We start from the raw sequence: 54,391 nt of genomic DNA, 5'->3' as shown, positions 1-54,391 counted from the left end.
TCGACGGCCTGCTGCACGTCACCGACATGGCGTGGCGCCGCGTGAACCACCCGTCCGAGGTCGTGACCATCGGCCAGACGGTCAAGGTCAAGATCATCAAGATCAACCAGGACACGCACCGCATCTCGCTCGGCATCAAGCAGCTCTTGGCCGATCCGTGGGATGGCATCGCCGAGCGCTACCCGGTCGGCACCCGTCTCAAGGGCCGCGTGACCAACATCACGGACTACGGCGCGTTCGTCGAAGTGGAGCCGGGCATCGAAGGCCTGATCCACGTCTCCGAGATGTCCTGGACCAAGAAGAACGTCCACCCCGGCAAGATCGTCTCGACCTCTCAGGAAGTCGACGTCGCGATCCTCGAGGTCGATCCGGTCAAGCGCCGCATCTCGCTCGGCCTCAAGCAGACCCTGCGCAACCCGTGGGAAGTCTTCGCCGAGCAGCACCCGCAGGGCTCGGTGGTCGAGGGCGAGGTCAAGAACAAGACCGAGTTCGGTCTGTTCCTGGGCCTGGAAGGCGACATCGACGGCATGATCCACCTCTCGGACCTCGACTGGAACCGTCCGGGCGAGCAGGTCATCGAGGAGTACAAGAAGGGCGACGTCCTGCAGGCCGTCGTTCTCGATGTGGACGTCGAGAAGGAGCGCATCTCGCTCGGCCTCAAGCAGCTCGGCGGCGATCCCTTCGTGGATGCCGGCGAGTTCAAGAAGGGCCAGGTCGTCACCTGCGAGGTGGTCGAGGTCAAGGAGTCGGGTCTCGACGTCAAGATCGTCGGCACCGACATGATGACCTTCATCAAGCGCGCCGAGCTCGCCCGTGACCGCCAGGAGCAGCGCCCCGAGCGCTTCGCCGCCGGCGAGAAGGTCGATGCCCGCGTGGTGCTCTTCGACAAGAAGGCCCGCAAGATCCAGGTCTCGATCAAGGCCCTGGAAATGGCCGAGGAGAAGGAGGCGATCGCCCAGTTCGGCTCGCAGGACTCCGGCGCCTCGCTCGGCGACATCCTGGGCGCCGCCCTCAAGAAGGCTGGCGACAAGAAGTGAGGTTTCGGCCGCGAAGGCGGCCGGACATGCAAGAGGGCCCGCGCGGAGCGATCCGCGCGGGCTTTTGTTTCGGTTGTTTTGGCAGCCCTCGTTCCGAGAAGCAGGCGCAGGACCGCTTTTCGTGACGAGGGCTGGTCCGTCTTTCCGCAAAGGAGCCCGCCATGACCCCCGCCGCGATCGGCATCGACTTCGGCACCACCAACAGCGTCGTCGCGCTGGCTGGCGCCGACGGCTCGGTCGTGACACGCTCCTTCGCGACCCGGCAGGGCGCGGTCGATGCTTATCGCTCGGCGCTGATGTTCTGGCGCGAAGGACGTCCGCCGGAGACGCGGATTGCCCATGTCAGCGGCCCCGATGCGCTGGACATGGCGCTCGGCATGACCAGCGAGCACCGCTTCCTGCAATCGCTCAAGACTCATCTCTCCAGCCGGGCCTTCCAGGAAACGCGGCTCTTCGGCAAGCTCTTCCGCCTCGAGGATCTGATCGGCGTCTTCCTCGGCGATCTGACCGACGGGCTCGAGGATGCGGCGAGACTGCCGCTGATCTCGGGCCGCCCCGTCGTCTTCGCTGGCGAGCGGCCGGACGAGGAGCTGGCGCTGGACCGCCTTGGCGCCTCCTATGCCAGGGCCGGCATGGAGCAGGTCGATTTCGCCTATGAGCCGCTCGGCGCCGCCTATTGGTACGCCCGCGACCTGACGACGCCGCAGACCATGCTGGTCGCCGATTTCGGCGGCGGCACCAGCGACTTCTCGGTGATGCGCTTCGAGCCGGGCCAGCGCGGCGGGCTGGAGGCGATTCCGCTCTCCCATGCCGGCGTCGGTGTCGCCGGCGACACCTTCGACTACCGCATCATCGAGCACGCCGTCTCGCCGGCGCTGGGCAAGGGCACGGAGTATCGCTCCTTCGGCAAGCTCCTGCCGGTGCCGGCGCATTACCACGCCGCCTTCGCGCAATGGCACAAGCTCTCGCTGATGAAGAGCCGCGAGACCATGGCCGAACTCAACGCCTTGATCCGCGAAGCCGTCGAGCCGGGCAAGCTCGAGGACCTGCTGACGGTGATCGAATACGATCTCGGCTATGAGCTTTACCGGGCCGTCTCCGCCGCCAAGATCGCGCTCTCGGAGCATGATGAGACCGTGCTGCGCTTCGTCCAGATGGGCGTGACGATCGAGACGCCGATCCGGCGCAGCGATTTCGAGGACTGGATCGCCGAGGATGTCAGCGCCATCGAGACGGCTCTCGACCGCGCGCTCGCCGAGGCCGGCATCGACGGCAGCCGGATTGAAGCCGTGTTCATGACGGGCGGCACCTCGCACGTGCCGGCTGTCCGGCGCCTGTTCGACCGCCGCTTCGGCGCGGAGAAGGTCCATATCGGCGATGCCTTCCGGTCCGTGGCGAACGGACTTGCCCTCGTCGCTCTCGACCGGGCGCGCGCATCCGTTCCGGCCTGAGCTATCCCGACGCCCCGGAGCAGCAAGGTGCGGGGCGTGCGACGTTACGGCAGGGTTCCTGGCGCCTTGCCCGTCCGCCGCAGCGGGGCTACATCACGGGCCCGCAGCCGACAGGAGTTTCCGATGGCGTCCGATGCCGACCTGCTTGCCGACCGCCGCAGCCTGCGGCGCAAGCTGACGCTCTGGCGCGTCCTGGCGGTGCTCGGCGTGATCGCTGCGGCGATCGTCGGCGGCCTCGCCTGGCGGGGCGACGGGGCCGTCTCGCTGTCCAGCGCGCACATCGCCCGTGTCTCGATCTCCGGCTTCATCTCGGGCGACCGCCGCACGCTGGACCTGATCAAGTCGGTGGGAGACAGCAAGGCCGTCTCCGCGGTTGTGCTGGACGTCAACAGCCCCGGCGGCACCACCTCGGGCGCCGAGGCCCTGCACGTCGCGCTGCGCGAGCTGGCGGCCAAGAAGCCGATGGTGACGGTCGTCGGCGGGCTTGCGGCCTCCGGCGGCTATATCGCGGCGATGAGCACGGATCACATCGTCGCCCGCGAGACCTCGCTCGTCGGCTCGATCGGGGTTCTGTTCCAGTATCCCAATGTCAGCCAGCTTCTGGGCACCGTCGGCGTCAAGGTCGAGGAGATCAAGTCGAGCCCGCTGAAAGCGGCGCCGAACGGCTTCGAGCCGACCTCGCCGGAAGCGCGCGCCGCGTTGCAAAGCGTCGTCGACGACAATTATCGCTGGTTCAAGCAGATGGTACACGACCGGCGCCATCTCGATGACGCGCAGCTGGGGACGGCTTCCGACGGCCGCGTCTTCTCGGGTCGCCAGGCGCTCGCCCTCAAGCTGATCGACGAGCTCGGAGGCGAGCGCGAGGGCATTGCCTGGCTTGAGCGCGAGAAGAAGGTCGCCAAGGATCTGAAGGTCCGGGACTGGCGCCCGCGCAGCAGTTCCTCGACCTTCGGGCTGTGGAGCCTCGCCGAGGTCGGTGCGCGCCTAGCCGGTTTCGACGGGCTGGCGGCGTCGATCGCGCGCGCCGCGGCTCAGCCCGTCGGCTTGCGGCTTGACGAGCCTCTGGCGCTCTGGCAGCCTGCCGCGGCTGAAAAATGATGATGATACAAATGGTTATACTCCAGCGATGATTAAATCAGAACTTGTTCAGCGGATTGCCGAGCAGAACACCCATCTCTATCAGCGCGACATCGAGAACATCGTCTCGGCGATCCTGGACGAGATCGTGAAGGCGCTCGCGCGGGGAGACCGGGTCGAGCTGCGCGGCTTCGGCGCCTTTTCCCGCAAGGCGCGCTCGGCCCGCATCGGTCGCAACCCGCGCACCGGCGATGCGGTCGAGGTCGACGAGAAGTTCGTGCCCGTCTTCAAGACGGGCAAAGAGTTGCGCCTGCGCCTCAACGGCAAGGCCTGAGCGCTGGCAGCCGGCCGCTTGTAAAAGGGGCCGGCACGGAGATTGGGATGAAGACCTTCTTCAAGGCGCTGGTTCTGGTGCCGATCGCGTTGCTGATCGTCCTGTTCTCGGTCGCCAATCGGGCGCCTGTGCGGATTTCCCTGGATCCGTTCAGCCGTGATCTGCCGACGATGTCCTATGAGGTCCCGCTCTTCATCGTGGTTCTGGCCGCGATCTTCGTGGGTGTCCTCGTCGGCGGGCTGGCCTCCTGGCTCGCACAGGGCAAGCATCGCAAGGCGGCTCGCCGCAGCCGCCGCGAGGTCGAGACGCTCCGCTCAGAGACCCAGGCGCTGCGTTCGGCGGTGCCCGATTCCGCCCTGCCTGCTCTGACCGACGGACGGAATTGATGCGCCTCTTCGACGTGGCCGAGATCGATGCGGCCCTCGGATATCCCGCCCTAATCGACATCCTCGATGAGGCGTTCCGCGGTGAGGTCGTCGCTCCCAAGCGCGGCCAATATGCGATCGAGCGGCCGGGCGAGGACGATGCCATCCTGCTGACCATGCCGGCCTGGAGCGGGCCTTCGGCGGACAGGCCCTATATCGGTACCAAGATCGTTTCGGTCTTCTTCGGCAACGGCAAGCGCAACCTGCCGGGTGTGATGGGGGCCTATCTGCTGATGGATGGTGCGGCCGGAAAGCCGCTCGCCGTGATGGACGGCAACCGCCTGACGACCTGGCGGACGGCAGCCGCGTCCGCGCTGGCATCGCGCTACATGTCCAACCCCGAGGCCAGCCATATGCTGATGGTCGGGGCCGGGGCGCTCGCGCCCTTCATCGTCAAGGCGCATCGCTCGGTGCGCCCGCTGACCGACATCGCGATCTGGGCGCGACGGCCCGAAGCGGCCGAGGCCGTCGTCACCGAGCTGGCGAAGGAGGGCATCGTCGCCCGCGCCACGACCGATCTCGAAGGCGAGGCCCGCACCGCGGACATCATCTCCTGCGCCACCAACGCGACCGAACCGCTGATCCACGGCCATTGGCTCAAGCGCGAGGCCCATCTCGATCTGATCGGCGGTTTCACCATGCAGATGCGCGAGGCCGATGCGGACGCCCTGCATCGCGCCCGCGTGGTGGTCGATTCCGGTAAGGCGATCGACGAAGGCGGCGACGTTGCCGTCGCCATCGCCGAAGGCAGCTACAGCGCCGACAGCGTCGCCGGCACCCTGGCCGATCTTTGCCATGGCCGGATCGCCGGCCCGGTCGAGGGCGGCGGCATCACGCTGTTCAAGTCGGTCGGCGTCGCGCTGGAGGATCTCGCCGCGGCCGTCGCCGTCTGGGAGCATGCGGCGGAGCGCGCCTGACGCTGCGAGTCCGGCCTGGCGCGCGCTGGTCAGACCCTGACAGGGGCACCGCCGATGGCGCCGAGCAGCCACAGGATCAGCAGCACCACCAGCACGAGCCCGACGACGCCGCCGAGGCCCGCCGTACCATAGCTGCGATGGCCGTAATATCCGCCGCCGCCGAGCAGCAGGATCACCAGCACAACGATCAGAAGCGTAGACATCAGTGTTCCCTTCGTTTTGCGCCACTCGCCGGCGCGACACGGCAGGGAAACCACGGATGCGGCGTACCTGTTCCGAACGCGGTTGTATCGTGCCCGCGACACGCCTGTGCTTGACCGCGAGTCGAAGCGCCGCCGATGCTGGCTCGATGAAGGCTCGCAAGCGAATCATCCCCGCCCTGCTTCTCTTCGTTGGAATGGTGCCGGCTGCCGGCCTCGCCCAATCCACGGCCGAACAGGAGGCACGGACCCGCGCCGCCAATATTGCCACATGGCCCGATGCCGCGCGCTCGCTCTTCGGCCAGAAGTCCACGCCGGCGCATCTGCCGCCGCGCGCCATCGGTTCCTATGCCCGCGGCTGCCTCGCCGGTGGCGCGGCACTGCCTCTCGACGGGCCGAGCTGGCAGGTGATGCGGCTCAACCGCAATCGCAACTGGGGGCACCCGATCCTGATCGACTACCTCGAGAAGCTCGCCCGCGATGTGCCGCGCATTACAGGCTGGGCGGGTCTGCTGGTCGGCGACATGTCGCAGCCGCGCGGCGGGCCGATGCTCACCGGCCACGCCTCCCACCAGATCGGGCTCGACGCCGATATCTGGCTGACGCCGATGCCCAGGGGCAGGCTCGACCGGGAGCAGCGCGAGAATATGCCGGCGGTCAACATGGCCCGGTCGGATTGGCGTGACGTCGATCCGCGCCACTGGACGCCGGCCCATGTCCGCCTGCTTCGGGCCGTCGCCGCCGATCCCAAGGTGGAGCGCATCTTCGTCAATCCGGCGCTCAAGGTCGCGCTCTGCCGCGAGCCCGGCGACCGGAGCTGGCTCGACAAGGTCCGGCCGCTCTGGGGCCACAACTACCATTTCCATATCCGGCTGGCCTGCCCCGCCGGCATGGCCAGCTGCGTGCCGCAGGAGCCGCCGAACTTCGGCGATGGCTGCGGCGCCGAGCTCACGGGCTGGGTCGAGCGTCAGTACAAGGCGATCTTTCACCCGCCCAAGCCGAGACCGGGACCGAAGCCCAAGCCGCCGATGTCGCTCGATGCCCTGCCGCCGGAATGCCGGCAGGTCCTGGCCGCTCCCTGACCCGGCGGCGCTACCGCCGCACCGTGCGCCCCGCGCTGTAGGCGAAGGGGTCGTGGTCGGGCGTGATCGGCTGCGCCTCTTCGGAGCCCTGCTGGTCCACGACGCCCGAGCCGCCGCCGTCGCCGAGCACCGCCTCCTCTTCCGACGGCTCGACCGCGCCGGGCAGGGCGAGGGGCCCGCCCTGCTCGCTCGGCAGCGGGCGTGGCCGGAAGCCCGGCTGGCCCGTCCGATGGCGTGCGTCGTATTCCTGGAGGAAGCGCATCTGGGCGTCGAGGCTGTGGTCTTGCGCGCCGTTGTTCGCGACCGGGTATCCGCCCTGCACGGCGCCCGGCGGGCGCAGCCCGGACGCAGGCTGGCGCAGCATCGGACCGCCGGCATAGGCGGTGGCGGCGGGAGCGCGCTCGCGCGGCGTCATCGGCGGCTGAGCGTTCTGCGCCGAGGAATAGGTGCGGCCCGGATCGGCCGGCGGCAGGTTGTAGTTCGGCGTGTACTTGATGATCGGCTTGCAGATGTGGCGGCCCTTGGCATGGCGGGCGAGGTCGATATGGATGTGGTCGTAGTGCATCGGGTCGGCTCCCGGCCCGAGCACCGTGCCGAAATAGGTGCAAGCGCCGACGAAGACCTCGCGCAGGAAGTTCTGTTCCTCCGGTGAGCCGCGCCAACCCTCCTTGACCGTGACGACGCGGCTGTCGTTCAGGCGGAAGGAAAAGACGTCGACGGCGTTGCCATAGGCGTGCTCGGAGGTGCGCGTCGTATAGGTGCCGTTGTTCATCGCGCGGCAGGAGTAGGAGCCGGCGCGGATTTCGATCACCTGCGCTCCGAAGATGTTCATGGCGGCAGGCTGCACCACCTCGGCGAACCATTGATCGGTCGTCGCGACCACGGGGCAGGCGAGCAGGGCCGGGCTCTTCAGGCTCACGCTGCCGTTCTGCAGGGCCGTGACCTTGAGCGGTTGTTGCATGCCGCAGGTTCCGGGGCCGTCGATCGCCTTGCCGCGCAGGCTGACATAGCTTGAGAGCTGCACCTGACCGGAGGCCATGCACTGGGCCTCGGCCTGGTCGCGCCAGGGCGCACGCTGGGCCTTCTGGAATTTGCCGCAGCCGGCCAACCCGGCAGCGCCGGCCATTCCAACAGCGATGAGGGCGAGTTTGAGGCGTCGCATGCCTCATCAAATGCGAAGCGTCTGGTGAACGGTTTCTCAACCGACTGCGCCCCAGTCGCCACAGCCGGATTAACTTTGACGCGGTGGTGAACGCCGTCTTAATCCGGCGCTTTCCGGGTTAAGGCCCTCGTGTTCCCGCGCCGTCCGTGCTGCGATCCGTTCAATCACAGATCAAGCCCGCGCGAGTCATGAAGACTGCTGGAGCGGCCTTGAAGCCGTGCCGGGGCAGGGGCGTCCGGATCATTGGATGTGAGAAATATCCCCAAGTCTATTCAATGGTTTAATACCGATTTAAGCATAGAATAGCCTTCGCCCCGATGGTGCCACGATGCCGCCCCCTTGCGGCCGCGGCCAGTTCTGCTAGCTTCTGCGACAGGTCAATGACACAGGAGGGTGTGATGTCCGTCACGCTACGTCTCGACCGGTTGATCATGGGTGCGGCTTTCGTTTTCATGATTGCAATCGTTTTGGGAGCGTTCTGACAAGGGTCAGTCTCGAAGTCTCCAGGACCACAAGAGCCATAAGAAGCGACGCCGCCGGGATCATCCCGGCGGCGTTTCTGTTTGGTCGAGCCTTCCCGGACGGATCTTCAACTCTCGGGACAGGGGTTCTCGGTCACCTGCCACGACATGATGTTGGTCACGCGTCCGCAACTCGCGAGCCGTCTGCCCTGGGTGGTGCGGATGCAGGAAGACGCGCCTTCGGCGATCTTCCTGCCATCGTTCCAGCAGAAGCAGAGCGGCTCTGGCGCCTGAGCCAGGCGCGGACCGTCGATCGGTATGGCGGGTTCTCCGGCTGCTGCGGCCTCGGTCGCGAGGACGAGCACCGCAAGGGCCAGGAGCCAGCCCAGCAGGCGGTATCGGCGAGGCCTCGGTTCATCCGCGAACATGGCGTTCTTCCTTCGCCTTGAGGAAGGAGGACGAACCAAGTCTATCACGCGGCGCCGATCACGACGAATAATTATGTACTGAATTGGAATAGTAAGATATTTCAGCTATTTAACCCATGTTCGTCTTGCGGGCTGCCTTGTCGTCTCCCATATTGGCGCTCGTTGAGCCTATGGGGGCTCCGGGAGGAACAATGTCTCTGATCTCGCTCGCCCGTCACGGACGCGCCGTCGCCTTGGTCGTTGGAACGCTGATGCTGGTCCCGCTGGCCGCCGAGGCGCGCCCCGGCGGAGGCAAGAGTTTCGGAAGCCGCGGGACTTTTACGCGCAGCGCGCCGGCCCCGACCAATACCATTCCCGGTGGCGCGCAGCCTTTCCAGCGCAGCACGGCGCCGTCCTCGTCCTATGGCAATCAGGGCCTGGGCGCCGGAGCGGCCGCTCAGGCCGCGCGTCCCTCCTTTGCCCGCAACATGATGATGGGCATCGGTGCCGGCCTGCTCGGTGCCGGCCTGTTCGGCCTGCTCTCGGGCTCGGGCTTTTTCGGCGGCCTGGCTTCGCTGGGCGGTCTGCTCGGCTTCTTGCTGCAGATCGGCCTGATCGTCGGCGCGGTCATGCTGGCCGTACGCTTCTTCCGCCGCAGGTCCGAGCCGCAGCTTGCCGGCGCGGGGGCACCTTATGCCCGCGAGGCTTATGGCGCACGGCCTGACGCTCCCCAGCCGGCGAGCCGCATGGGCGGTTTCGGCGGCGGTGCGGCGCAGCCGGCGACCACGCCGATCCAGCTCGAGGGTGCCGATTTCAACGCCTTCGAGCGCTTGCTCGGCGAGATCAACACCGCCTATTCGAATGAGGACGAAGCCGGCCTGCGCCAGCGCACGACGCCGGAGATGTTCGGCTATTTCGACGAGGACCTGACCGAGAACGCCCGCCGCGGCGTTGCCGACCGCGTCTCGGACGTCAAGCTGCTGCAGGGCGACCTGTCGGAGGCCTGGCGCGAGGGTTCGACGGACTATGCCACGGTCTCGATGCGCTTCAGCCTGACCAATGCGCTCTACGACCGCAAGAGCGGCCGGGTTGTCGATGGCAACGCCGATGCGGCGCAGGAGGTTCGGGAGTTCTGGACCTTCCAGCGCGAGAGCGGAGGCGACTGGAAGCTGTCGGGCATCCAGCAGGCAGCCTGAAGCCTGGCGTCGACCGACGCGGATATCGAGCGGCGGCCGGGGTGACCCGGCCGTTTTTCGTGGGCGCTTCCTCTCGCACGGATTCGGGTGTCGCAGCGCGGCGAAGCGCCTTATAGCGGATCTGACTACACCACAGCTTCCGGCCGGAAGCCGTTTCGGAGCCTGCCATGAGTGACATGCGTCTCGTCGTCGTCGGTGCCGCAGGGCGCATGGGACGCATGCTGATCAAAGCGATCGATCAGGCGCCGGGCTGCCGGCTCGTCGCGGCGGTCGAGCGACCGGGCTCTCCGGCTCTGGGAGCCGATGCGGGTCCTCTGGCCGGTCTGCCGCCGTTGGGCGTGACGGTGACGGGGGACCCAGCCGCCGCTTTCGCGGGCGCCGAGGCCGTGCTCGATTTCACCTCGCCCGAGGCGACCGTCGCCTTCGCCGATCTCGCGGCCGACGCCGGCATCCTGCATGTCGTCGGCACCACCGGGCTGGAGCCGTCGCATCTGGCGGCGCTGGCCGAGACGGCAAAGCGCATCCCGATCATCCGCTCCGGCAATATGAGCCTCGGCGTCAATCTGCTCGCCGCGCTCGTCCGCAAGGTCGCAGCGACGCTCGGTACCGATTGGGACATCGAGATCGTCGAGATGCATCATCGCATGAAGGTCGACGCCCCATCCGGTACCGCCGTTCTGCTGGGCGAGGCAGCCGCGCAAGGGCGGACCATCGACCTCGCAGAGCAGCGCGTCGCCGGGCGCGACGGCATCACCGGCGCACGGGCGCCGGGCACGATCGGCTTCGCGGCCCTGCGCGGCGGCACGGTGGTCGGAGACCACAAGGTCATCTTTGCCGGCGCGGGCGAGCGATTGGAGCTCGCTCACGTCGCCGAGGATCGCAGTCTCTTCGCCCAAGGCGCCGTGAAGGCGGCGCTCTGGGGGCGGGGCAGGGCGCCCGGCCTGTATTCGATGGCCGATGTGCTCGGCCTCGACTCTCTCTGACGCGGCCGCGACGAAGCCATGACGCGCCTCACCGTCGCCCCCGGCGTATTTCACTGGCCGGGCCGGCTCACGGCTGCGGAGCAGGGCGCCTTGCTGGCGGAGCTGCGGGCGGTCGTGCGGCAGGCGCCCTTCTTCCAGCCGCGGATGCCGAAGACCGGCAAGCCCTTCTCGGTCAGGATGACGAATTGCGGGCCGCTCGGCTGGGTATCCGACGTGGACGGTTACCGCTATCAGCCGCTGCATCCGGAGACGAAGGAGCCCTGGCCGCTGCTCCCGGCGCCGTTGCTGGCCCTGTGGGGCGAGCTCTCCGGCTATGCCCATCCACCGGAAGCCTGCCTCGTCAACCACTACGCCGCAGGCGCGAAGATGGGCCTGCATCAGGACCGTGACGAGCAGGATTTCGACGCGCCGGTGCTCTCGGTCTCGCTCGGCGACGCCGCGCTCTTTCGCATCGGTGGAGCTACCCGCGGCGGCAGGACGACCTCGCTGAAGCTCTCCTCGGGCGATGTGCTGCTCTTTGGTGGCGAGGCGCGGCTGGCCTATCACGGCATCGATCGCATCCTCTCGGGTTCCTCGACGCTGCTGCCCGAGGGGGGCCGCATCAACCTGACATTGCGGCGCGTGACGAAGCCCGGCTGAACTATTCGGCGGCTTGACCCGGCAGCCGGGGAAAGGACCAGCCGAACAGCAGGGAGCCCGCCCTCAGGCCGAAGCCGATCGCGATGCCGCCGAGCACGACGGCGAGTCCGGGCAGGCCGAGGCCGGCCAGCAGCGCCGTGGTCGCCGCGCCGGCCGTCGCGGCGGTGACGTAGAACTCGCGGCTCCACAGCACCATGGGCCGGTCGCCGGCGAGGATGTCACGGAGGATGCCGCCGAAGGTCGCGGTCATCGCGCCGAGCGCGACCGCCGACAGGACCGGTGCTCCGGAATCGAGGCCCCGCAGCGTGCCGATGACGGCGAAGAGGGAAAGGCCCGCAGCGTCGGCCCAGAGCAGGAGGCGGCGCCCGCTCCAGCCCTCGAGGACGCCGGGACGGAGATAGGCCAGCGCCCAGGAGCCCAGCGCCACGATGGTGCAGATGATGACGTCCGTCGGGCTGCGCACCCACAGCGCGTCATGGCCGAGCAGCAGCTCTCGCAGCGTCCCACCGCCGACGCCGGTCACGGTCGCCAGCAGGATGAAGCCGAACGGGTCCATCCCCTTGCGGGCGGCGACGAGGGCTCCGGTCAGCGCGAAGATGGCGACGCCGGCGCCCTCGAACATCGGTCCCTGGCTTTCTCTCAGTGACTCGCAGGCTTGTCGCCGCCGGCTTCGCCGGCCGGCGGCTCGGCCGCCTTCGGCGCCCCGGCGGAGACGCCGACGAGGGCCGGGCGCAGCACGCGCTCGCCGATCTTGTAGCCGACCTGGACGACCTTCGAGACGATGCCCTTCGGCGTGGCCGGGTCGGGCGCTTCGAACATCGCCTGATGCAGGTTCGGGTCGAATTTCTCGCCCTGCGGGTCCACCCTGCGGACGCCGTGGCGCTCGAGCGTCTTCAACAGCTCGCGCTCGGTCAGCTCGACGCCGTCGTGCAAAGCCTTGAGCGTCGCGTCGGTGCCGGCCTTGGCGGCTTCCGGCACGCTCTCGAGCGCCCGGCGCAGATTGTCCGAGGAGCCGAGCATGTCGCGTGCGAAGCTGGTCACCGCATAGGCCTTCGCATCGGCGATCTCGCGCTCGGTGCGCCGGCGCAGGTTTTCCATCTCGGCGAGGGTGCGCAGCAGCTTGTCCTTGAGGTCGTCGCGCTCGGCTTGCAGCGCCGCGATCCGGGCCTCGCTGCTTCCTTCGGCGGCCTGAGCCTGCTCAGGAGCGTTGGCCGCGGCGTCGAGGTTCGGGTCTTCCGTCGCAGGGTTCTGCGTCATCGCGTCTTCCAATTCCCTTCACATGGCGCGCCGCGCCGCCCGATGCCGGGCCCGGCGGGACATTCTCCCGCAGCGCGGCAGCATTCGCAGCCGATATCGGGCTTCCGGCGCCCCAAATCAAGCACGCGCCGGGACTTTCGTCCGGCTCGAAGCGGCCCTGGCGCCCTCGAATTCGAACACTTCCAGCAGCGCCTTCCGGATCGTGAGCTGCCGCGCCGTCGAGGTTATCTTCGCATGGGTCAGGTCCGTGACGTAGAAGACGTCCACGGCCTTCTCGCCGAAGGTCGCGATATGCGCCGAGGCGATGTTGAGGTTGAGTTTCCCGATGGCGGTGGTCAGGTCGTAGAGCAGGCCCGGGCGATCGAGCCCCGAAACCTCCAGCACCGTGTGGCGGCTCGACAGCACGTTGTCGATGACGACCTCAGGGGCGAGCTGGAAAGTCTGGCCTCGCGGCGGCGGCGCACGCCGCTGCGCCACCAGATCCGCGATCCTGATCTCGCCCTTCAGCGCGCGCTCGATCGCGGCCGCTATCCGCTCGGCTCGGCGCAGTTCGTCGTCATCCCGGTCGAAGGCGCGGGAAACCGAGATCGTGTCGAGAACCAGCCCGTCGCTGGTCGTGAAGATCTGGGCGTCGACGATGTTGCCGCCCGCCGCAGCGCAGGCGCCGGTGACGATGGCGAGCAGGCGCGGATGATCGGGCGCGAGCACGGTGAGCTTGGTCACGCCGCGGAACTGGTCGGTCTCGACCATCGTCGCCGTCGTGCGGCCGGCGGTCTCGGCGTCGTGCAGGAAGCGCGCATGCCGCTCCTGATCGGCGATGTCCGCCTTGATCCAGTAGGCCGGATAGTGGCGCGCGATATAGGCCTCCCGCTCCTCTGCGGCCCAGTCGACGAGGCGCTGCCGCAGCGCCTCCTGCTTCTGGCCGACGCGGGCCTTGCGCTCCACTGCCGAATGCCCTCCGGCGAGGACAAGCTCGGTCTCGTAGTAGAGCGTGCGCAGGAGCTGGCCTTTCCAGCCGTTCCAGACTCCGGGGCCGACGGCCTTGATGTCCGCGACGGTGAGGATCAGCAGCAGCTTCAGCCGCTCCAGCGTCTGGACGGTCGCCGCGAAGCTCTCGATCGTCTTGGGGTCGCCGAGGTCTCGGCTCTGGGCGATGGTCGACATGTCGAGATGGTGCTCGACCAGCCAGGCGACCGTCTCGGTCTGGCCCGGCGTCAGCCCGAAGCGCGGCCCCAGCTTGCGGGCGATCCGCGCGCCGGCGAGCGAGTGGTCCTCCGGTCGCCCCTTGGCGATGTCGTGCAGGAAGAGCGCGACATAGAGCGCCCTTCGGTTGGCGATGCTCGGCATGATCTCGTTGGAGAGCGGATGCTCGGCCTCGAGCGAGCCGGCATCGATCTCGGCAAGCACGCCGATGGCGCGGATGAGATGCTCGTCCACCGTGTAGTGGTGGTACATGTTGAACTGCATCATTGCCACGACCCGGCCGAAATCCGGGACGAAGCGACCGAGCAGGCCCGATTCGTTCATGCGGCGCAGCACCACCTCGGGCGAGCGCCGCGCCGTCAGGATGTCGAGGAAGATCCTGTTGGCCTCCGGGTCGCTGCGCAGGCCGGGTGTGACCAGCTTCAGGGATTGCGTCACCAGCCGGCTCGTATCCGGATGGATCGCGAGATCCTCCTGGCTGGCGATCTGGTAGAGCCGGAGCAGGTTGACCGGGTCGCGCTCGAAGGCGCTGTCGTCGATCACCGCAAGACGCTGGCCCTTGAGGGTGAAGTCGGTATGGCCGAGCGCGCGGACGCGCTTGCGCTTGGCGAAGGATCCGAGCAGGCGCGACAGGGTGGCGCGCGGCTTCTGCTGGCGCGCTTCCAGCGCGGCGCAGACGATCGCGGTCAGATCTCCCACATCCTTGGCGACCAGGAAGTAGGCCTTCATGAAGCGTTCGACCGGCGCCTGCCCCTTCCGTCCGGCATAGCCGACGGCCGCCGCCACCTGCTGCTGCAGGTCGAAGGACAGGCGCTCCTCCGCCCGCCCGGTGATGAAATGCATCCAGCAGCGTACCCGCCAGAGAAAGTCTTCCGAGCGCTCGAACATCTCCAGCTCCGGCTTGTCGAACAGCCCGGCCGCGACGAGATCCCGCACGTCCTGCACGCGGTAGGCGTATTTCGAGATCCAGAACAGGGTATTGAGGTCCCGCAGCCCGCCCTTGCCGTCCTTGACGTTGGGCTCGACCAGATAGCGCGAGGCGCCGGCGCGCTGCACCCGCAGCTCGCGCTCGGCGAGCTTCGCCTCGGTGAAGGCCGCCGCCGTTCCCTCGACCACTTCGGCATCGAAGCGCCGGACCATCTCGTCGAACAAGTCCCGGTCACCGGCGAGGAAGCGGGCCTCGAGCAGTGCCGTACGGATGGTCATGTCGGCCCGCGCCTCGCGGATGCAGTCATCGACCGAGCGGACCGAATGCCCGGTCTTCAGCTTCAGGTCCCAGAGCGGGTAGAGCATCGACTCGACCACGCTTTCGCCCCAGGCCGTCTGCTTGTGCGGAAACAGGAAGAGCAGGTCGACATCCGAGCCAGGCGCCAGCGTCCCGCGTCCGTAGCCGCCGACGGCGGCGACGGCGATCCGCTCGGACTGCGACGGATTGTCGGCCGGATAGAAATAGCTTGTCGCCGCCTTGTAGAGCGCGATCATCACCGCATCCATCACGGCCGAGAGCCGGCGGGCGCAGGCAAGGCCGCTCTTTTGCCCCTCGAGAATGGCGCGCGCCGAGGCCTTGCCGTCGTCGAGCAGCCGGCGAAGCGCGGCGACCAGCTGCTGGCGCTTCTGCGCCTTGTCGCGCCGGTGGCCGGATTCCAGCAGCCGCGAGACGCCGGCCTCGGCATTCTGCAGCATCTCGGGGAGCGGGAGGGCGGGCTTGTCGGTGGTGGCTGACACGGCGGCGTGGTCTCGCAATGAAGCCCGTTCCTACCATGGCGACATGCCGCGCGGAAAAGTCAAAAATCGTCGGCCGATCCCGTGGCGCCGGTGACACGGTCGCGGGGGATCGTTTGACTTGAAGAACTAACGAACCTATAAACAGAACACGCGCCGATTTGAGCCACCAGCTTGCGGGCGCGAAATAAATGCAGCTAAAGCGTGGGGAAGGGCGGCAGAACCGCTCCGGTCCCTCGCCTCGTCGCCTGAGGGATCGACCCGATGCTGAGTTTCGCGCTGAATTCAGGATCCGAGGCCCGCGGAGCGTTCACCTTCACCGGAACCGACGTCGCGCTCCGTCGCGGCGAGATCGTCGCACTGCTGAATGGCGCGGAGCCCGGCGGGAGCGCTTTGCTGCGGCGGCTGGCCAGTCTGGACGGCCCTGGCGACGGGGCGATCTGGCCCTGCGGCGCAGCCGAGACCGGCTCTCGTGCCGATGCGGGTCTGATCTCTTCGGAGCCGAACCTCGTTGCGTGGCTCAGCGCCGCCGGCAATGTCGGTTTGGGCCTGGACCATCGCACTCCCTTCGAACGCGAGGGGCTGGTGACGAATGCGCTGGTGCGGGCCGGCCTCGCCGGATGCGGCGAGCTTTGGCCGCATGAGCTCTGCCGGGCCCGGCGGCAGCGCCTCGCGGTCGCGCGTGCCCTGGTGGCGCGGCCGAAACTTCTGCTCCTGGACGAACCCTTCGCCGCGCTCGATGCGGCGACCCGGGCCGACATGTCTCGCTTGATCGGGGCGCTTTGCGGCGAGAGCCGGACCGCCGTCTTGATTGCGACACGGGATATCGACGAGGCGGTGGCGCTGGCCGACCGTATCCTGGTGATGCAGCCGCGCTCCGGCCGCATCGGCTATGCCCTGGAGAATCTGCAGGCCCGACCCCGCGATCGGCGCTCATCCGCCTTCGCGGCGGCGCGGCGCGAGCTGCGGCATGCGCGCGAACGCTGCCGGGGGAAGGAAGCCAATGGCCGGGAGCCGGCCGCCGCGGCCGCCTGAGCGATGCGGGCTGGCTTCCGGCCCGGCTACGCCTTATCTGCCTCGCTCACGCGATGTCGCGGTTCGAACGAGGAGGTCGGCTTCATGGATGTCACCGCGCTGCGCACCCTGCAGGCTCCGCTCAAGGACGAATACCGCAGCAACCCGGATGCGGCGATCGTCACGCTCAAGGCGCATGGCGCGCTCGACGACCAGCACATCGCCTGCAAGGTCGAGACCGGCCGCGCGATCGCGCTCGCCGGCCTGCATCCGGCGACGGGTGGTTCGGGCGCCGAGCTCTGCTCCGGCGATATGCTGCTGGAGGCGCTGGTTGCCTGCGCCGGCGTCACGCTGAAGGCGGTCGCGACCGCCCTCGAGATCGAGCTGAGGAAAGGCGTCGTCCGCGCCGAGGGCGACCTCGACTTCCGCGGCACGCTCGGCGTCGCGAAGGATGCGCCCGTCGGCTTCAAGGCGATCCGCCTGTCCTTCGATGTCGAAACCGACGCGCCGCAGGAAAAGCTCGACACGCTGCTCAAGCTGACCGAGCGCTACTGCGTGGTCTTCCAGACGCTGAACGTGAAGCCGGAGCTCTCGGCCGCGCTCAACCGCGGCTGATCACTCCGCGGCACGCTTCAGCTCGAGGCCCTTGGCGAAGGGCAGCTTCGGCTCGCTCTTCTCGTCGTCGAAGTCGAGCGCGCCGATCTTCTCGGCACGGTTCGTCACCTTGCCGGCCGAAGTCTTGATCTGGCCGACATCGTCCTGCGCCTGCCGGAAATGGGTGTCGAGCTTGTCCACGCGCTCGCCCAGGCGCCGCACGTCGTCGAGCAGCTTGCCGACCTCGGTCTGGATGACCTGCGCCTCCTCGCGCATCCGGGCATCGCGCACCAGCGACTGCATCAACTGGATCGCCAGCGCCAGCAGCGAAGGCGAGACGATCATGATCCGCGCTCGGTGCGCCCGCTGCACGACATCGTCGAAATGCTCGTGCAGGTCGGCATAGATCGATTCCGACGGCACGAAGAGCAGCGCCAAGTCCTGCGTCTCGCCGGGCAGGAAATAGCGCTCGGCGATGTCCTTCACATGCACGCCGACATCGCTGCGCACGCGCTGGCCGGCGGCCTTCTTCGCCTCCTCGCCGCGCGCCTCGCGCAGCAATGTGAAGCTCTCCAGCGGGAACTTGGCGTCGATCACAAGGCCGCGCCCGTCGCCGGGCAGGGTGACGAGGCAGTCCGGCCGCTTGCCGTTGGAAAGCTGCGGCTGGAAGGCGAAGAAGGCGGCGGGCAGGCCGTCGCGGATGATCGCCTCCATCCGGCCCTGGCCATAGGCGCCGCGCGCCTGCTTGTTGGCGAGCACGTCCCGAAGCGTCACCACCTCGGAGGTGAGGTCGGTCAGGTTCTTCTGGGCGTTGTCGATCACGGCAAGCCGCTCCTGCAGCTTGCCGAGGCTTTCGGTGGTTTGCTGGACGTTGCGCTCGAGCCCGGCACCGACCTGCTGGCGCAGCCCGTCCATCCGTTCCGCAACCAGCCGCGCGAGGTCGCCCTGCCGGGTCGAGAGGATCTCCGCCATGGACTGCATCCGGCCGGCGAGCTCGGCCTGCTGGCGGTTCATCTCGGCGACCTTGTCGTCCATCTCGCGGGCGCGCTCGGCCGCCATCGCGGCGTCGATCGCGCGAGACTTGCCGCCGCGCCAGCTCGCGATTACCGCCATCAGCAGCAGAGCAAGGCTCAAGGCCCCGAAGCCGAGCGCGGCTTCGGCCCAGGTCACGGGCCGTTCCAGCAAGGTGAAGGCGATGGCGTTCATCTTTGTAGCCTAGCCGATTCGAGCGGCGATGGCGAACGAAAGCGGAACAGTTTGACCACCTGCCCACAAATGCTTATGTCCCCGGCTCACCAGATCTTTTTCCCGGAAACCCATGGCCATCCGCCCTCTCGTCATCCTGCCCGACAGCCAGCTTCGCCTCGTCTCGAAGCCGGTCGAAGCCGTCACGCCCGAGATTCGTGCGCTCGTCGACGACATGTTCGAGACGATGTACGACGCGCCCGGCATCGGCCTCGCCGCGATCCAGATCGGCGTCCCGCTGCGCGTCGTCACCATGGATCTGTCAAAGCCGGAGGCCAAGGACGGCGAGGAGCCGGAGCCGCGCAAGCCGCTGGTCTTCATCAATCCGGAAGTGACCTGGTCCTCGGACGAGTTCAGCGCCTACGAGGAGGGTTGCCTGTCCATCCCGGAATATTACGAGGAGGTCGAGCGCCCGGCGCAGGTCAAGGTCAGCTACATGGACCTTGACGGCAAGGTGCAGGAGGTCGCGGCCGACGGCCTGCTCGCGACCTGCCTGCAGCATGAGATCGACCATCTCAACGGGGTGCTCTTCATCGATTACCTGTCGCGCCTCAAGCGGGAGCGCGTCACCAAGAAATTCGCCAAGGCTGCCAAGCGCGAGCGGGCGGCCTGATCGGTCATTCGACCGCCAGCCCTCGTCCTGAGGAGGAGCGGCTCGCGGCGCCTAGAAGGATGCTAGAGGAGACGACTGGACTATCCTTCGAGACGCGGCCTTCCGCCGCTCCTCAAGATGAGGGCTGTTCAAGCCGTTCCGGCGCTCCGTCGAGTTGAGGTATTGTTCGTTATATGAGCTTGCGCGTCATCTTCATGGGCACGCCCGATTTCGCCGTGCCGGTGCTTACCGAGATCGTCGGGCAGGGGCATGAGGTCGTCTCCTGCTACACTCGCGCGCCGGCGCAGGCGGGGCGCGGCCTCGAGCTCAAGCCGTCGCCGGTGCATCGCGCTGCCGAGCGCTTCGGCATTCCGGTCTGCACGCCCTCGACCCTGAAGCCGCCCGAGCAGGTCGAGCTCATCGCTTCGCACCAGGCCGACGTCGCCGTCGTCGTCGCCTACGGCATGATCCTGCCGCAGGCGATCCTCGATCTGCCCGAACTCGGTTGCCTCAACCTGCACGCCTCGCTGCTGCCGCGCTGGCGTGGCGCGGCGCCGATCCAGCGCGCGATCATCGCCGGCGACGCCGAGACCGGCGTCTGCGTCATGAAGATGGAGGCCGGTCTCGATACCGGCCCGGTCGGCATGGTCGAGCGACTGCCCATCGGCCCCGACATGACGGCCGGCGAGCTCCACGACAGGCTCAGCATCCTGGGCGCCGATCTGATGGTGCGTGCACTCGCGGCGCTCGGCCGCGGTGGATTGCAGTTCACGCCTCAGGCGGATGAGGGCGTCACCTATGCCGCCAAGATCGCCAATGCCGAGGCCAGGCTGAGCTGGGCCCGTCCGGCGCAGCAGGTCCACGACCTCGTGCGCGGCCTGTCGCCCTTCCCGGGTGCCTTCGCCGAGATCGACCTCGGCAAGGGGCCGGAGCGGCTGAAGATCCTGCGGACGGCCCGCGCCGGTGGCGCTGCCGAGCCCGGTACGCTGCTCGACGACGAGGGCACGGTCGCCTGCGAGGTCGGAGCGGTGAAGCTGCTGCAGGTCCAGCGCGCCGGCAAGGCGCCGATGAGCGGGGCGGAATTCCTGCGCGGCGCCCGGCTCGGTGCCGGCGACAGGCTCTAGCGGAGCGGGCCGTTGTCCAGAAATCGCTTCGCCCTTCTTGATGGCCGGCACTGATGCCGCGCTACAAGCTCGTCATCGAATATGACGGCACGCGTTTTTCGGGCTGGCAGCGCCAGGCGAGCGACCCGTCGGTGCAGCAGAGCGTCGAGGAGGCGGTCGAGGCCTTTTGCGGCCATCCCGTGCGGCTGCATTGCGCCGGGCGCACCGATGCCGGCGTCCACGCCACCCATCAGGTCGCGCATGTCGATCTCGTGAAGGCATGGCGCACCGATGTGGTGCGCGACGCCAGCAACGCCCGGCTGAAGGCGCTCGTGCCGGTCAGCGTGCTGAGCGCCGAGATCGTTCCCGACGATTTCGATGCCCGCATCTCGGCGAGGCGGCGCTATTACATCTACCGCATCCTCGATCGGCGGGCGCCGCCGGCATTGGATCGCAACCGCGTCTGGCATGTCCCGGTGAAGCTCGACCCGGAGGCGATGGACCGCGCCGCCAAGGCGCTGCTGGGCCAGCATGATTTTACGACCTTCCGCGCCGCCGAGTGCCAGGCCAACAGCCCGATCCGCACGCTCGACCGGCTCGATGTCAGGCGCGAAGGCAGCGAGATCGTGGTCTATACGCACGCCCGCTCCTTTCTGCACCACCAGGTCCGCTCCATCGTCGGCTCCCTGAAGATGGTCGGCGCCGGGCGCTGGCCGGAAGATCGGATGGGGCAGGTCCTGGCCGCCCGCGACCGCTCGCAATGCGCGGCGTTGGCGCCTTCCAGCGGGCTCTATCTGGCCGGCGTCGACTACTGAGCGGCCGCGCTCAGGCCAACCCGAACAGCCGCACCACCCCGTAGTCGAGCACGATGCTGGCGCTGACCAGCAGAAGCGCCACGCCGCCGCCGCCGAAGGCGGCGCGGGCGACGCCGTAGCGCAGCCGCAGCACGACGATGCCGAAGGCGGCGAACTGGGCGATGGCGAGTTGCGGGGTTGACCAGCCCAGCGCGAAGACGGCGGCCGGCAGCGCCATCAGGCTTGCGGAGACGATGCCGGCCCAGTTCCAGGCGATGACGAAGCTGGTGAACCGGGCTTCGCGCGCGAGTTCCGGACGCAGGAGGATCAGAAAGGCCGGGACGACGAGGATCGTCAGCAGCAGGGCACCGACGACGGAGACGACGAGGCCCGGAGCGGCGAAGAGTCCGACGGTGTTGGGCAGCCCGGCGAACAGCCGCGTCGCGGCGAGCAGGGCGATGGTCGCGGGCGCCATCAGCGCGAGCGCGAGAAACGAGCGCCAGAAGCCTTCGCGGCTCAGATCGAGATCGGGCAGAGCCTCGGCGCCCTCGCTCATCAGGCGCCATGAGCCGCGCAGCGATCTCGCGATATCCTCAGCCGCCAGTCGCATGGCCGCACTCCATCTCCGATCTTAGACTTTGGTCTAAGGGATGATGGCGCGGCGGTGCTGGCTGTCAAGTCTTGTGTTGCGCTGCAAAATAGCTGGCCAGTAACCGATGCGTGATCCGCTCCAGCGCCACGAGATCCGCAATGGCGACGCATTCGTCGACCTGGTGCATCGTCTTGCCGACGACGCCGTATTCGACCACCGGGCAATAGCTCTTGATGAAGCGCGCATCGGAGGTGCCGCCCGTGGTCGACAGCGCCGGCCGCTTGCCGGTCTCCGCCTCGACCGCGTCCGCGACCATTGCGACGAAGGGGCCGGGCTCGGTCAGGAAGGCGACCGAATTGGTCGGCCGGAAGCGGAGTTCGTGGCGCACCGTATTGCCGGCTGCCTCGCGCAACCGGCGCTCGATCTCGGCGGCGAGCGTCTCCGGCGTCCATGTGTCGTTGAAGCGGATGTTGAAGACGGCCCTGGCCTGCGCCGGGATGACGTTGGTCGCCGGGTTGCCGACATCGAGCGTCGTCACCTCGAGATTGCTGGGGTCGAAATGCCGGGTGCCCAGGTCGAGCGGGGCCGCGTCGAGCGCCGCCAGCAGCCGCACCATGCCGCGGATCGGATTGTCGGCGAGATGCGGATAGCCGACATGGCCCTGGATGCCGTTGACCGTGAGTTCGCCCGTCAGCGAGCCGCGCCGGCCGATCTTGATCATGTCGCTCATCGCGGCCGGGTTGGTCGGCTCGCCGAGCAGGCAGTGGTCGAAGCGCTCGCCGCGCTCATGCGCCCATTTCAGCAGCTTGACTGTGCCATTGACCGCAGGTCCCTCCTCATCGCCGGTGACGAGAAAGGCGATCGAGCCCGGCGCCCGCGGATTCTCGCGCCGATAGCGGATCGCGGCCGAAACCATGGCGGCGAGGCCGCCTTTCATGTCGCAGGCGCCGCGCCCGTAGAGCACGCCGTTCTCGATCTGCGCTCCGAACGGCGCGCGGGTCCACGCGGCCTCGTCGCCGACCGGCACGACATCGGTATGGCCGGCGATGACGAAGACCGGCGCCTCGCTGCCGATCCGCGCATAGAAGTTCTCGATGTCCGGCATGCCGGGCTCGCCGAAGACCGGGCGGTGGATCGCATAGCCTTCCGCGGCCAGCACCCGGGCCAGCAGTGCGAGCGCGCCGCCCTCGGCCGGCGTCACGGACGGGCAGCGTACCAGCGCCTGCGCCAGCGCGACAGGATCGGTCGGGTCGAACTCGAGCGGGACGAGGGCGGCGGTCTGTTCGGCGGTCATTCCGCCGCTTTAGCACCGGCTGCGGCAGTCGCAAGCCCGGCCTCGTCCTGATCCCGGTGCGCGGACGGCATCAGGCCCAGATCGATGAAGGCGACCACCCAGGCAATCGTTCCGATCGCCTCCAGTGAGGGCCGCCAGCCGAACGGGACATGCGGCAGCATCTGTTCGGGCAGCACGATGGCGCAGACCAGCAGGATGCCGAACAGCGAGGAGCCGCCGCGGTCCCGGGCCCGCTTCGCCGCGAGGGCCGACCAGGGAAACAGGGCGAAGGTCTTCGCAAAGGCGACCGTCATCGCTGCCGTCGCTGGATCGGCCAATTGCGGCGCGATCCGCTGGACGGCGAACAGCGTCAGGGCGACTGCGGCGCTGCCGAGCCAGAAGCTCTGCAGGCCGATGCGGCCGTCGAGGTCGGTGAACAGGCGGATGATGGACATGCGTCGGGCTCCGTTGACCTCTTGTCGCATGCCGCCACGTCGAGTTGAAGCTTATGGTGAATAAAAGGTTAACGTCGCTTCAAATCCTTGCCGGGCCTCAGAAAAGGCTTGAACGAGGCGAGGCAGCCGGCTAGCTGCGGAAGCTTGTCGTGGCTGGCTCCCTGCAGGGCCGCCGGGTCCCGGCGAGCGTCGACGGGTCGTCCGGGGCGGCAGAGTGAGGTTGCGAGCATGACCATCCGTTTCCATCGCGGCGATCTGCCGGACGGCTACGATGCCGGGGCGAGCGTCGCGATCGATACCGAGACGCTCGGCCTCAATCCGCATCGCGACCGGCTTTGCGTGGTCCAGCTCTCGCGGGGCGACGGTACCGCCGACGTGGTGCAGATCGCGAAGGGCCCCGAGCGCCCGAAGAACCTGATCCGCCTGTTGGAGGATCCGGCGGTGCTGAAGCTGTTCCATTTCGCGCGTTTCGATATCGCGGTGCTGCGCCATGCCTTCGGCGTCGTCACTGCTCCGGTCTACTGCACCAAGATCGCCTCGAAGCTGGCGCGGACCTATACCGACCGCCACGGGCTGAAGGACCTGGTCCGCGAGCTGCTGGGCGTCGAGTTGTCGAAGCAGCAGCAATCCTCCGACTGGGGGGCGGACACGCTGAGCGAAGCCCAGCTCGCCTACGCGGCCTCCGACGTGTTGCATCTGCATGCGCTGCATCAGAAGCTCGAGGCGATGCTGGCGCGGGAAGGGCGCGGCCACCTTGCGAAAGCCTGCTTCGACTTCCTGCCCTACCGCGCCGAGCTCGATCTGGCCGGCTGGGAGGAGATGGATATCTTTGCCCACACTTGACAATTTCTAAGGCTTCCTGCGTCAGTCTGCGCGCGAACGGGGGGCTGGTTTTCCGTCCGCCTTCCGAGGGACGGGCAGCGCGGGGGCGCGATGCCGCTCGTCCGGCGACACGAAAAAGCCGTGAGCAACTGCCATTGCGCGGGGCATGACTGTGGCAATGACCTTCAACAACCCGACTGCCGGGCTATCGGCGCATGCCTTGCGCCGGCGCGCGGCCTTCGTCGCGGCGCAGCGCCATACGCGTCATGTCCGTTTCCTGCGCCGCGCCATTCCCGTCGTCGCGGTAACTGCGGTGCTCGGCCTGATCGTCGTGCCTTTCCTAAACCCGCTGCGCGGCAAGCTGCAGAACGTCTCGATCGGAGCGGTCGGCATCACCGGCGGCAAGGTCAGGATGGAGACCCCGAAGCTCTCCGGCTACCGCAAGGATAACCGGCCCTATCAGGTAACCGCCGAGAATGCCTATCAGGCGATTCGCAACCCGACGCAGATCGAGTTGCAGACCCTGCTCGCCCGCATCCAGATGGAGCGCGAAGGCTGGGTGACGGTCAACGCGAAGACGGGCCTCTTCGATACGCAGAAGGAGCGGCTCAGGCTGGTCGACGACGTCAAGATCCGCACCGAGAGCGGCCACGACATGACGATGCGTGCGGCGGATGTCGACTTCAAGGCCGGGACGGTGGTCTCCAAAGAGCCCGTGACCGTCCATATGGACCAGACGACGGTTGACGCGAACACGCTCGACGTGAAGAACAACGGCGAGGTGATCGCCTTCGAAGGACGTGTCAGGGTGCTGATCAAGAACGCGCCGGCCGGGACCATCGCCGGGCCGGAGCGGGAAGGCAGCACGCCGAGGCTGGACCTGCTGAAGGCGGATCCGACGCTTCCCGCGGGCGCTGCGGCCCCGCAAGGCAACGAAAAGAGGCAGTGACATGAGAGCGCCGGCTCAGACGTTCCGTTTCACGCGCGCCTGCCGGAGCGCCGCTTTGCTGGCGATGGCCGGGCTTGCGCTCCTGGCGGTCCCGGGCACCGGTTTCGCCCAGCCGAAGCCGAAGGGCTCCGCTTCCTCGCCGCTCGGCGGGCTGGGCGGCGACAGCAAGGAGCCGATCAAGATCGACGCCGACAAGCTCGACGTGCTCGACAAGGAGAACAAGGCGGTCTTCACCGGCAATGTCGTCGCGGTTCAGGGCGACACCACGGTGCGTTGCACCGTGATGACGGTGCTCTACGAAGGGCGCAATGGCGGCCAGGGTGGCCAGAAGGGCCAGGCCGCGACCCCGGCGCCGGCGGCGAAGCCGGCCGCGCCCGCCACCCCCAGCAGCAACGACTCGTCGATCAAGCGCATTCTCTGCAAGGGGCCGGTGACGGTCGTCTCCAAGACCCAGGCCGCGACCTCCGACAACGCGGAGTTCGATCGCGCCAACAACCTCGTGATCATGACCGGCAACGTCGCCCTGAACGACGGCCCGAACATCACCCGCGGTGAGAAGCTGACCTACAACACCGTCACCGGCATCGCCAATGTCGAGACCACCAAGGGCGGGCGCGTGCAGGGCTTCTTCGTGCCGAACGCGGCCGATGCGAACAAGGCGGACGCAGGCAAGCCGGGAGCCAAGCCGGCGGCCGGCGCCAAGCCGACCAACTGAGTTTTCCCGAGCGACCAGGCACGCAGTGAACGTTTCCGAAGCCCCGCCACGAATGTCTCCGAAACCCGCGCCGAAGGCCGCGCGCGGCCCGGGCGCGGTCGCCAGGCTGCGCGGGCTGTTCGGTCGCGCGCCCGAGGCGGCCCGCGCGGGCGACGCCCGGCTGACCGCGGCTGCGATCGGCGGCCCCGGCATCCTGGCTGTCGCGGGGCTGCGCAAGAGCTATGGCGGCCGCACCGTCGTCAGCGATGCTAGCCTGTATCTGCGCCAGGGCGAGGCTGTCGGGCTGCTCGGCCCCAACGGTGCCGGCAAGACCACGATCTTCTACATGATCACCGGGCTGGTCGGAGCCGATCTCGGCGTCATCTCGCTCGAGGGCAACGACATCACGGCGCTGCCGATGTATCAGCGCGCCCGGCTCGGCATCGGCTACCTGCCGCAGGAAGCCTCGATCTTCCGGGGACTTTCCGTGGAAGACAATATCCGCGCGGTGCTCGAGGTGGTCGAACCCAATCGAAAGGCACGCGAGCGCCAACTCGACCAGTTGCTGGAAGAGTTCAGCATCGCGCGCCTGCGCAAAGCCCCTTCGATCGCGCTCTCCGGCGGCGAGCGCCGCCGCTGCGAGATCGCCCGCGCGCTGGCGGGCAAGCCCTCCTTCATCCTGCTCGACGAGCCCTTCGCAGGCATCGACCCCATCGCCGTTGGCGACATCCAGGCGCTGGTCCGCCAGCTCACCGACCGCGGCATCGGCGTGCTGATCACCGATCACAATGTCCGCGAGACGCTCGGCCTCGTCGACCGCGCCTACATCATCCATTCCGGCCGCGTGCTCACGGAAGGCTCCCCGGCCGAGATCATTGCCAACCCGGATGTACGCCGGGTCTATCTCGGCGAGGATTTCCGCCTCTGATCGGTATCGTCGTTTCGCGATTGCGAAATGATGCTGCGGCGCATTAACCTGCTTGCCTGTTTAGGCGGCAGGGGCTTTGACGTCGCGGTGTTCGGGCGCTAGGGTTCTCTACGAAAGCAAGAAGCGTGCCGCTGGCGCGCCGTCGCAGAAGGGCCGTTCGCGCATGGCGATAATGCCGCGCATGGAATTGCGCCAGGGTCAGTCCCTGGTGATGACGCCGCAGCTCCTGCAGGCGATCAAGCTTCTCCAGCTCTCCCATCTCGAATTGCAGAGCTTCGTCGAGGGCGAACTGGAGCGCAATCCGTTGCTCGAGCGCGACGACGGCGCGGAGCTTCCTGTGCAGGCCAACGGGGCGGACGGCCCTCTCGCCGCCAATGCCGAGAGTTTTGAGCGGGCCGAGAGCCTGAACACGCTGGAGGGCATCGAGGGCCGCCTGGGCACCAGCCTCGACAACGTCTTCCAGGGCGAGCAGCCGAGCCCGGCCCGCAGCGAGTCGGCCGGTGCCGACAGCCTGCCGATCGTCGGAGGCAGTTACGGCTCGTCCGGGGGCTCCTTCGAGGACGGGCCGGAAGGCTTCGAGAGCAGCCTCACGGTGGAGTTGTCGCTGCACGACCATCTGCTCGCGCAGCTCGACCTTGTGGTCGCCGATCCGGCGGATCGCATCATCGGGCGGCACCTCATCGATGCGGTCGACGACAGCGGCTATCTGGCGGAACCGGTTGGGGATCTGGCCGAACGGCTCGGCATCGCGGCCACACGCGTCGAGTCGGTGCTGTCCCTCGTCCAGGGGTTCGATCCTTCAGGCGTGGCGGCGCGCGACGTGGCGGAGTGCCTTGCGATCCAGCTGCGCGATCGCAACCGCTTCGATCCGGCCATGCAGGCGCTCGTCGCCAATCTCGCCCTCGTCGCGAAGCGCGATTTCGCCGCGCTGAAGCGCGTCTGCGGCGTCGATGACGAGGATATCGCGGATATGGTCGCGGAGATCCGCCGGCTGGATCCCAAGCCAGGCCGGGCCTTCGGCGGCTCCGCGGCGGAGACCGTCGTGCCCGACGTCTTCATCCGCGCTGCACCCGACGGCTCCTGGTTGATCGATCTCAACCCCGATACGCTGCCGCGCCTGCTGGTCAATCAGACCTACCATGCCCGCGTCTCGAAATCGGCCCGCAGCGATCAGGAGCGCGCCTTCATCGCCGAATGCCTGCAAACCGCGAACTGGCTGACGCGCTCGCTGGAGCAGCGGGCGCGCACGATCCTGAAGGTCGCCAGCGAGATCGTGCGCCAGCAGGACGGCTTCTTCGCCCACGGCGTCGAGCATCTTCGCCCGCTCAACCTCAAGACGGTCGCCGACGCCATCGGCATGCACGAGTCGACGGTCTCGCGCGTGACCTCCAACAAGTACCTCACCTGTTCCCGCGGCGTCTTCGAGATGAAGTACTTCTTCTCGGCCGCGATTGCCGCGACAGGGTATGGCGAGGCTCACTCGGCCGAGGCGGTCCGCTTCCGCATCAAGCAGATGATCGACGAGGAGAGCCCGAGCGACGTGCTCTCGGACGATGCCATCGTGACGCGACTCAAGGCCAGCGGCATCGATATCGCGCGGCGCACCGTTGCAAAATATCGAGAATCGCTCAGGATTCCGTCCTCGATGGAACGCCGCCGGGAAAAGACCGCGATGGCGCTGGGCGGCCGCTGAGCGTTGCCTGGACGCGGCACGGCGGCGGGATGTCGCGCCCGGCCGCGATCGATTTTGTTCCAGAGCCCCCTCGCATGGGCGCCATGAGCCGGTCGGCTCATTGACATCCCGGACTCGCAGTTCTTAGCTCCTCCTGATGGCCGAACAACTGGCCATGGCTAACAAGGGGAAGCAGTCCATGAGCTTGCGAATCTCCGGCAAGAATCTCGATGTCGGCGAGGCCCTGCGCGGTCAGGCCGAGGAGCGGGTGGCGGCGGCCGTCAACAAATACTACGAGGGCGGCTACCAAGGACATGTCACAGTGGACAAGGATGGCTCGGCCTTCCGGACGGACACTGTCATCCATCTCTCCTCCGGGATCACGCTGGAAGCCACCGCCACCGCCCATGATGCCTATGCCAGCCTCGACAAGATGGCGGAGCGCATCGAGAAGCGGTTGCGGCGCTACAAGCGCCGGCTGAAGGACCGCACGGCGGCCAATGGCCGCGATGTCGGAATCGAAATCCCCAGCTATGTGATCGCCGCTCCGGGCGACGAGATCGAGGAAGTCGATGGCGAATCGGCCGGGGACAATCCGGTCATCGTGGCGGAATCGACGAAATCGCTCCATAGTTTGACCGTCAGCGACGCCGTGGCCGAGCTCGACCTCACCGGCGCGCCCGTCATCGTCTTCCGCCATGCTGGCAATGGACGCATGAACATCGTATATCGCCGCCGCGACGGCAATATCGGCTGGATCGACCCGCCGGCATCGTTGTCCTGAGGCCGGCGGAGTAACCGCTCAGGCCGTCGAAACTTGACCCATGCCGCCGCGTTCAGATCGGCATGGGACATGCATGGACGGGCGAATGACGCTGACCGATCTCCTGAGCCCAGCCGCGGTGATTTCGCCGCTGCGGGCCAACGGCAAGAAGCAGGCTCTTCAGGAGCTTGCCCAGCATGCCGCCTCCCTGACGGGCCTTCCCGAGCGCGAGATCTTCGAGGCGCTGCTGCAGCGCGAACGGCTCGGCTCGACCGGGATCGGCGACGGCATCGCGATTCCGCACGGGCGCATGCCGGGCATCGATCGGCTGGTCGGCCTGTTTGCCCGCGCCGAGAAGCCGATCGACTTCGATGCGCTCGACGGCCAGCCCGTCGACATCGTCTTCGTCCTGATCGCGCCCGAAGGCGCTGGTGCCGATCATCTCAAGGCCTTGGCGCGGGTCGCGCGCGTGCTGCGCAACCAGCCGGTCCTGGAACAGGTTCGCAAGATCCGCGACCCTGCGGCGATCTATGCCGTTCTCGCCGAGTCGGCCGCGCAGGCGGCTTGAGCCGTCGCCGTCATTGCTTCGCAGTGGGGGCATGGTGGCGCGCCGCCTCGCAGCCTCTGTCTGGGCCGATTAAAGACTGCTTGGACCCCGGCGCTCGACCGGCTATGACCCCGGCCATAACGGCGCTGCGTCAGCCATGAGCCCACGCGGCGCGCCCTCGCTCGGAGCCGCCGGTCATGGCCTATACGCATGTCGATCTCTTCCCGCTCGGCGAGGACACGACGCCCTATCGCAAGCTCGGCAGCGAGGGCGTCAGCGTCGAGAAAATCGGCGACCGCGAGGTCCTCAGCGTCTCGCGCGAGGCGATCCGCCAGCTTTCCGAGCAGGCCTTCATCGACATCAACCATCTGCTGCGCCCCGGCCATCTCGCCCAGCTCGGCAAGATCCTCGACGACCCCGAGGCGACCTCGAACGACAAGTTCGTCGCCTATGACCTGCTGAAGAACGCCAACATCGCCGCCGGCGGCGTGCTGCCGATGTGCCAGGACACGGGCACGGCCATCATCATGGGCAAGAAGGGCCGCAAGGTCTGGACCGATGGCGAGGACGAGGCGGCTCTGGGGGAGGGCGTCGCGGACGCCTATTTCAAGCGCAACCTGCGTTATTCGCAGCTCGCGCCGCTCTCGATGTTCGAGGAGAAGAACACCGCGACCAACCTGCCGGCGCAGATTGACATCTATGCCGAGGGCGAGGACGCTTACAAGTTCCTCTTCGTCTGCAAGGGCGGCGGCTCGGCCAACAAGACCTTCCTTTACCAGGCGACGCCTTCGCTCCTCACCAGGGATCGCATGATGGCGTTCCTGAAGGAGAAGATCCTGACGCTGGGCACTGCAGCCTGCCCGCCCTACCATCTCGCCATCGTCATCGGCGGCACCTCGGCCGAGCAGAACCTCAAGACCGTCAAGCTCGCCTCGACCAAATATCTCGACGCGCTGCCGACGAAGGGATCGCCCTCGGGCCATGCCTTCCGCGACATCGAGATGGAGGAAGAGGTCCACAAGATGACGCAGGCGCTCGGCGTCGGCGCGCAGTTCGGCGGCAAGTATTTCTGCCACGACGTCCGCGTCATCCGCCTGCCGCGCCACGGCGCCTCGCTGCCGATCGGCCTCGGCGTCTCCTGCTCGGCCGACCGCCAGGCCAAGGGTAAGATCACCAGGGACGGCATCTTCCTGGAGGCGCTGGAGACCGATCCGTCGAAGTACCTGCCGGATGTCGACGAAGCGGCGCTTGGCGGCTCCGTAGTCAAGATCGATCTCAACCAGCCGATGAGCGATATCCTCGCGACGCTGTCGCAGCACCCGGTCAAGACGCGCCTGTCGCTGACCGGCACCATCGTCGTCGCCCGCGACCTCGCCCATGCCAAGATCCGCGAGCGGCTGGAGCGCGGCGAGGGCATGCCCGATTATTTCAAGAACCACCCGGTCTATTATGCCGGCCCGGCCAAGACGCCGGAGGGCTTCGCCTCGGGCTCCTTCGGCCCGACCACGGCCGGCCGCATGGATTCTTTCGTCGACCAGTTCCAGTCCTTCGGCGGCTCGATGGTGATGCTCGCCAAGGGCAACCGCTCCGCCGCGGTGCGTGAGGCCTGTAAGGCCCATGGCGGCTTCTATCTCGGCTCGATCGGCGGTCCGGCGGCGCGCCTGGCGCAGGACTGCATCCGCAAGGTCGAGGTGCTGGAATATCCGGAGCTCGGCATGGAGGCGGTCTGGCGCATCGAGGTCGAGGATTTCCCGGCCTTCATCGTCATCGACGACAAGGGCAACGACTTCTTCAAGGAGCTGAATCTGGGATGAAGTTCGCGCTTCCCTTCGCACTGGCGCTGCTGCTGGCGGGGCCGGCTCTTGCCCAGCAGCAGCGCCCGGCGACCTGCTCGCGCGACCTCTTCCAGAACGAGGCCGGCTTTCGCCAGCAGCAGAGCCGGCTCGCCGCGGTCGCGAATGCCGACCAGGCCGCGCAATGCCGCGTCTATCGCGAGCATGTCGGCTATCTGCAGAAGTCCCGGACCATCTTTGCCACCTGTCAGAGCGGAGGCGAGCGCGCGCGCAATGTCGCCGAGATGGATTCCGAGCTCGTGAACTACCGCGCGCTCATTGCCAATCGCTGCGGCGGGCGCTGAGAAGCCCCCGCTGATTGCTCGAACCGAAGGCCGATCCGATGACCGACCAGCAACCGCCGCTCCAGATCGCCGTCGTGCCGGTGACGCCGTTCGAGCAGAACTGCTCGATCGTCTGGGAAACGAAGACGAAGCAGGCGGCGATCGTTGATCCCGGCGGCGATGTGCCGAAGCTGCTGGCTGCGGTGAAGGAACTCGGCGTCAAGCCGGTCGCGATCTGGCTGACGCATGGTCATCTCGACCATGCCGGCGGCGCGACGGAGCTCGCCGAGGCGTTGTCGATCCCGATCCTTGGGCCGCACGAGGGCGACAAGCCCCTCCTCGACGCCCTGCCGGAGCAGGGGCTGCGCTTCGATGTTCACGGCATGCGAGCGGTCGTGCCGACGCGTTGGCTGAACGACGGCGACACGGTCTCGCTGGGTGATCTGACGTTCGAGGTCGCGCACGTGCCGGGCCATGCGCCCGGCCATGTGACCTTCTTTCAGAAGGATCTGCGTTTCCTGCTAGCGGGAGACACGGTCTTCGCCGGCTCGATCGGCCGCACCGATTTCCCCTATGGCGATCATGCGGCGCTGATCACGGGAATCAAGACGAAGCTCCTGCCATTGGGCGACGACGTCCAGTTCCTGCCGGGCCACGGCCCGGCGAGTACGCTCGGCGAGGAGCGGCAGAACAACCCGTTCCTGCAAGGTTGAGAGAAAGCCACGGCGTCATGCTCGCCCTTGTGGCGAGCATCCACGTCTCGAACGCCGCCTTGCATCAACCAAACGTAAGGGTCGGGATCAATCTGGCCGATGCGGACGGTGAAACGAAAAGACCCGCAGCGGATGTCCGCTACGGGCCTCGGAATGAACCAACGGCCATGTCCTGAACGGGTGCGCGTACATCCGGCGTCAAACGTTCGGCTCATGGCCGTCTTCAACGACGCTGGAGAGCTGTGGAACGCTCTCGACATCGCCGCAACACTGAAATGGGAGCGCTCGTTCCCGTTTACAAGGTCTCTTCCGAAAACGATCGGCGCCATTCGTACAGTGCGTCGGGTTCACCTTCTTCATTGCGCTCGCCGTCGTTGAGATCGACGAGGCGGAAGCCGTGACGCTCATAGAAGGTGCGGGCTGCCGTGTTCCTCTGGAAGGTAAACAGGGTCAGCCGCTCCGGGCTGCGTTCTCTGGCCTTGGCCAGCAATAGCGAGCCGATGCCGCGCCTGACCTCGTTCGGCAGAAGATAGAGCTGGTCGATATCCTCGCCGTCGAGGCTGAGGAAGCCGAGGATGCGCCCGGCCTCCCGCGCCACCCAGGTCTCGCCGCTGGCGAGCCTGACGGTCGCGATCCAGTCCTGCACTTCGTGGTCGCTATGGACGCGGCGGAGCGAGGGCTGGGCCTCCGCGCGCGACGCCAGATAAAGCGCGGCTATCTCCCCGGCATCCCGGGGAGAAGCGCGTTCGATCGTGATGGCAGGCGTCGCGCTCATGCTGGGAAGGCTGACCTCACGCGTCGAAGACGCCCTTCAGGAAGTCCTGCTTACCGATCTGGAAGCCGTTCTCGCGCAGGATGTCGTAGGCGGTCGTGGCGTGGAAATAGAAGTTCGGGATGGCGAAACGGGTCAGATAGGCCTCGCCGGTCATCGTCACGGTGGCGGAGGGGCCGCGCGGGAAGGTGACTTCGCGGGCAAGACCCGCATCGAGCGCGGCGCTGTCGGCGGCATCGACGAAGGCGAGCGTCTTGGCGATGCGCTCCTTCAGCTCGGGGAAGCTCTTCTCCTCGTCCGGGAAGCGCGGATTCTCGCCGCCGGAGAGGCGCGCCACCGCATTTTTGGCAAAGTCGCAGCAGAGCTGGATCTGGCGGGTGAAGGCGAGCATGTCGGGCGCCAGCCGCGCGTTCAGCAGCACTTCCGGCTGGATCTTGCGGGCCTCGGCCTGTTCTACGGCCTTGTCGAGAATGGCGTCGAGCGCATGAAGTGTCTGCACGAAGCCGGAAAGGGCGGCTGCCTTGACTGTGAGCGTCATGGATATCCTCGGAAAACGACAACGGGCCCGGAAAGGGCCCGCTGCGTGAATCTATAGAGGAGAATTTTCAGCGGCGCGTGCTCTTGCAGATCAATCCTTCGCGCGCTCGACATAGGAGCCGTCGGCCGTCATCACGACGATGCGGGTGCCGACGCCGACATGCGGCGGCACGGCGCTGCGCACGCCATTGGAAAGGATCGCCGGCTTGTAGGAGGAGGAGGCCGTCTGGCCCTTGGTCACCGGCTCGGTCTCGACGACCTCGAGCGTGACGCGCTGCGGCAGCTCGATCGCGACGGCCTTGTCCTCGAACACCGAGAGCGAGACCTTCATGTTCTCCTGGAGATAGGGAGCGGCGTCGCCGACCACGTCCTTGTCGACATGGATCTGGTCGTAGGTCTCCGGGTTCATGAAGACGTACTGCTCGCCGTCCTGGTAGAGATAGGTGAAGTCGCGATCCTCGACATAGGCGCGCTCGACCTGCTCGGTTGTCTTGTAGCGCTGAGTCATCTTCACGCCGTCGGCGATGCGGCGCATGTCGATCTGCGTCGTCGGGGTGCCCTTGCCGGGGAAGAAGCTCTCGGCCGAGATGACGGTGCAGAGCTGCCCGTCGAGTTCGAGGACGTTGCCCTTGCGGACGGAAGAGGCGATGACCTTGACCACGTGAATGTCCTTCTGGTGCGCAGGCCGAGCCCGCGCCAAGCTTGAAACTCAGAGCATCGCTACCGCGAAAAACCGGTTCCCACTTTTTCGCGCGATGCTCTATGCAATTCCTGTCGCCGCGCAACTACCGCATTCGCGCGCGAAACGAAAGCTTTGCGACGCATCCGGCACGAGATTCGATGAGTTCCTCCGCGACGCCGTTCTGGCGGCCCGACATCCATGCCGACCGCCGGCCAGCCCTTCTGGCGCGAGGGCGGATCAAGGCGGCGCTGCGGCGCTGGTTCGAGGCCGGTGGCTTCACCGAGGTCGAGGCTGCGATCCTCCAGCTTTCGCCCGGCAACGAGACGCATCTGCACGGCTTCGCGACGACGCTGATCGACAACGCTGCCGCGCCGCATCCCTATTACCTGCACACCTCGCCGGAATTCGCGGCCAAGAAGCTGCTGGCGGCCGGAGAGAGGCGCATCTTCGATTTCGCCCGCGTCTTCCGCAACCGCGAGCGCACGGCCCTGCACCATCCCGAGTTCACCATGCTGGAATGGTATCGCGCCGGCGAGGATTACGATGTGCTGATGCAGGATTGCGCGGGGCTGCTGGCCGAGGCGGCTCGCGCCTCTGGCACTGCGGCGCTGCGCTGGCGGGACGGCGAGGCCGACCCCTTCGCCGAGCCCGAGCGGCTGACGCTGCACGATGCCTTCGCCCGCCACGCCGGGATCGACCTGTTAGCCACTGTGTCGCCCGACGGCACGACCGACCGCGCCGCGCTGGCGGCTCGGGCTGTCGCCGCCGGCATCCGCCTGGCCGATGACGATAGCTGGTCGGACATCTTCAGCCGCGTGCTCTCCGAGCGCATCGAACCGCATCTCGGGCGCGGCCGGGCCACCATCCTCTGCGAATACCCGATCAGCGAGGCGGCGCTCGCCCGGCCGAAGCCCGGCGATCCGCGCGTGGCCGAGCGCTTCGAGCTCTATGCCTGCGGCGTCGAGCTTGCCAACGCCTTCGGCGAGCTCACCGATCCGGAAGAGCAGCGCCGCCGTTTCGAGGCCGATATGGACGAGAAGCAGCGCATCTATCGTGAGCGTTATCCGATCGACGAGGATTTTCTCGAGGCGCTGGCGCGGATGCCGGCGGCGTCCGGCATTGCGCTCGGCTTCGACCGCCTGGTCATGCTCTGCGTCGGCGCGCGCCGGATCGAGGACGTGCTCTGGACGCCGGTCGCGGAACCGGGCAGGGGTAGGGCATGACCCTTCACCAGCCTCCCGGCGGCCAGCCCTTGCGCAGCATCGACGCGCTTGTCGATGCGGGCCTGGTCTCCCCCGCTCGCGGCGAGGCGCTGCAAAAGTTGGCCGAGCGCTATGCCGTCTCCGTGACGCCGGCCGTCGCGGATCTGATCGATGCCGCCGACCCCGCCGATCCGATCGCGCGCCAGTTCATCCCCGACGCCGCCGAGCTGACAACGTTGCCGCAGGAACTGGCCGATCCGATCGGCGACGAGGCTCATTCCCCGGTCGAGGGCGTGGTCCATCGTTATCCCGACCGCGCTTTGCTCAAGCTCGTCCATGCCTGCCCGGTTTATTGCCGCTTCTGCTTCCGCCGCGAGATGGTCGGCCCCGGCGGCGATGCGCTGACCGGCCAAAAACTCGACGCCGCGCTCGCCTATCTCGCCTCCCGGCCGCAGATCTGGGAGGTCATCATGACGGGCGGCGATCCCTTCATCCTCTCCGCCCGCCGCATTCGCGATGTGGCGAAGCGCCTCGCCGCGATCCCGCATATCAAGGTGACGCGCTGGCATACGCGCGTGCCGGTGGTCGATCCGGGCCGGATCACGCCGGATTACGCGAAGGCGCTGCGCATTCCCGGCAAGGCGAGCTATATCGCCATCCACGCCAACCATCCGCGCGAATTCACCGATGCCGCCTGCGCGGCCATCGCGACGTTGGCCGATGCCGGCCATGTGCTGCTGAGCCAGTCGGTCCTGCTCAAGGGCGTCAACGCCGATGTCGAGACGCTCGGCGCCCTGATGCGCTCCTTCGTCGAGAACCGGATCAAGCCTTATTACCTGCACCATCCCGACCTGGCGCCCGGCACCTCGCATTTCCGCCTGACGCTGGAAGAGGGGCAGACGCTGGTCAAAAGCCTGCGCGGAAACCTTTCGGGGCTGTGCCAGCCGACCTATATCCTCGACATCCCCGGCGGCGCCGGCAAGATCCCAGTGGGTCCGTCCTTCCTCTCCGGCTGCGAGACGCCGGGCGCGGAAGCGATCGCCGAAGACCGACAGGGCGGGCGGCATCGCTATCCGCCGACCTAGGGCATCGGCCCGAAGAAGTGGCAGCCGGCGTTCCGAAAAGCCGATGCCGAGACGAGCACAAGGATATCGACATGCAGGACAAGTTGCCGCTCGCAATCGTTTCCGACGTTGCCTGCCCCTGGTGCTTCATCGGCAAGGCGCGGCTGGAGACGGCGCTCTCCCGTAGGGGGCTCAACGAGCGCTTCGCCATCACCTGGCTGCCCTATGAGCTCAACCCTGAGATGCCCGAGCAGGGCATGGACCGCACGCAATATCTCGACACCAAATTCGGCCCGGGCAAGCGCAAGGAGATCGAGTTGCGCCTGTCCGAGGCGGCGCTGGAGAGCGGCGTCACCTTCAACTGGGCGAAGGTGACGAAGAGCGTCAACACGCGGATGGCGCATATGCTGATCGCCGCCGCGTCCACCGTGCAGCGCGGGACGGAGATGAAGGCGGCACTGTTCAAGGCTTATTGGCAGGACGGGCGCGACATCGGCGACGTCGAGACGCTGGTGCAGATCGCCGTCGAGCAGGGTTTCGACGAGCAGGCCGCGCGCGACGAACTCGCCAATGACGAATTGCGCGAGACCGTGATCGGGCTGGAGAACCATGCCCGAGAGGTCGGCGTCACCGGCGTGCCCTTCTTCATCATCGACGGCAAGCTCGCCGTCTCGGGCGCGCAGCCGCCGGATGTCTGGGATCAGGTCTTCCAGCAGGTCCTGACTGCGCAGCAGCCGGAGATGCCGCAGTTCTGAACGCTGGCGGCGGTTCAGCCGCGGCCGAGGTGGATCACGGCGGGCGCTGCCAGCGCCACGCCCGACAGCAGCAGAAGCACGAACACGATCTGCCGCAGGGCGCGTTGCGTCAGCGGCGGTGGGTAGCGCCGCGCAAGATGGGTCGCAGCCATCACCACCGGGACGGCCAGAAGGCCCGTCAGCGTCGAGGTGGACGGAATCTGCCCGGAACTCGCGACCAGCCCGGTCCGCAGCGTGGCATTCACCGCGAAGATCGTCACCAGCGTCTCGCGCACCATCGCGTGCGGCATGGGCTGCCGGTAGAAGTGGTAGACGACGGGCGGTCCGGAGGTGGAGAACATGCCGCCCATCAGCCCGGCGATGCCGCCGAAGAACAGGAAGCTCGGCGCCCCCGACACATGATCCAGCTGCTGTGGCTTGCGGGCGAGCTGGAAGCTGGAGACGATGATCGTGCAGCCCAGCACCAGTCGCAGGAGATCGGCGCGGCTGCCCGCCAGCCAGCCCAGCAGGGCGAAGCCGACGAGGAGGAAGGGGAGGCTGGTCAGCATCACCAGCCCGAATTGCCGCCACGCGACGTCGCGCCAGCCCTTCATCAGCATCTGCGAGGCGTTGACCAGCGTCAGCACGCTGACGAGCGCGGCCGCGTCCGGCAGCGACAGGAGGCCGGTCAGGCCGACGCCGCCCATGGTGATCAGGCCGAAGGCGAACCCCGTCAGCGTCTGGGCGTAGGCTGCGACCCCTGCCAGCAGCAGGAAGCCGGTCAGCGCGGCGATGGACATTGCAGGCTGTCTCCAGAGAACGGCGGGAGACGCCTAGATCATGGGCGCGCAAGCTGGAATCCATTTTCCGACAAAGCTGCTGTGCGCTGAGCGATCGCGGCCCGCCCTCATGGCATTGTCATGTCGTCGTCGCCTTCGAGTCATCCCGTTGACCGCTCTGCTTGCTGCCGATGCGACCGAAGGTTGACTTGGCCGGGGCGGGGCGGGCACGATCCCGCTGCTCGCGATCAGTCCACAGCAGGAGCGGCGAAGATGCTGTCGATCCCGAACCGCGCAGCTCTGTGCTTTCTCGGCGTTGCACTTGCCGGCTGCATGCAGTCGATGCCGACCGCAGAGTCGATCACGCGACCGACCATGGAGGCCTTCACGCGGCTGGCCTCGTTGACGCCCTGGCGTTCGTCTCCCGAGCAGCCTGAGCCCGTGGTGGTCGCCGCTCCTCCGGTTGTCGAAACCGTCAAGGAGCAGCGGGTGCTGCCGATTGTGCCGCCTCGGGCAACGGCCAAGCCGGTGGCCCGCTCCGCGCCTCGACTGGCCTCGTCGCGGGCGCGGTCCGTGCTTCCGGTTGCGGCGCCGGTCGCAGCGGCCGCCCCGGCGGCTGCACCGTCGCCGCTGCTGCCGGCCAAAGTCGTTTGCCGGACCGCGAGCCGGCCAGGCGAGCGTGTGCGGATGGAGTGCACGCCGGTCGAGTGACCGCCTGATCGGCAGAGCTCGCAACCGCTGGCCGCACGAAAGGCCGCGGCTCGCATGCCCTTGCATCGGGCTTCGAATCATGCGCCTTCCCTCGAAACTCAGGGAGCCGGTTGATGAGCCAGAAGATCAACGATGTCCGCGACCGCCTGATCGTCGCCCTCGACGTGCCGACCGTGTGGGACGCGTACCACCTCGTCTCGACGTTGGGCGACGGAGTCACCTTCTACAAGATCGGCTATCGCCTCGCCTTTGCCGGCGGGCTCGATCTCGCGCGCCAACTCGTGGCCGAGGGCAAGAAGGTCTTCCTGGACCTCAAGCTGCACGACATCGGCAACACCGTGACCGAAGGCGTGGAATCGCTGACCAAGCTCGGCGTCACCTTCCTTACTGTCCACGCCTATCCGCAGACTATGCGCGGCGCGGTCGAAGGGCGCGGCGATGCGGCACTCAAGCTCCTCGCGGTGACCGCGCTGACCTCTTACGATGATACCGACCTGCGCGACGCCGGCTATGGGCTCGCCGTGCGTGATCTCGTGCGTCTGCGTGCCGAGCAGGCTCGCAGCGCCGGCATCGACGGGATCGTCTGCTCGGCCGCAGAGACGGCGATCGTGCGAGACGTGATCGGCCCGGACATGGTCATCGTCACCCCCGGCATCCGACCCTCCGGCAGTGCGGCCGGCGACCAGAAGCGCACGTTGACGCCGGCCGAGGCGATCCGCATCGGCGCCGATCATCTCGTCGTCGGGCGTCCCATCATCCGCGCGGCAGACCCGCGCGCAGCGGCGGGCGCGGTCATGGACGAGATCGTCGCGGCTTCGTAAGCTCCGCGCCGAAACCGATTCAGCCAACGGATAGCACCATGCCCAAGGGATATGTCATCGGCCGCGCCAAGGTCACCGACGCCACGAAATGGGCGGGCTATGCCGCCAAGGCTTCCGAGGTGATGAAGATCTATGGCGGCACGCCGATCGTGCGCGGCGGCCAGATGACGGTCGGCGAGGGCGAGGGGCGCGCCCGCAACATCGTCATCGAGTTCAACGATTTCGCCTCGGCGCGAGCCTATCTCTTCTCGCCGGAATATGCCGAGGCCCGCAAGTTGCGCGAAGGCGCGGGCGAGATCGACCTCGTCGCCGTCGAGGGGGCCTGAGCGATGGCGAAGGGCTACTGGATCGCGCGGGTCGACGTCGAGAACGACGAGGCCTACGGCAAGTATCGCTCGCTCAACGCCGTCGCCTTCGCCAAGTACGGCGCCAAGTTCCTGGTCCGCGGCGGCGAGTACAAGCTCGCCCGCGGCGAGGGCCGCAAGCACAACGTCGTCATCGAGTTCAAGGACGAGGAGACGGCTCGGGCCTGCTACGCCTCGCCGGAATATCAGGAGGCGGTGAAGCATCTCAGCGCTGCCGGCAAGTCCGACCTCGTCATCATCGGCGGTTATGACGGCCCGCAGCCGGGCGAGTGAGTCGTTGCCGCAAGGAGCCGCGATTGGCGGATCGTCTTTCTGACCCATCCGCGATTCTGACCGCGATCGGCGTGATCAGCGGCACCTCGATGGATGCCATCGACGTGTCGCTGGTGACGAGCGACGGGCGCGACCGGCTCGCCTTCGGCGCCGGTGCCTCCTATCCCTATCGCGACCAGACACGCCGCGCCTTGCAGGCGGTCATCGCCGATGCGGAGAGGGCCGCATCCGAACCGCTCGCGGAACTCGAGGCGGCGGTCACGGCCGATCATCTCGCCGCCATCCGCAGCTATGCCGACGACCAGGGGCTTGATTTCGGCGCCGTCGATCTCGTCGGCCTGCATGGCCAGACGATCTACCACCGTCCCGAACGCCGCTTCACCCGGCAGCTCATGAACGGGCAGGCGGTGGCCGATGCGCTCGGCATCCCGACGGTCGACCGCTTCCGTGACGCCGATGTTGCGGCCGGCGGCGAGGGCGCTCCCTTCGCACCGCTGTATCATCGTGCCCTGGCGCAGGAGCTCGAGCAGCCCGTGATGGTGCTCAACCTCGGCGGCGTCGGGAATATCACCTATGTCGATGGCGACACGGTCATAGCCTTCGATACCGGTCCGGCGAGCGCCATACTCGACGATTTCATGCAGCGTCGCCTCGGCCGGCCCTACGATGCCGATGGCGCGCTCGCCACGAGCGGCCGCGTCCATGACGAACTCGTGGCGGGCTTCATGGCCAATCCGTATTTCGACAGGCCCGCGCCGAAAGCGCTGGACCGAAATGATTTCCACCGCCGCGCCCGGGTGGTCGAGCCGCTCTCGGATGCCGACGGGGCCGCGACCCTCGCCGCCTTCACCGTTGAGAGCATCGTCGCGGCGCTCCGCCATGTGCCGAAGCGGCCGCGGCGCTGGCTCGTCGGCGGCGGCGGGCGGCTGAACCGGCATTTCATGGCACGGCTCGGCGAGCGCCTCGGCGTGCCGGTCGAGCCGGTCGAGACCGTCGGCTGGAACGGCGACGCGCTGGAGGCGCAGATCTTCGCCTATTTCGCGATTCGCTCGCTCCGGAACCTGCCGCTCAGCCTGCCCTCGACGACCGGCGTTCCCCGGCCGCTGACCGGCGGCCGCCTGCACAGGCCCGGTAAGCCGGCCTGAACAACTTTAGCGTTCTCTCCGCCATTTGGATGATGGGACCGTTTGTGGGAGCGGATTAGCCTTTCCCTCGAGCAGTGCAGGAACCGGCGGCCCGGGGGGACGCCGCCGGATCGGGCTCAGCCGGCGCGGAGGGGGAGGGCCGCGCTGCGCAGGAGCGAGACGAGCTGGCTTTGCTGGCGCGTATGGGTCTTCTGGAAAATGCGCGCCAGATGGGTTCGCGCGGTGGAGATCCGGACGCCCTGGGTGTCGGCCGCCTCCGTCAGGGACAATCCGCTCGCGAGGGCGGAGGCGAATTTGGCTTCGGTTTCGGTCAGGTCGAAGAGCTGCCGTGCGCAGGCGACCATGTCGGTCGCCATGTCGAGCCGGCGCAGTGCGACCATGACCTTGCGATGTGATCCAGCGGGCACGGGGGAGGCCGCGGGCATGACGCAGGCAGAGAGTGAATGAGAGCGGTCGCCGGCGCTCAGCACCAGGCTGCTCCGCCGCGGGGTGAGCGGCGCGTGGCTGTCATGGGCCGCAGCCTCGACGAGCTGCTTGAACTGGCGCTGCTCCGCAGGCTGGCGGGCGAAGACGCGGCCCTGGCGCAGCGAGAGCGCGCCATCGGGCCCGGAGAGGATCTCGTCGGCCCCTTCGTTCGCATAGACGATGCGCAAATCCTGATCGAGGATGACGATGCCCATGGCGAGGGCGTCGAGAGCGCCGCGGGCCTCGTCGCGCTCGATCGTGACGCGGCCGAGATGGCGGCGGATATCGGCGATCCGGCGCAGGACAGGGTACAGCCTGGCGAGAAGTGCGACATCGTCGCGGTCGAAGCCTTCCTGCTGCCGTCCACGCTGGACGTCGAAGAACCAGAACGCCTCGCCGTTCTCCGCCAGGCGGCAGGCCATCCCGCCATACATGTCCTGAGGCTGCATCCATTCCTGCCATACGCGGCTGCGCTGCAGGGCCTCCCGGCCATGGACCTCATGGTCGAGATAGACCCGACCCAGCGGGATGTGGCGCAGCGCGAGACCCATCTCGATGAAGTCCTGGGCGAGGTCGCCGAAGCAGCGGGCCTGCAGGGTCTCGTCGACATTGGTCGCGTAGGAGACCCAGTCGTCCGGATGCGGTCCGAAGCCGGCGAAGCAGGCTTTCGAGCCATTGAACAGCTGCCTCAGCGTCTCGGCGGCGGCGGGCATCTGCGCCTCGTCCATCGCGCCGGCCATCAGCTGGTCCACCGCCGCCATGACGGTGTCGAAATCCTGGGCCGGCATGACGGTTCTCCGCAGGCGATGGCTGCCGCGCCCCTGCGGCAGCAACGTCAGGCTAGCAGCAGCAAAGCGTCAAGTGAAGTCCAAAAGCAATCCAAAAATCACAGGCGCGATTCCGGTGTCAATCGGCGACGCGCCAGCAGCTCGGCGATCGCCTCCGGTCCCGGCAAGGCATCGAAGACGCCTTGGCGGGTCGTCGTGAGCGCCCCGGCCGCGGCTGCATGCAGCATGGCGTTGGCCAGGCTGTGTCGTCGCGCGAGTGCGACGCCCAGCGTGGCCGCAAAGGCATCCCCGGCCCCGAGCGCGTCGACCGTGTCGACTGCGATGCCGGCCTGGGCCACGGCGACGCCGCAGCGAGGCACCGCGATGGCCCCGGCCGCCCCTCGCGTCATGACGACCAGGGCCGGGCCACGTGCAGCGATCGCCGGCGCCAGCGCCGTGGCGAAGCGGGCGGGATCGCCCGCATCGGCTGGATCGCAGCCGATGTCGGCCGCGAGGTCGGCGGCTTCGGTCTCGTTGACGACCAGGATGCCGGTCTGCCGCAGGATATCGGGCGGGATCGACCGGAAAGGCGAGGGGTTCAGCAGGGTCTCGACGCCGGCGCGCCTGGCGATGCCGAAGGCCTCCGCGATCGGGTCGTCGCCCGTCTCGAACTGGGCCATCACGAGCCCGGCGCCGGCGATGGCCCCGGCGCGGGCCTGGATGTGGCCGCGCGTGACGGCGGAATTGACTCCGCTGGCGATCGCCACGCTGGTCTCGCCCTGCCCATCGGTGAAGCCGACGCCGCTGCCGGTCGGGCCCGGGATTGCGACGAGCATGCTGCCTGGCAAGCCGGCCCGGCCCAGCGCGGGCGCGGCGAAGGCCGCGGCCATGTCGTCGCCGATGGCGAGGATACCGTCCACAACCATGCCGAGCCGGCGCGACATGATCGCCAGATTGAGGCCCTTGCCGCCGGGCTCGATCGTGACCGTCTGTGCCGCCAGCGCCTCGCCGGGTCGCGGGAAGCGCGGCACCTTCGCCGAACAGGCGACCACGAAGCTGCCCAGCACGAACACGGGCCCGTCGGCCATCGCGTTTGCCTTCCCCTCTCAACTGCTGCTACCCGGGTTGTGTCACAATCATGCCCCCACCGACAGAGCCTGAATTGCCCGCACCCAAACCGTCGTTCCAGGACCTGCTGGACCTGCGCGACGATACCGCCAAGCCGCTCTATCAGCAGCTCGAGGAGCAACTGACCAGGCTGATCGACGACGGAGCCCTGCCGCCCGGAACCACCCTTCCCGCGGAACGGCAGCTGGCCGAGCGTTTGGGCATCAGTCGCACCACGGTGCAGCGCTCCTACAACGCCCTGCGCGAGCGCAAGCTGCTGAGTGCGCAGGGCCGTCTCGGCTCGATCGTGCAGGGGCCGGGTCTGCGCCTGCATTCCGGCATGGACCGGCTGAAGGGCTTTACCGAGGAGATGCGCGAGCTCGGCCGGGTGCCGTCATCGCAAATCCTCGAGCGCCTGGTGGTCAACGACCGCTCGATTGCCTCGATCTTCGGCCGCTCGTCCCATATCGACTTCCTCAAGCTCGTGCGGGTGCGCTCCGGCGACGGCGTGCCGATGTCGCGCGAGATCGCATGGTACAACCTCGAGCGCGCCCCGGGACTCGCACAGAGCGACCTCAGCGGCTCGGTCTATGCCAAGCTCGCGGAGCTAGGCATGCCGCTCGTTCGTTGCGACCAGACGATCGAGGCGGCGGCGCCCACCGCCGAGGAATGCGCGATCTTCGGTTTCAGCAAGCCCGTCCCCTGCCTGCTGATCAAGCGCCGCAGCTACGGTGCGGACGGTGATATGCTCGAATATGTCGAGGGGCTGTTCCGGGGCGACACATACACCTACCGACTCTCGCTGCAGAGCTGAGCGGAGCTTGGTCTCGCGCATTTTAACAAGTCCAATAACAATCCAAAAACCCATCTGACGCTTTGAACCTTCCTCACCCCTGGCGCGACGAAGGCATATGGACGCGCGCTTTGCCCGCTTCGGCTGGATGATCCGGCCGGCACCAAGGCGAAGCAGCGGTCCCGGGCAAGAGGGATGGGTCGTCGATGTCGCTCCAGTTCGCGGTTCCAGTTCGGCCGGATTGCGCCCCGTTTTCCGGTCGCGGCGACATGCCCCCGGTGGCGACGCCCCATGCGTCGAAGCCGGTCTTCGTCATCGACGCCAGGCTGAACGTCCAGTTCAGCAATCGCGGCGCCCAGGCCCTGCAGAACGACGGGCTGGGCGGCGCGGATCGCTTCACCGCATCCGACAAGGAATTCATGGCGCGGCTGATGTCCTGGCTGAAGCGCTGCGGAACCGGCGGATGGCCGGGCGAGGCGCGTCTGCCGCTCTCGCTTCGCTGCGGACGCCAGGTCGCGATCGAAGCCGTTCACCTCGAGAGCATCGACCTTTTCGTGCTCTCGGTGGACGATCCGGAGATCGCGATGGGCCGCAAGCTCGGCGAGGTCGCCGAAGCCTGCGGTCTGACCCCGACAGAGGAACGCATGCTGGCCCTGATCGTCGAGGGGCTCGACACCATCATCGCAGCCAAGCGGCTTGGCATCGCCCCGACGACCGCGCGCACGCATCTACAGCGACTGTTTGCCAAGACCGGCACGGCGCGTCAGAGCGAACTGGTGCGCTTCGTCGCGACCTATGTCGAGGAGCCCCGCTGAGCGGGGGGCCGCCGCCGGCGCCCTGCCGCAGGGCAATCGCGTTCCGCTGCCCGCTGACCAGACCTATCTCCGGCTCGCCGGGTATCGCTGCCGAGCGGACCCCCAGATGCCCGTGCGGGAGAACTTAAGAGCGCGAGATCGTCGCTGTTCGACTTATCGACATTGACCCGACATCGGCGCGCCGCCGTCGACTGCGAACGCCGCCAGGTTCCGGATATCCCTTCGGATGCAGCAGGCCTGAAAACCCGCAGCCGTAGCCCGGACGCGGCTTTCCGCGCGCCCTGTGCCGAACTGGGCGCCGATAGGCCGCACGCCTGATCCTGCGCCGTCTACCTCCCAAGCTCCATCCAAAGCCTCTGTCGCTCGTCCGCGGCTGATTGACGCTGCGCCATTTCGATGCCATGTTTCTATTAATGGAACTTAAGTTCCATTTTTTGGAATATTGAGAGGCGAGCGAATGTCGATCCTGTCGGCGGCTGCGGAGGTGCTTCGTTGCTTTTCCAGCACGCGGCACGATGTCACCGTCACGGATCTGGTCACGCTTCTGGGCATGCCGAAGAGCAATGCCTCGCGCCTGCTCCGGGCGATGCGGGACGAGGGACTTCTCGAGACTGTCGGCGACAGCAAGCGCTACCGTCCTTCGCTGCTGCTCAACCAGGTCGGCCAGATCTATCGTTTCGCCGCCTCGCTGATCGACCGCGCCGACGCCGTGGTCGGGGACATCTCGGATCGGATCGGCCATACCGGCTACATCAGCGTCCGGCGGGCCGCCGACATCGTCGCCGTTACCGCCCATCCCGGCCGGCATGCGCTCAGGGTCGTCACCGCAATCGGTGACCGCATCCCGGCCTTCGCCTCCAGCACCGGACGTGCCCTGCTCGCTCGCCTGACGGACGAGGAGGTGCGCGCGCTCTATCCCGGAGGATTCGCGGCGCCCTCGGACACGGCTCCCCGGGACATGGATGAATTGCTCGCGCGTCTCGCCGTCGTCCGCAGTACCGGCTTCGCCGAATCCCATGACGAGGCGGTGCGCGGCGTGCATGCCGTCTCCGTCGCGGTGGGCGACCCCGCTACGGGCGACGAGGTCGCGCTCTGCATGTCGTTCCCGGCGGCCATCGTCGAGCCGGCCGAACGCCTCGCCATCATTCGTTCGCTGGGGCAGGGGGCCGCCGAAATCGCGGCGCTCACCCAGGACAAGCGCTTCTATCCCTTGGATCTTTCAATCGCGGAGACCGCTCCATGAGCAATCGCTGGCGCATCGGCTTCGACATCGGCGGCACCTTCACCGACTTCATCCTTTACGATTCGCAGGAACGCTCCGTCCGCCTGCACAAGCGCCTGACCACCCCGCACGATCCTTCCGAGGCGGCGCTGATCGGGCTGGGCGAACTCGTCGAGATGGCCGGGATCACGCTGGCCGATGTCGGCGACATCGTCCACGGCACGACACTGGTCACCAATGCCGTGATCGAGCGCAAGGGCTCCAAGCTCGGCCTGATCACCACCAAAGGCTTCCGCGACATCCTCGAGATGGGGACGGAGCAGCGCTACGACATCTACGACCTGTTCCTGACCTTCCCCGATCCGCTGGTCTCGCGCGAGCATCGCCTCGAAGTGGCCGAGCGCATGGATCGCGACGGTCAGGTCGTCACCGCGCTCGACGCGGACGCCGTGCGCAAGGCCGCCCGCGAGCTCGAAGCCGCCGGCTGCGAGGCAATCGCGATCTGCTTCCTCAACAGCTACCGCAACCCTGCTCATGAGCAGGAAGCCGGCCGGATCGTCCGCGAGGCCTGCCCGGAGCTGACCGTCTCGCTGTCGAGCGAGGTCGTCGCCGAGATCTGGGAGTATCAGCGCTTCGTCACCACGGCGGCCAATGCCTATGTCCAGCCGCTGATGCGCCGCTACCTCCAGCGCCTGGAGCGCGAGCTTGCGGCCCGCTCCTTCCGCGGTTCGTTGACGCTCATGCATTCGGCCGGCGGCCTCGTCTCGCCCGAGACAGCGCGCACCTTCCCGATCCGCCTGCTGGAGAGCGGCCCCGCCGGCGGCGGCCTCGCCACGGCCCTTTTCGGCGAACTCGCCGGCCACAAGGACGTGATCTCCTTCGACATGGGCGGCACCACCGCCAAGGCCTGCATGATCGAGGATGGCCGCGCCGAGATCGCGCCGATGCTCGAGGCCGGCCGCGTCAACCGATTCGCCAAGGGCTCCGGCCTGCCGATCAAGGCGCCCGTCATCGACATGATCGAGATCGGCGCCGGCGGCGGCTCGATCGCCGCGATCGACGAGGTCGGCCTGCTCAAGGTCGGCCCGCATTCGGCCGGCTCCGATCCGGGACCTGCCTGCTACGGTATGGGCGGCACCAAGCCGACCGTGACCGACGCCAATCTCGTGCTCGGCTATTACGATCCCGGCTTCTTCCTGGGCGGGCGCATGGCGCTCGACCTGGAGGCGGCGCGCAAGGCCGTCTCGACCGTCGCTGCGCCGCTCGGCCTTTCGATCGAGGAAGCTGCCTGGGGCATCCACAAGGTCGTGGTCGAGAGCATGGGCGCCGCCGCCCGCGTCCATCTCGTCGAGAAGGGCAAGGACCCCCGCCATTACGCGATGGTCGGCTTCGGCGGTGCCGGCCCGGCCCATGCCGTCGATGTCGCCCGCGTGCTTGGCGTCAAGCAGGTCATCATCCCGCCGGCCTCGGGCGCGGCCTCCGCGCTCGGTTTCCTGGCCGCGCCGCTCTCCTTCGACATGGTGCGCTCGCTGCCGGTCGAGTTCTCCGAGGGCTTCGATGCGGCTTCCGTCAATGCCGTGCTCCGCGATCTCGAGGTCGAAGGCCGCAAGCACCTGACCGAAGCCGGTGTGAAGTCCGACGACGTCACGGTCGAGCGCACGGCCGACATGCGCCTCGTCGGCCAGATGCACGACATCTCCGTGCCACTACCATCAGGCACTATCGATACGTCGAGCCTGGAGGCCATCCGCGCGGCGTTCAGCAAGGCCTATTCCGCCCGCTACACCTCGGTCTATGAGGGCGCGCGGCTGGAAGCGATCAATTTCCGCGTCCGCAGTGCCGGCCCGGTGCCGACGCTCTCGCTCTCCGGCGCGGCCGGTGGCGGCGACGCTACCAACAAGGTCAAAGGCAGCCGCAAGGCCTGGTTCGAGGGCGGCTGGAGCGAGGCTTCGGTCTATGACCGCTACGCGCTGCGTTCCGGCGACACCGTCAAGGGACCGGCGATCATCGAGGAGCGCGAATCGACCACGATCGTGCCGCCCGGCGACAGCGTCAGCATCGACGACGTCCTGAACCTCATCGTCCATGTCGCACAGCCGAACGCGGCCGAGACCACGATCACCGCCGACATGCCGCTGGCCGAGGCCGCGCGCCGGATCGAGGCCGATCCGATCTCGCTGGAGATCATGTGGAGCCGGATGATCAACGTCGTCGAGGAGATGTGGCTGACGGTCTGCCGCACCGCCTTCTCGCTGGTGATCTCGGAAGCGCAGGATTTCGCCTGCGAACTGCTCGATCCCGAAGGCGAGACGCTGGCACATTCGCCCCGCGCCATGCCGGTCTTCAACCTGACGCTGCCGCGCGCGGTCAAGGCGCTGCTGGAGCGCTATCCGGCCGACACGCTGAAGCCCGGCGACGTGCTGATCACCAACGATCCCTGGCTCTGCGCCGGCCATCTCTTCGACATCGCGGTGGTGACGCCGGTCTTCCTCGGCAGCCGCGTCGTCGGGCTGATGGGCACGGTCGGCCATGTCTCGGATATCGGGGGCACGAAGGACAGCTTGCGGGCCCGCGAGATCTACGAGGAAGGCTTCCAGATCCCGCCGATGAAGCTCTACGAAGCGGGCCGGATCAACGAGACGCTGGTGCGCCTGCTGGGCGAGAACGTGCGCAATTCCGAGCAGGTGCTCGGCGACCTGCACTCCTTCGTCGCGGCGAACGCCATCGGCGCCGAGCGGCTCCAGTCCTTCCTCACCGATTACGGCATGCAGGACCTGAGGGCGCTCGCCCATGTCGTGCAGAGTCGCTCGGAGAAGGCGATGCGCGACGCCATTCGTGCCATTCCGGACGGGGTCTATCACGGCACCGCTTCGAACAACCCGCTGGGCACGCCGATGCACTACCCGCTGGCGCTGACGGTGAAGGACGACACGATCCATCTCGACTTCGCGGGCGCCCCGCCTCAGCTGCCGCAGGGCGGGCTGAACTGCACGCTCAACTACACGATGGCGCACGCCACCTACCCGCTGAAATGCATGCTGACGCCGAATGTCCGCGGCAATGCCGGCTGCTACCGTGCCTTCACGGTCGATGCGCCGAAGGGCTCGATCCTCAACTGCGACAAGCCGCTGGCGGTGAATCTGCGCACCCGCACCGGCTGGTATCTGGCGCCGAACATCTTCCGCGCCTTGTCGGAAGCGGCGCCGAAGCAGGTGCAGGCCTTCACCGGTCTGCCGGTGGCGGCGAGCGTCTATGGCCGGGACGCGGCTGGCGACACCTATTCCGACATGCTGTTCTGCGGCGGCGGCCAGGGCGGCTCGGCCCAGGGCGACGGCAAGTCCGGCCTGCTCTACCCGACTTCCGCCGCGAACACCTCGATCGAGACCTTCGAATCGCGGGTGCCGGTGCTTGTGGTCGAGAAGACCTATCTCACCGATTCCGGCGGCGCCGGCCAGCATCGCGGCGGCCTCGGCCAGCGCGTGCGGCTGCGCAAGCTCTCGGATGACGGCCTGCCGACGCTGGTCTCGCTCTATCCGGAAGGGGTCAACAATCCGATCCCGGGCCTGTTCGGTGGCAAGGCCGGCGGCGGGGCGTCGGGCCGGGTAATCGACGAGCAGGGCCATGTGCTGAAGGACGTCGGCACCGGCGAGCTCGTCCAGGTTCGTCAGCCGCAGGAGATCGTGGAGCTCGTGCTCGCCGGCGGCGCCGGCTACGGCCCGGCCTCCGAGCGCTCGCGGGAGGCGATCGCCCGCGACATCGCGCTCGGGTTCGTCTCTCCCGATGCGGCCAAGCGCGATTACGGCGTGCAGGGAGCGCATGCCACGCAGGACGTCGGCGAAGCCAAGGCCGGCATCCTGGTTGCCTGAGGACTGGCAACGAAATCGACAACAGCCCGACAGGGGCCATGAGGGGACTGAGGCATGACACATCAGAATGACGGGGTGCCTCGGCGGCACCCCAGCCTGTTCGAGCCGGCGACGTTGCTGTTCATCGCCGTGCTCTGCGTCTTCGGCGCGATCATCGGCATGCAGCTGCTCGTGTCGCTCGGCATCACCGCGAACACCTCGCTGATCGGCGCGCTCGCGGCGATGGCGCTGGCGCGCATCCCGCTTGCCGCATTCATGCGCTACCGCTCGATCCATGTGCAGAACCTCGCCCAGAGCGCGATCTCCTCGGCCACCTTCGGTGCCGCCAACAGCCTGCTCCTGCCGGTCGGCATCCCCTGGCTGCTAAATCGGCCGGACCTGGTGCTGCCGATGCTGGCGGGTGCCTTTTTCGCCATGCTTCTCGACGGCTATCTGCTCTACCGGATGTTCGATTCCCGCGTCTTCCCGGCGCAGGGCGCCTGGCCTCCGGGCGTCGCCGCCGCCGAGGCGATCAAGGCCGGCGACGAGGGTGGGCGCAAGGCCGCGCTGATGGGGGTCGGCTTCGTCGCGAGCATGGTCGTGTCCTTCATCAAGGTCCCGCTCGCCTGGATCGGCTTCGCCGGCTCGGCGGCGGTGACCGGCATCCCGATGTCCGCCTTCGGCGTCGCCTTCATCGGCAATATCTGGGCGTTGACGATGTTCGGCATCGGCCTGCTGCTGCGCGGCTATTCCGGCCAGCTCTTCGGCGGCGAGGCCTTCGCGGGCATCATCCCCAAGGGCGACCTGATGGCCGCCTATATCCCGCACGGCTTCATGATCGGCGCGGGCCTGGTCGCTCTGTTCCAGGTCGCGGTCCTGCTGTTTCGGGGCGGTGACAAGGGCGCCTCGGGCGATGCCACGGCCGGCGTCGGCGACGCCGAGGTGCGCCGTGCGCTCGGCCTCGGCACCATCGGTTATCTCGTGATCGCGGTGTTCATCGCTGTTGTCGGCGGGCTGATGACCGACATGTCGATCGGCATGCTGATCCTGTTCGTGCTCTATGCGGCCTTTGCAGCCTATGTGCACGAATTGATCGTCGGCCTCGCCGCGATGCATTCCGGCTGGTTCCCGGCTTTCGCGGTGGCGCTGATCACCTTGATCATCGGCATGCTGATCGGCTTTCCCATGCCGGCGCTCGCCCTGCTCGTCGGCTTCTCCGCCGCGACGGGGCCTGCCTTCGCCGATATGGGCTACGACCTCAAGGCCGGCTACCTGCTGCGCGGCAACGGGGCCGATCCGGTTTTCGAGCGTGACGGCCGTCGCCAGCAGCTCTTCGCGGCGATGTTCGCCTTCATCATCGCCGGCGCCGTGGTGCTGTTCTCCTACCAGTCCTATTTCGACCGCAATCTCATCGCGCCGGTCGACAAGGTCTATGCCGCGACGATCAAGGCCGGCGTGGCACCGGGAGTCGCCTGGCACCTCTTCCTCTGGGCGATCCCCGGCGCGATCCTGCAGTTCATCGGCGGCCCGAAGCGGCAGATCGGCGTGCTCTTCGCCACCGGCCTGCTGATTGCCTTCCCGATGGCGGGCTGGGCGGTGCTGGCAGGCATCCTCTGCCGGCTGATCTGGGAGAAGCTGCGCGGCGCCAGCGGGGAGGGCGACATGGAGGTCTTCGCCGCAGGTGTAATCGCCGGCGACGCGATCTTTTCCTTCTTCGATTCGGTCATCAAGAACTTCCACAAGCCTTGACCCAACGAAGCCCCGGGACGGCTGTCCCGGGGCTTTACCGCTTTCGGAACAGGGACCATCGCGATGGGCAAGCTCGGAACGCTCACGATCGGCCAGGCGCCGCGTGCGGACATCACCCCGATCCTCGATGCGGTTCTGCCTGCCGATCTGCCGCGCATCCATGCGGGCGTCCTCGACGGCCTTGGCCGGAGCGCGATCGAGCAGGATTTCGCGCCCGTTCCAGGCCAGCCGGTCCTTATCACCAAGCTGCTGGACGGCTCGTCGGTGATCATCGACCGGGCCCGGACGGAGGCCGCCGCCCAGAGCAAGCTTCATGCGCTCGAGGCGGAGGGCTGCACCACCATCCTGATGTTGTGTACCGGCCATTTCGAGACGCTGCGGACGAGGCAGGCGCGTTTCCTCGAGCCCGACCGCATCCTGCCGCCGACGGTGGCTGCGCTGATTTCCGGCGCCCAGCTCGGCATCATCGTGCCGCTGGCCGAGCAGATCGCCAGCGAGGCGGCCAAGTGGAAGCCGTTGACCTTGCCGCCGGTCTGTGCGGCAGCCTCGCCCTACCAGGGTGATCTCGCAGCCGTCACCCACGCGGCCGAAGACCTCCGCGCTCGCGGGGCCAGGATCCTGCTGATGGACTGCATGGGCTTCGTGGAGGACCATCGCCGGGCGGCTGCGGCAGCAGGTCTGCCCATCATCCTCTCCAACAGCCTGATCTCCAAGCTCGCCTCGGAACTGGTCTGAGAAGCCGGCGGGTTCGAGCCCCTTTGCGGGCCCACGCGCTCCGCAGCGAATCGTCACGCCCGAAGGGAATGCCGATCGCCCTGCAGGGTGCACCGAGCCTCAGCACGGCGATGACACCCCCGCTGCCGCATGGGCTTTCTCCGAAAACCGCATGCGGTTTTCGGAGTGGCTGCTGTAACGTCCCGGCAACAGCCAGGAGCATGTCCCGATGACGTTGACCGCCGAAGCGATCGAAACCCTGAAGACCGTCTCGACGGCGACCTTGACCACCGTCCTGCTGAAGAAGGGGCTGCGCAACGTCTGGATTCGCGGCGCGACCCCGTTGCGACCCGGGCAGCCGCGCCTCGTCGGCCCGGCCTTCACGCTGCGCTTCGTGCCGGCCCGCGAGGATCTGGCAACGCCGGCCTCCTGGGCCTCGCCGATCTCCACCCGCGCCGCGATCGAGGCGATGCCGGAAGGCTGCATCGCGGTGGTCGATTCAATGGGCGTGACCGATGCCGGCATCTTCGGCGACATCCTCTGCGCCCGCATGCAGAAGCGCGGTGTCGCTGCGCTGATAACCGACGGCGTGGTGCGCGACGTCGCCGGCGTGCTCGATACCAACCTGCCGGTATGGTGCCGCGGCGTCGCCGCGCCGCCCTCCGTCGCGGGGCTCACCTTCGTCGCCTGGCAGGAGCCGATCGGCTGCGGTGGCGTGGCGGTCTTCCCCAACGACATCATCGTCGTCGACCAGGACGGCGCCGTCCTGATTCCAGCCGCGCTCCTCGAGGCGGTCCTGGCCGAGGCGTCCGAGCAGGAGCGCATGGAAGCCTGGATCATGACCAAGGTCGACGAGGGTGCCTCGCTGCCGGGGCTTTATCCAATGAATGCCGAGACGAAGGCGCTGTACGAGGCGTCGAAAGCGAAGTAGCCGGCGAATGCTCGTCCGCCCCGCGGAGGTCAAGGCCGCCGGGGCGGCCTGCACATGATGTGGCGCTTTCCCAGCTAACAGGGAATTTGCAGGGAAGCCTGCTGACGTCACGCCAGCGTGGCCAGGGATCTTCTGGCCTACACGCCTGAAATTGCAGAGATTCTGCGCGAAGCGTCGGGCGGCGGGCAGGGAATTTCCTTTGATCCTGGCAGGGATTTGTCAGCGCTCGGGCAGGGATCGTCGCAAGTCGGCAGCACGTTCTGAGAGACCGCAGTCCAATCTGGGCTTTGCTGCGCTCCAAGCGATCTCCCGCTGCGTCGAGAGCGCGCACGGCTGGGGTCGCTGACAAAGGGAATGTATATGATCCTAATGTAGGAATTTATGCTTGACGCGCGGTTAGGGGTCGCTTAGTCATGTGATCCACCCCCCGTTGAATTGGTCCACCCTGAAGTATGTCTTTTGGCAGACAGGAGGACCGA

At 67.5% G+C, this 54,391-nt stretch carries 56 protein-coding genes and 1 riboswitch (1 of these 57 cut by a window edge); of the genes, 40 read left to right on the top strand and 16 right to left on the bottom strand.

Annotated features, from left to right (window positions below; all coding sequences use genetic code 11):
- The 6 genes from rpsA to lhpI form a co-directional block, all read left to right on the top strand.
- A protein-coding gene (gene rpsA, locus BGO20_RS13975; protein WP_291664577.1) for a 30S ribosomal protein S1 crosses the window boundary here: on the top strand, positions 1–1,037 show its 3' portion. Its footprint begins 667 nt before the window's first position; only the last 1,037 of its 1,704 coding nucleotides appear in the window; the start codon falls outside the window, past its left edge; its stop codon occupies positions 1,035–1,037.
- A 161-nt stretch (positions 1,038–1,198) separates the two neighbouring features.
- Positions 1,199–2,488 carry an Hsp70 family protein gene (locus tag BGO20_RS13970; RefSeq protein WP_291664578.1) on the top strand — a complete coding sequence of 430 codons (1,290 nt, stop codon included), beginning with the start codon at positions 1,199–1,201 and terminating at the stop codon, positions 2,486–2,488.
- 123 nt (positions 2,489–2,611) lie between these two features.
- Entirely contained in the window at positions 2,612–3,586 is a 975-nt protein-coding gene (gene sppA / locus BGO20_RS13965; RefSeq protein WP_291664579.1) for a signal peptide peptidase SppA, read from the top strand.
- 28 nt (positions 3,587–3,614) lie between these two features.
- A complete protein-coding gene (gene ihfB / locus BGO20_RS13960) occupies positions 3,615–3,899 on the top strand; it encodes an integration host factor subunit beta (RefSeq protein ID WP_291664635.1) in 285 nt (94 codons plus the stop codon).
- Positions 3,900–3,946: 47 nt separating this feature from the next.
- Positions 3,947–4,285, top strand: a complete 339-nt coding sequence (locus BGO20_RS13955; RefSeq protein ID WP_291664580.1) for a LapA family protein — start codon at positions 3,947–3,949, stop codon at positions 4,283–4,285.
- The gene (gene lhpI / locus BGO20_RS13950) at positions 4,285–5,241 is read left to right on the top strand and encodes a bifunctional Delta(1)-pyrroline-2-carboxylate/Delta(1)-piperideine-2-carboxylate reductase (protein ID WP_291664581.1); all 957 of its coding nucleotides are present in this window, start codon (positions 4,285–4,287) and stop codon (positions 5,239–5,241) included. The genes BGO20_RS13955 and lhpI overlap by 1 nt, the downstream gene beginning before the upstream one ends.
- A 29-nt stretch (positions 5,242–5,270) precedes the next feature.
- Here lhpI and BGO20_RS13945 read toward each other — a convergent pair whose 3' ends face one another.
- Positions 5,271–5,444: a DUF3309 family protein gene (locus BGO20_RS13945; RefSeq protein WP_291664582.1), complete on the bottom strand. Its 174-nt coding sequence runs from the start codon at positions 5,442–5,444 to the stop codon at positions 5,271–5,273.
- 146 nt (positions 5,445–5,590) lie between these two features.
- On the opposite strand from BGO20_RS13945, the gene mepA reads away from it, so the two are divergent.
- Positions 5,591–6,523, top strand: coding sequence for a penicillin-insensitive murein endopeptidase (gene mepA / locus BGO20_RS13940; protein ID WP_291664583.1), 933 nt, complete (start codon positions 5,591–5,593; stop codon positions 6,521–6,523).
- A 10-nt stretch (positions 6,524–6,533) separates the two neighbouring features.
- On the opposite strand, the gene BGO20_RS13935 is transcribed toward mepA, so the two are convergent.
- Both BGO20_RS13935 and BGO20_RS13930 read right to left on the bottom strand, forming a co-directional pair.
- Positions 6,534–7,685, bottom strand: a complete 1,152-nt coding sequence (locus BGO20_RS13935; RefSeq protein WP_291664584.1) for an extensin-like domain-containing protein — start codon at positions 7,683–7,685, stop codon at positions 6,534–6,536.
- Between the two features lie 589 nt (positions 7,686–8,274).
- Positions 8,275–8,574 (bottom strand): hypothetical protein, encoded by a 300-nt coding sequence (locus tag BGO20_RS13930; RefSeq protein ID WP_291664585.1) that lies wholly within the window; start codon positions 8,572–8,574, stop codon positions 8,275–8,277.
- A gap of 191 nt (positions 8,575–8,765) precedes the next feature.
- Between BGO20_RS13930 and BGO20_RS13925 the strand changes: the two genes are divergently transcribed.
- The 3 genes from BGO20_RS13925 to BGO20_RS13915 all read left to right on the top strand — a co-directional run bounded on the left by BGO20_RS13925 (position 8,766) and on the right by BGO20_RS13915 (position 11,371).
- Positions 8,766–9,749: a Tim44 domain-containing protein gene (locus BGO20_RS13925; RefSeq protein WP_291664586.1), complete on the top strand. Its 984-nt coding sequence runs from the start codon at positions 8,766–8,768 to the stop codon at positions 9,747–9,749.
- Positions 9,750–9,925: 176 nt separating this feature from the next.
- Positions 9,926–10,732 carry a 4-hydroxy-tetrahydrodipicolinate reductase gene (gene dapB / locus BGO20_RS13920; protein WP_291664636.1) on the top strand — a complete coding sequence of 269 codons (807 nt, stop codon included), beginning with the start codon at positions 9,926–9,928 and terminating at the stop codon, positions 10,730–10,732.
- A gap of 18 nt (positions 10,733–10,750) precedes the next feature.
- A complete protein-coding gene (locus BGO20_RS13915) occupies positions 10,751–11,371 on the top strand; it encodes an alpha-ketoglutarate-dependent dioxygenase AlkB family protein (RefSeq protein ID WP_291664587.1) in 621 nt (206 codons plus the stop codon).
- A gap of 1 nt (position 11,372) precedes the next feature.
- Here BGO20_RS13915 and BGO20_RS13910 read toward each other — a convergent pair whose 3' ends face one another.
- The 3 genes from BGO20_RS13910 to BGO20_RS13900 all read right to left on the bottom strand — a co-directional run bounded on the left by BGO20_RS13910 (position 11,373) and on the right by BGO20_RS13900 (position 15,514).
- On the bottom strand, positions 11,373–11,993 hold the full coding sequence (locus BGO20_RS13910) for a trimeric intracellular cation channel family protein (protein ID WP_291664588.1): 621 nt from the start codon (positions 11,991–11,993) through the stop codon (positions 11,373–11,375).
- Between the two features lie 17 nt (positions 11,994–12,010).
- The gene (grpE, locus tag BGO20_RS13905; RefSeq protein WP_291664589.1) at positions 12,011–12,628 is read right to left on the bottom strand and encodes a nucleotide exchange factor GrpE; all 618 of its coding nucleotides are present in this window, start codon (positions 12,626–12,628) and stop codon (positions 12,011–12,013) included.
- A 117-nt stretch (positions 12,629–12,745) separates the two neighbouring features.
- Positions 12,746–15,514, bottom strand: coding sequence for a [protein-PII] uridylyltransferase (locus BGO20_RS13900; protein ID WP_362889980.1), 2,769 nt, complete (start codon positions 15,512–15,514; stop codon positions 12,746–12,748).
- A 182-nt stretch (positions 15,515–15,696) separates the two neighbouring features.
- Positions 15,697–15,774: riboswitch (SAM riboswitch) on the top strand.
- Positions 15,775–15,817: 43 nt separating this feature from the next.
- Between BGO20_RS13900 and BGO20_RS13895 the strand changes: the two genes are divergently transcribed.
- Together BGO20_RS13895 and BGO20_RS13890 are read left to right on the top strand one after the other, a co-directional pair.
- The gene (locus BGO20_RS13895; RefSeq protein WP_291664591.1) at positions 15,818–16,588 is read left to right on the top strand and encodes an ATP-binding cassette domain-containing protein; all 771 of its coding nucleotides are present in this window, start codon (positions 15,818–15,820) and stop codon (positions 16,586–16,588) included.
- Between the two features lie 84 nt (positions 16,589–16,672).
- Positions 16,673–17,182: an OsmC family protein gene (locus tag BGO20_RS13890; protein ID WP_291664592.1), complete on the top strand. Its 510-nt coding sequence runs from the start codon at positions 16,673–16,675 to the stop codon at positions 17,180–17,182.
- On the opposite strand, the gene BGO20_RS13885 is transcribed toward BGO20_RS13890, so the two are convergent.
- Complete coding sequence (locus tag BGO20_RS13885; RefSeq protein WP_291664593.1) at positions 17,183–18,367, bottom strand: DNA recombination protein RmuC; 1,185 nt, start codon at positions 18,365–18,367, stop codon at positions 17,183–17,185.
- A gap of 112 nt (positions 18,368–18,479) precedes the next feature.
- Between BGO20_RS13885 and def the strand changes: the two genes are divergently transcribed.
- From def to truA, 3 genes are all read left to right on the top strand, one after another.
- Entirely contained in the window at positions 18,480–19,019 is a 540-nt protein-coding gene (gene def / locus BGO20_RS13880) for a peptide deformylase (RefSeq protein WP_291664594.1), read from the top strand.
- A gap of 173 nt (positions 19,020–19,192) precedes the next feature.
- On the top strand, positions 19,193–20,122 hold the full coding sequence (gene fmt, locus BGO20_RS13875; protein WP_291664595.1) for a methionyl-tRNA formyltransferase: 930 nt from the start codon (positions 19,193–19,195) through the stop codon (positions 20,120–20,122).
- Between the two features lie 53 nt (positions 20,123–20,175).
- Positions 20,176–20,916 carry a tRNA pseudouridine(38-40) synthase TruA gene (gene truA, locus BGO20_RS13870; protein ID WP_291664596.1) on the top strand — a complete coding sequence of 247 codons (741 nt, stop codon included), beginning with the start codon at positions 20,176–20,178 and terminating at the stop codon, positions 20,914–20,916.
- 10 nt (positions 20,917–20,926) lie between these two features.
- Here truA and BGO20_RS13865 read toward each other — a convergent pair whose 3' ends face one another.
- The 3 genes from BGO20_RS13865 to BGO20_RS13855 form a co-directional block, all read right to left on the bottom strand.
- Positions 20,927–21,505 (bottom strand): hypothetical protein, encoded by a 579-nt coding sequence (locus BGO20_RS13865; RefSeq protein WP_291664597.1) that lies wholly within the window; start codon positions 21,503–21,505, stop codon positions 20,927–20,929.
- A gap of 64 nt (positions 21,506–21,569) precedes the next feature.
- Complete coding sequence (gene dapE, locus BGO20_RS13860; RefSeq protein WP_291664598.1) at positions 21,570–22,781, bottom strand: succinyl-diaminopimelate desuccinylase; 1,212 nt, start codon at positions 22,779–22,781, stop codon at positions 21,570–21,572.
- Positions 22,778–23,215, bottom strand: a complete 438-nt coding sequence (locus tag BGO20_RS13855) for a DUF805 domain-containing protein (RefSeq protein WP_291664599.1) — start codon at positions 23,213–23,215, stop codon at positions 22,778–22,780. Before BGO20_RS13855 ends, dapE begins: the two co-directional genes overlap by 4 nt.
- Positions 23,216–23,443: 228 nt before the next feature.
- On the opposite strand from BGO20_RS13855, the gene BGO20_RS13850 reads away from it, so the two are divergent.
- From BGO20_RS13850 to BGO20_RS13805, 10 genes are all read left to right on the top strand, one after another.
- The gene (locus BGO20_RS13850; RefSeq protein WP_291664600.1) at positions 23,444–24,058 is read left to right on the top strand and encodes a ribonuclease D; all 615 of its coding nucleotides are present in this window, start codon (positions 23,444–23,446) and stop codon (positions 24,056–24,058) included.
- 157 nt (positions 24,059–24,215) lie between these two features.
- On the top strand, positions 24,216–24,986 hold the full coding sequence (lptC, locus tag BGO20_RS13845; protein WP_299858141.1) for an LPS export ABC transporter periplasmic protein LptC: 771 nt from the start codon (positions 24,216–24,218) through the stop codon (positions 24,984–24,986).
- A gap of 1 nt (position 24,987) precedes the next feature.
- Complete coding sequence (locus BGO20_RS13840; protein WP_291664602.1) at positions 24,988–25,701, top strand: LptA/OstA family protein; 714 nt, start codon at positions 24,988–24,990, stop codon at positions 25,699–25,701.
- Positions 25,702–25,753: 52 nt separating this feature from the next.
- On the top strand, positions 25,754–26,608 hold the full coding sequence (gene lptB / locus BGO20_RS13835; protein WP_291664603.1) for an LPS export ABC transporter ATP-binding protein: 855 nt from the start codon (positions 25,754–25,756) through the stop codon (positions 26,606–26,608).
- 163 nt (positions 26,609–26,771) lie between these two features.
- Complete coding sequence (gene rpoN, locus BGO20_RS13830) at positions 26,772–28,301, top strand: RNA polymerase factor sigma-54 (protein WP_291664604.1); 1,530 nt, start codon at positions 26,772–26,774, stop codon at positions 28,299–28,301.
- Between the two features lie 178 nt (positions 28,302–28,479).
- On the top strand, positions 28,480–29,064 hold the full coding sequence (gene hpf / locus BGO20_RS13825) for a ribosome hibernation-promoting factor, HPF/YfiA family (protein ID WP_291664605.1): 585 nt from the start codon (positions 28,480–28,482) through the stop codon (positions 29,062–29,064).
- An 85-nt stretch (positions 29,065–29,149) separates the two neighbouring features.
- The gene (gene ptsN / locus BGO20_RS13820; RefSeq protein WP_291664606.1) at positions 29,150–29,611 is read left to right on the top strand and encodes a PTS IIA-like nitrogen regulatory protein PtsN; all 462 of its coding nucleotides are present in this window, start codon (positions 29,150–29,152) and stop codon (positions 29,609–29,611) included.
- Positions 29,612–29,787: 176 nt separating this feature from the next.
- A complete protein-coding gene (locus tag BGO20_RS13815) occupies positions 29,788–31,404 on the top strand; it encodes a fumarate hydratase (RefSeq protein WP_291664607.1) in 1,617 nt (538 codons plus the stop codon).
- A complete protein-coding gene (locus tag BGO20_RS13810) occupies positions 31,401–31,727 on the top strand; it encodes a hypothetical protein (protein WP_291664608.1) in 327 nt (108 codons plus the stop codon). The genes BGO20_RS13815 and BGO20_RS13810 overlap by 4 nt, the downstream gene beginning before the upstream one ends.
- 38 nt (positions 31,728–31,765) lie before the next feature.
- Positions 31,766–32,419 carry an MBL fold metallo-hydrolase gene (locus tag BGO20_RS13805; RefSeq protein WP_291664609.1) on the top strand — a complete coding sequence of 218 codons (654 nt, stop codon included), beginning with the start codon at positions 31,766–31,768 and terminating at the stop codon, positions 32,417–32,419.
- Positions 32,420–32,714: 295 nt separating this feature from the next.
- Here BGO20_RS13805 and BGO20_RS13800 read toward each other — a convergent pair whose 3' ends face one another.
- The 3 genes from BGO20_RS13800 to efp all read right to left on the bottom strand — a co-directional run bounded on the left by BGO20_RS13800 (position 32,715) and on the right by efp (position 34,389).
- Positions 32,715–33,194 (bottom strand): GNAT family N-acetyltransferase, encoded by a 480-nt coding sequence (locus BGO20_RS13800; protein ID WP_291664610.1) that lies wholly within the window; start codon positions 33,192–33,194, stop codon positions 32,715–32,717.
- Positions 33,195–33,210: 16 nt separating this feature from the next.
- The gene (locus tag BGO20_RS13795) at positions 33,211–33,729 is read right to left on the bottom strand and encodes a DUF1993 domain-containing protein (RefSeq protein ID WP_291664611.1); all 519 of its coding nucleotides are present in this window, start codon (positions 33,727–33,729) and stop codon (positions 33,211–33,213) included.
- Between the two features lie 90 nt (positions 33,730–33,819).
- On the bottom strand, positions 33,820–34,389 hold the full coding sequence (efp, locus tag BGO20_RS13790) for an elongation factor P (protein WP_291664612.1): 570 nt from the start codon (positions 34,387–34,389) through the stop codon (positions 33,820–33,822).
- 179 nt (positions 34,390–34,568) lie between these two features.
- Between efp and epmA the strand changes: the two genes are divergently transcribed.
- From epmA to BGO20_RS13775, 3 genes are all read left to right on the top strand, one after another.
- Positions 34,569–35,633, top strand: a complete 1,065-nt coding sequence (gene epmA, locus BGO20_RS13785; protein ID WP_291664613.1) for an EF-P lysine aminoacylase EpmA — start codon at positions 34,569–34,571, stop codon at positions 35,631–35,633.
- Positions 35,630–36,697, top strand: a complete 1,068-nt coding sequence (locus BGO20_RS13780) for a lysine-2,3-aminomutase-like protein (protein ID WP_291664614.1) — start codon at positions 35,630–35,632, stop codon at positions 36,695–36,697. Before epmA ends, BGO20_RS13780 begins: the two co-directional genes overlap by 4 nt.
- Positions 36,698–36,768: 71 nt before the next feature.
- Positions 36,769–37,431, top strand: a complete 663-nt coding sequence (locus BGO20_RS13775; RefSeq protein ID WP_291664615.1) for a DsbA family oxidoreductase — start codon at positions 36,769–36,771, stop codon at positions 37,429–37,431.
- A gap of 14 nt (positions 37,432–37,445) precedes the next feature.
- On the opposite strand, the gene BGO20_RS13770 is transcribed toward BGO20_RS13775, so the two are convergent.
- Positions 37,446–38,210, bottom strand: a complete 765-nt coding sequence (locus BGO20_RS13770) for a sulfite exporter TauE/SafE family protein (RefSeq protein ID WP_291664616.1) — start codon at positions 38,208–38,210, stop codon at positions 37,446–37,448.
- A gap of 252 nt (positions 38,211–38,462) precedes the next feature.
- On the opposite strand from BGO20_RS13770, the gene BGO20_RS13765 reads away from it, so the two are divergent.
- The 5 genes from BGO20_RS13765 (at position 38,463) to BGO20_RS13745 (ending at position 41,504) form a co-directional block, all read left to right on the top strand.
- On the top strand, positions 38,463–38,900 hold the full coding sequence (locus tag BGO20_RS13765) for a hypothetical protein (RefSeq protein ID WP_291664617.1): 438 nt from the start codon (positions 38,463–38,465) through the stop codon (positions 38,898–38,900).
- A 113-nt stretch (positions 38,901–39,013) separates the two neighbouring features.
- On the top strand, positions 39,014–39,721 hold the full coding sequence (gene pyrF, locus BGO20_RS13760; protein WP_291664618.1) for an orotidine-5'-phosphate decarboxylase: 708 nt from the start codon (positions 39,014–39,016) through the stop codon (positions 39,719–39,721).
- A 38-nt stretch (positions 39,722–39,759) separates the two neighbouring features.
- On the top strand, positions 39,760–40,047 hold the full coding sequence (locus BGO20_RS13755; protein ID WP_291664619.1) for a DUF1330 domain-containing protein: 288 nt from the start codon (positions 39,760–39,762) through the stop codon (positions 40,045–40,047).
- 3 nt (positions 40,048–40,050) lie between these two features.
- Positions 40,051–40,359: a DUF1330 domain-containing protein gene (locus BGO20_RS13750; RefSeq protein WP_291664620.1), complete on the top strand. Its 309-nt coding sequence runs from the start codon at positions 40,051–40,053 to the stop codon at positions 40,357–40,359.
- Between the two features lie 23 nt (positions 40,360–40,382).
- Entirely contained in the window at positions 40,383–41,504 is a 1,122-nt protein-coding gene (locus BGO20_RS13745; protein WP_291664621.1) for an anhydro-N-acetylmuramic acid kinase, read from the top strand.
- Between the two features lie 116 nt (positions 41,505–41,620).
- On the opposite strand, the gene BGO20_RS13740 is transcribed toward BGO20_RS13745, so the two are convergent.
- Both BGO20_RS13740 and BGO20_RS13735 read right to left on the bottom strand, forming a co-directional pair.
- Entirely contained in the window at positions 41,621–42,757 is a 1,137-nt protein-coding gene (locus BGO20_RS13740) for a helix-turn-helix transcriptional regulator (RefSeq protein WP_291664622.1), read from the bottom strand.
- 98 nt (positions 42,758–42,855) lie between these two features.
- Complete coding sequence (locus BGO20_RS13735) at positions 42,856–43,824, bottom strand: PfkB family carbohydrate kinase (protein ID WP_291664623.1); 969 nt, start codon at positions 43,822–43,824, stop codon at positions 42,856–42,858.
- A gap of 74 nt (positions 43,825–43,898) precedes the next feature.
- Between BGO20_RS13735 and BGO20_RS13730 the strand changes: the two genes are divergently transcribed.
- The 7 genes from BGO20_RS13730 (at position 43,899) to BGO20_RS13700 (ending at position 53,912) form a co-directional block, all read left to right on the top strand.
- Positions 43,899–44,657 (top strand): GntR family transcriptional regulator, encoded by a 759-nt coding sequence (locus tag BGO20_RS13730; protein WP_291664624.1) that lies wholly within the window; start codon positions 43,899–43,901, stop codon positions 44,655–44,657.
- 185 nt (positions 44,658–44,842) lie between these two features.
- Positions 44,843–45,451 (top strand): helix-turn-helix transcriptional regulator, encoded by a 609-nt coding sequence (locus tag BGO20_RS13725; protein WP_291664625.1) that lies wholly within the window; start codon positions 44,843–44,845, stop codon positions 45,449–45,451.
- 457 nt (positions 45,452–45,908) lie between these two features.
- Positions 45,909–46,694: an IclR family transcriptional regulator gene (locus tag BGO20_RS13720; RefSeq protein WP_291664626.1), complete on the top strand. Its 786-nt coding sequence runs from the start codon at positions 45,909–45,911 to the stop codon at positions 46,692–46,694.
- The gene (locus BGO20_RS13715; protein ID WP_291664627.1) at positions 46,691–50,539 is read left to right on the top strand and encodes a hydantoinase B/oxoprolinase family protein; all 3,849 of its coding nucleotides are present in this window, start codon (positions 46,691–46,693) and stop codon (positions 50,537–50,539) included. The genes BGO20_RS13720 and BGO20_RS13715 overlap by 4 nt, the downstream gene beginning before the upstream one ends.
- A gap of 54 nt (positions 50,540–50,593) precedes the next feature.
- Positions 50,594–52,267: an OPT/YSL family transporter gene (locus tag BGO20_RS13710; RefSeq protein WP_291664628.1), complete on the top strand. Its 1,674-nt coding sequence runs from the start codon at positions 50,594–50,596 to the stop codon at positions 52,265–52,267.
- A gap of 63 nt (positions 52,268–52,330) precedes the next feature.
- A complete protein-coding gene (locus tag BGO20_RS13705) occupies positions 52,331–53,002 on the top strand; it encodes an AroM family protein (protein ID WP_291664629.1) in 672 nt (223 codons plus the stop codon).
- A gap of 208 nt (positions 53,003–53,210) precedes the next feature.
- Positions 53,211–53,912, top strand: a complete 702-nt coding sequence (locus BGO20_RS13700; RefSeq protein ID WP_291664630.1) for a ribonuclease activity regulator RraA — start codon at positions 53,211–53,213, stop codon at positions 53,910–53,912.
- Positions 53,913–54,391 lie beyond the last annotated feature (479 nt).

Origin of the sequence: Allobosea sp. 67-29 (assembly GCF_001898115.1) — a bacterium.
Taxonomy (GTDB): domain Bacteria; phylum Pseudomonadota; class Alphaproteobacteria; order Rhizobiales; family Beijerinckiaceae; genus Allobosea.
Note: the sequence above shows the minus strand (reverse complement) of the source record. Positions and strands in the feature narration are given on the sequence as shown.

Excerpts from the sequence above, each read along its gene's own strand:
- BGO20_RS13720 (WP_291664626.1), top strand. The coding sequence starts at position 45,909 with ATGTCGATCCTGTCGGCGGCTGCGGAGGTGCTTCGTTGCTTTTCCAGC.
- lhpI (WP_291664581.1), top strand. The coding sequence starts at position 4,285 with ATGCGCCTCTTCGACGTGGCCGAGATCGATGCGGCCCTCGGATATCCC.
- BGO20_RS13700 (WP_291664630.1), top strand. The coding sequence starts at position 53,211 with ATGACGTTGACCGCCGAAGCGATCGAAACCCTGAAGACCGTCTCGACG.
- def (WP_291664594.1), top strand. The coding sequence starts at position 18,480 with ATGGCCATCCGCCCTCTCGTCATCCTGCCCGACAGCCAGCTTCGCCTC.
- pyrF (WP_291664618.1), top strand. The coding sequence starts at position 39,014 with ATGAGCCAGAAGATCAACGATGTCCGCGACCGCCTGATCGTCGCCCTC.
- BGO20_RS13770 (WP_291664616.1), bottom strand. The coding sequence starts at position 38,210 with ATGTCCATCGCCGCGCTGACCGGCTTCCTGCTGCTGGCAGGGGTCGCA.
- ptsN (WP_291664606.1), top strand. The coding sequence starts at position 29,150 with ATGACGCTGACCGATCTCCTGAGCCCAGCCGCGGTGATTTCGCCGCTG.
- BGO20_RS13810 (WP_291664608.1), top strand. The coding sequence starts at position 31,401 with ATGAAGTTCGCGCTTCCCTTCGCACTGGCGCTGCTGCTGGCGGGGCCG.
- BGO20_RS13750 (WP_291664620.1), top strand. The coding sequence starts at position 40,051 with ATGGCGAAGGGCTACTGGATCGCGCGGGTCGACGTCGAGAACGACGAG.
- mepA (WP_291664583.1), top strand. The coding sequence starts at position 5,591 with ATGAAGGCTCGCAAGCGAATCATCCCCGCCCTGCTTCTCTTCGTTGGA.
- dapE (WP_291664598.1), bottom strand. The coding sequence starts at position 22,781 with ATGACCGCCGAACAGACCGCCGCCCTCGTCCCGCTCGAGTTCGACCCG.
- BGO20_RS13735 (WP_291664623.1), bottom strand. The coding sequence starts at position 43,824 with ATGGCCGACGGGCCCGTGTTCGTGCTGGGCAGCTTCGTGGTCGCCTGT.
- BGO20_RS13895 (WP_291664591.1), top strand. The coding sequence starts at position 15,818 with ATGCTGAGTTTCGCGCTGAATTCAGGATCCGAGGCCCGCGGAGCGTTC.
- fmt (WP_291664595.1), top strand. The coding sequence starts at position 19,193 with ATGAGCTTGCGCGTCATCTTCATGGGCACGCCCGATTTCGCCGTGCCG.
- BGO20_RS13765 (WP_291664617.1), top strand. The coding sequence starts at position 38,463 with ATGCTGTCGATCCCGAACCGCGCAGCTCTGTGCTTTCTCGGCGTTGCA.
- sppA (WP_291664579.1), top strand. The coding sequence starts at position 2,612 with ATGGCGTCCGATGCCGACCTGCTTGCCGACCGCCGCAGCCTGCGGCGC.
- BGO20_RS13935 (WP_291664584.1), bottom strand. The coding sequence starts at position 7,685 with ATGCGACGCCTCAAACTCGCCCTCATCGCTGTTGGAATGGCCGGCGCT.
- BGO20_RS13725 (WP_291664625.1), top strand. The coding sequence starts at position 44,843 with ATGTCGCTCCAGTTCGCGGTTCCAGTTCGGCCGGATTGCGCCCCGTTT.
- BGO20_RS13915 (WP_291664587.1), top strand. The coding sequence starts at position 10,751 with ATGACGCGCCTCACCGTCGCCCCCGGCGTATTTCACTGGCCGGGCCGG.
- BGO20_RS13925 (WP_291664586.1), top strand. The coding sequence starts at position 8,766 with ATGTCTCTGATCTCGCTCGCCCGTCACGGACGCGCCGTCGCCTTGGTC.
- BGO20_RS13805 (WP_291664609.1), top strand. The coding sequence starts at position 31,766 with ATGACCGACCAGCAACCGCCGCTCCAGATCGCCGTCGTGCCGGTGACG.
- BGO20_RS13970 (WP_291664578.1), top strand. The coding sequence starts at position 1,199 with ATGACCCCCGCCGCGATCGGCATCGACTTCGGCACCACCAACAGCGTC.
- BGO20_RS13815 (WP_291664607.1), top strand. The coding sequence starts at position 29,788 with ATGGCCTATACGCATGTCGATCTCTTCCCGCTCGGCGAGGACACGACG.
- lptC (WP_299858141.1), top strand. The coding sequence starts at position 24,216 with ATGACCTTCAACAACCCGACTGCCGGGCTATCGGCGCATGCCTTGCGC.
- BGO20_RS13955 (WP_291664580.1), top strand. The coding sequence starts at position 3,947 with ATGAAGACCTTCTTCAAGGCGCTGGTTCTGGTGCCGATCGCGTTGCTG.
- BGO20_RS13710 (WP_291664628.1), top strand. The coding sequence starts at position 50,594 with ATGACACATCAGAATGACGGGGTGCCTCGGCGGCACCCCAGCCTGTTC.
- BGO20_RS13795 (WP_291664611.1), bottom strand. The coding sequence starts at position 33,729 with ATGACGCTCACAGTCAAGGCAGCCGCCCTTTCCGGCTTCGTGCAGACA.
- BGO20_RS13780 (WP_291664614.1), top strand. The coding sequence starts at position 35,630 with ATGACCCTTCACCAGCCTCCCGGCGGCCAGCCCTTGCGCAGCATCGAC.
- truA (WP_291664596.1), top strand. The coding sequence starts at position 20,176 with ATGCCGCGCTACAAGCTCGTCATCGAATATGACGGCACGCGTTTTTCG.
- BGO20_RS13840 (WP_291664602.1), top strand. The coding sequence starts at position 24,988 with ATGAGAGCGCCGGCTCAGACGTTCCGTTTCACGCGCGCCTGCCGGAGC.
- lptB (WP_291664603.1), top strand. The coding sequence starts at position 25,754 with ATGTCTCCGAAACCCGCGCCGAAGGCCGCGCGCGGCCCGGGCGCGGTC.
- BGO20_RS13865 (WP_291664597.1), bottom strand. The coding sequence starts at position 21,505 with ATGCGACTGGCGGCTGAGGATATCGCGAGATCGCTGCGCGGCTCATGG.
- BGO20_RS13890 (WP_291664592.1), top strand. The coding sequence starts at position 16,673 with ATGGATGTCACCGCGCTGCGCACCCTGCAGGCTCCGCTCAAGGACGAA.
- dapB (WP_291664636.1), top strand. The coding sequence starts at position 9,926 with ATGCGTCTCGTCGTCGTCGGTGCCGCAGGGCGCATGGGACGCATGCTG.
- grpE (WP_291664589.1), bottom strand. The coding sequence starts at position 12,628 with ATGACGCAGAACCCTGCGACGGAAGACCCGAACCTCGACGCCGCGGCC.
- BGO20_RS13855 (WP_291664599.1), bottom strand. The coding sequence starts at position 23,215 with ATGTCCATCATCCGCCTGTTCACCGACCTCGACGGCCGCATCGGCCTG.
- hpf (WP_291664605.1), top strand. The coding sequence starts at position 28,480 with ATGAGCTTGCGAATCTCCGGCAAGAATCTCGATGTCGGCGAGGCCCTG.
- ihfB (WP_291664635.1), top strand. The coding sequence starts at position 3,615 with ATGATTAAATCAGAACTTGTTCAGCGGATTGCCGAGCAGAACACCCAT.
- BGO20_RS13850 (WP_291664600.1), top strand. The coding sequence starts at position 23,444 with ATGACCATCCGTTTCCATCGCGGCGATCTGCCGGACGGCTACGATGCC.
- BGO20_RS13930 (WP_291664585.1), bottom strand. The coding sequence starts at position 8,574 with ATGTTCGCGGATGAACCGAGGCCTCGCCGATACCGCCTGCTGGGCTGG.
- BGO20_RS13900 (WP_362889980.1), bottom strand. The coding sequence starts at position 15,514 with ATGCTGCAGAATGCCGAGGCCGGCGTCTCGCGGCTGCTGGAATCCGGC.
- epmA (WP_291664613.1), top strand. The coding sequence starts at position 34,569 with ATGAGTTCCTCCGCGACGCCGTTCTGGCGGCCCGACATCCATGCCGAC.
- BGO20_RS13705 (WP_291664629.1), top strand. The coding sequence starts at position 52,331 with ATGGGCAAGCTCGGAACGCTCACGATCGGCCAGGCGCCGCGTGCGGAC.
- rpoN (WP_291664604.1), top strand. The coding sequence starts at position 26,772 with ATGGCGATAATGCCGCGCATGGAATTGCGCCAGGGTCAGTCCCTGGTG.
- BGO20_RS13800 (WP_291664610.1), bottom strand. The coding sequence starts at position 33,194 with ATGAGCGCGACGCCTGCCATCACGATCGAACGCGCTTCTCCCCGGGAT.
- BGO20_RS13740 (WP_291664622.1), bottom strand. The coding sequence starts at position 42,757 with ATGCCGGCCCAGGATTTCGACACCGTCATGGCGGCGGTGGACCAGCTG.
- BGO20_RS13910 (WP_291664588.1), bottom strand. The coding sequence starts at position 11,993 with ATGTTCGAGGGCGCCGGCGTCGCCATCTTCGCGCTGACCGGAGCCCTC.
- BGO20_RS13775 (WP_291664615.1), top strand. The coding sequence starts at position 36,769 with ATGCAGGACAAGTTGCCGCTCGCAATCGTTTCCGACGTTGCCTGCCCC.
- BGO20_RS13755 (WP_291664619.1), top strand. The coding sequence starts at position 39,760 with ATGCCCAAGGGATATGTCATCGGCCGCGCCAAGGTCACCGACGCCACG.
- BGO20_RS13715 (WP_291664627.1), top strand. The coding sequence starts at position 46,691 with ATGAGCAATCGCTGGCGCATCGGCTTCGACATCGGCGGCACCTTCACC.
- BGO20_RS13885 (WP_291664593.1), bottom strand. The coding sequence starts at position 18,367 with ATGAACGCCATCGCCTTCACCTTGCTGGAACGGCCCGTGACCTGGGCC.
- BGO20_RS13945 (WP_291664582.1), bottom strand. The coding sequence starts at position 5,444 with ATGTCTACGCTTCTGATCGTTGTGCTGGTGATCCTGCTGCTCGGCGGC.